The sequence below is a fragment of the Pedobacter nyackensis genome (assembly GCF_900176505.1).
Classification (GTDB): Bacteria; Bacteroidota; Bacteroidia; order Sphingobacteriales; family Sphingobacteriaceae; genus Pedobacter; species Pedobacter nyackensis.
On the sequence record NZ_FWYB01000004.1, the window covers coordinates 230685 to 288355 of the forward strand.

Annotated in this window: 36 protein-coding genes (2 of these 36 cut by a window edge); 32 read left to right on the top strand and 4 right to left on the bottom strand. The window is 38.8% G+C overall.

The features are described from left to right. The 3 genes from B9A18_RS10735 to B9A18_RS24975 form a co-directional block, all read right to left on the bottom strand. Positions 1-505, bottom strand: the 5' portion of a protein-coding gene (locus tag B9A18_RS10735) for a ThuA domain-containing protein (protein ID WP_084289288.1). The gene continues 239 nt to the left of window position 1, outside the view; the window shows 505 of its 744 coding nt (coding positions 1-505); it begins with the start codon at positions 503-505; its stop codon lies beyond the left edge, outside the window. A 7-nt stretch (positions 506-512) separates the two neighbouring features. Then, positions 513-911 carry a c-type cytochrome gene (locus B9A18_RS10740; RefSeq protein WP_084289289.1) on the bottom strand — a complete coding sequence of 133 codons (399 nt, stop codon included), beginning with the start codon at positions 909-911 and terminating at the stop codon, positions 513-515. Between the two features lie 104 nt (positions 912-1015). Continuing rightward, complete coding sequence (locus B9A18_RS24975) at positions 1016-1312, bottom strand: hypothetical protein (RefSeq protein ID WP_144009459.1); 297 nt, start codon at positions 1310-1312, stop codon at positions 1016-1018. A 91-nt stretch (positions 1313-1403) separates the two neighbouring features. Between B9A18_RS24975 and B9A18_RS10750 the strand changes: the two genes are divergently transcribed. The 12 genes from B9A18_RS10750 (at position 1404) to B9A18_RS10805 (ending at position 23609) form a co-directional block, all read left to right on the top strand. Beyond that, positions 1404-3233, top strand: coding sequence for a right-handed parallel beta-helix repeat-containing protein (locus tag B9A18_RS10750; RefSeq protein ID WP_084289291.1), 1830 nt, complete (start codon positions 1404-1406; stop codon positions 3231-3233). 16 nt (positions 3234-3249) lie between these two features. Further along, positions 3250-5475 (top strand): glycoside hydrolase family 95 protein, encoded by a 2226-nt coding sequence (locus B9A18_RS10755; protein WP_084289292.1) that lies wholly within the window; start codon positions 3250-3252, stop codon positions 5473-5475. Between the two features lie 69 nt (positions 5476-5544). Then, positions 5545-7719, top strand: coding sequence for an alpha-galactosidase (locus B9A18_RS10760; protein WP_084289293.1), 2175 nt, complete (start codon positions 5545-5547; stop codon positions 7717-7719). Positions 7720-7723: 4 nt separating this feature from the next. Further along, on the top strand, positions 7724-10264 hold the full coding sequence (locus tag B9A18_RS10765) for an alpha-amylase family protein (RefSeq protein WP_144009460.1): 2541 nt from the start codon (positions 7724-7726) through the stop codon (positions 10262-10264). Positions 10265-10314: 50 nt separating this feature from the next. After that, positions 10315-12666 (top strand): alpha-amylase family protein, encoded by a 2352-nt coding sequence (locus B9A18_RS10770; protein WP_084289295.1) that lies wholly within the window; start codon positions 10315-10317, stop codon positions 12664-12666. A gap of 19 nt (positions 12667-12685) precedes the next feature. Beyond that, the gene (locus B9A18_RS10775; RefSeq protein ID WP_084289296.1) at positions 12686-15046 is read left to right on the top strand and encodes a family 20 glycosylhydrolase; all 2361 of its coding nucleotides are present in this window, start codon (positions 12686-12688) and stop codon (positions 15044-15046) included. 136 nt (positions 15047-15182) lie between these two features. Next, positions 15183-17474 carry a hypothetical protein gene (locus B9A18_RS10780; protein ID WP_200816344.1) on the top strand — a complete coding sequence of 764 codons (2292 nt, stop codon included), beginning with the start codon at positions 15183-15185 and terminating at the stop codon, positions 17472-17474. 80 nt (positions 17475-17554) lie between these two features. Further along, complete coding sequence (locus B9A18_RS10785) at positions 17555-19408, top strand: glycoside hydrolase family 97 protein (protein ID WP_200816345.1); 1854 nt, start codon at positions 17555-17557, stop codon at positions 19406-19408. A 128-nt stretch (positions 19409-19536) separates the two neighbouring features. Continuing rightward, positions 19537-20448, top strand: a complete 912-nt coding sequence (locus B9A18_RS10790) for an aldo/keto reductase (protein ID WP_159452628.1) — start codon at positions 19537-19539, stop codon at positions 20446-20448. Further along, on the top strand, positions 20432-21604 hold the full coding sequence (locus tag B9A18_RS10795; protein ID WP_084289299.1) for a mandelate racemase/muconate lactonizing enzyme family protein: 1173 nt from the start codon (positions 20432-20434) through the stop codon (positions 21602-21604). Before B9A18_RS10790 ends, B9A18_RS10795 begins: the two co-directional genes overlap by 17 nt. Positions 21605-21616: 12 nt before the next feature. Beyond that, a complete protein-coding gene (locus B9A18_RS10800) occupies positions 21617-23176 on the top strand; it encodes a sodium:solute symporter family transporter (RefSeq protein ID WP_084289300.1) in 1560 nt (519 codons plus the stop codon). A 10-nt stretch (positions 23177-23186) separates the two neighbouring features. Then, the gene (locus B9A18_RS10805) at positions 23187-23609 is read left to right on the top strand and encodes an L-rhamnose mutarotase (RefSeq protein ID WP_084289301.1); all 423 of its coding nucleotides are present in this window, start codon (positions 23187-23189) and stop codon (positions 23607-23609) included. On the opposite strand, the gene B9A18_RS10810 is transcribed toward B9A18_RS10805, so the two are convergent. Then, entirely contained in the window at positions 23606-24478 is an 873-nt protein-coding gene (locus tag B9A18_RS10810) for an AraC family transcriptional regulator (protein WP_084289302.1), read from the bottom strand. The genes B9A18_RS10805 and B9A18_RS10810 overlap by 4 nt on opposite strands. A 163-nt stretch (positions 24479-24641) precedes the next feature. Between B9A18_RS10810 and B9A18_RS10815 the strand changes: the two genes are divergently transcribed. From B9A18_RS10815 to B9A18_RS10915, 20 genes are all read left to right on the top strand, one after another. After that, positions 24642-27302: a hypothetical protein gene (locus B9A18_RS10815; RefSeq protein ID WP_084289303.1), complete on the top strand. Its 2661-nt coding sequence runs from the start codon at positions 24642-24644 to the stop codon at positions 27300-27302. Positions 27303-27312: 10 nt separating this feature from the next. Then, complete coding sequence (locus tag B9A18_RS10820; RefSeq protein WP_084289304.1) at positions 27313-29640, top strand: YyaL domain-containing protein; 2328 nt, start codon at positions 27313-27315, stop codon at positions 29638-29640. Between the two features lie 79 nt (positions 29641-29719). Further along, positions 29720-30880, top strand: coding sequence for a glycoside hydrolase family protein (locus B9A18_RS10825; protein ID WP_084289305.1), 1161 nt, complete (start codon positions 29720-29722; stop codon positions 30878-30880). A 144-nt stretch (positions 30881-31024) separates the two neighbouring features. Beyond that, on the top strand, positions 31025-31609 hold the full coding sequence (locus tag B9A18_RS10830; protein ID WP_084289306.1) for an RNA polymerase sigma-70 factor: 585 nt from the start codon (positions 31025-31027) through the stop codon (positions 31607-31609). Positions 31610-32230: 621 nt separating this feature from the next. Continuing rightward, positions 32231-35518, top strand: coding sequence for a SusC/RagA family TonB-linked outer membrane protein (locus B9A18_RS10840; RefSeq protein WP_159452629.1), 3288 nt, complete (start codon positions 32231-32233; stop codon positions 35516-35518). An 11-nt stretch (positions 35519-35529) separates the two neighbouring features. Continuing rightward, positions 35530-36945: a RagB/SusD family nutrient uptake outer membrane protein gene (locus tag B9A18_RS10845; RefSeq protein ID WP_159452630.1), complete on the top strand. Its 1416-nt coding sequence runs from the start codon at positions 35530-35532 to the stop codon at positions 36943-36945. Positions 36946-36953: 8 nt separating this feature from the next. Beyond that, positions 36954-37739 (top strand): DUF4843 domain-containing protein, encoded by a 786-nt coding sequence (locus tag B9A18_RS10850; RefSeq protein WP_159452631.1) that lies wholly within the window; start codon positions 36954-36956, stop codon positions 37737-37739. A gap of 16 nt (positions 37740-37755) precedes the next feature. Continuing rightward, the gene (locus B9A18_RS10855) at positions 37756-39285 is read left to right on the top strand and encodes a PKD-like family lipoprotein (RefSeq protein ID WP_159452632.1); all 1530 of its coding nucleotides are present in this window, start codon (positions 37756-37758) and stop codon (positions 39283-39285) included. Between the two features lie 130 nt (positions 39286-39415). Continuing rightward, positions 39416-40588, top strand: coding sequence for a FecR family protein (locus B9A18_RS10860; protein WP_159452633.1), 1173 nt, complete (start codon positions 39416-39418; stop codon positions 40586-40588). 391 nt (positions 40589-40979) lie between these two features. Continuing rightward, positions 40980-44264, top strand: a complete 3285-nt coding sequence (locus B9A18_RS10865; protein ID WP_159452634.1) for a SusC/RagA family TonB-linked outer membrane protein — start codon at positions 40980-40982, stop codon at positions 44262-44264. 22 nt (positions 44265-44286) lie between these two features. Further along, positions 44287-45708 carry a RagB/SusD family nutrient uptake outer membrane protein gene (locus B9A18_RS10870; protein ID WP_235005295.1) on the top strand — a complete coding sequence of 474 codons (1422 nt, stop codon included), beginning with the start codon at positions 44287-44289 and terminating at the stop codon, positions 45706-45708. 10 nt (positions 45709-45718) lie between these two features. Continuing rightward, the gene (locus B9A18_RS10875; RefSeq protein WP_144009462.1) at positions 45719-46471 is read left to right on the top strand and encodes a DUF4843 domain-containing protein; all 753 of its coding nucleotides are present in this window, start codon (positions 45719-45721) and stop codon (positions 46469-46471) included. Between the two features lie 33 nt (positions 46472-46504). Continuing rightward, a complete protein-coding gene (locus B9A18_RS10880; protein WP_084289316.1) occupies positions 46505-48055 on the top strand; it encodes a PKD-like family lipoprotein in 1551 nt (516 codons plus the stop codon). 102 nt (positions 48056-48157) lie between these two features. Further along, a complete protein-coding gene (locus B9A18_RS10885; protein WP_084289317.1) occupies positions 48158-49510 on the top strand; it encodes a TlpA family protein disulfide reductase in 1353 nt (450 codons plus the stop codon). A gap of 12 nt (positions 49511-49522) precedes the next feature. Continuing rightward, positions 49523-50869 carry a TlpA family protein disulfide reductase gene (locus B9A18_RS10890; protein WP_084289318.1) on the top strand — a complete coding sequence of 449 codons (1347 nt, stop codon included), beginning with the start codon at positions 49523-49525 and terminating at the stop codon, positions 50867-50869. Between the two features lie 2 nt (positions 50870-50871). Continuing rightward, positions 50872-52212: a TlpA family protein disulfide reductase gene (locus B9A18_RS10895; RefSeq protein WP_084289319.1), complete on the top strand. Its 1341-nt coding sequence runs from the start codon at positions 50872-50874 to the stop codon at positions 52210-52212. A 2-nt stretch (positions 52213-52214) separates the two neighbouring features. After that, positions 52215-53585: a thioredoxin family protein gene (locus B9A18_RS10900; protein WP_144009463.1), complete on the top strand. Its 1371-nt coding sequence runs from the start codon at positions 52215-52217 to the stop codon at positions 53583-53585. A gap of 4 nt (positions 53586-53589) precedes the next feature. Beyond that, positions 53590-54852, top strand: a complete 1263-nt coding sequence (locus B9A18_RS10905; protein WP_084289320.1) for a TlpA family protein disulfide reductase — start codon at positions 53590-53592, stop codon at positions 54850-54852. A gap of 22 nt (positions 54853-54874) precedes the next feature. Beyond that, positions 54875-56569: a S1 family peptidase gene (locus tag B9A18_RS10910; RefSeq protein WP_084289321.1), complete on the top strand. Its 1695-nt coding sequence runs from the start codon at positions 54875-54877 to the stop codon at positions 56567-56569. A 170-nt stretch (positions 56570-56739) separates the two neighbouring features. Beyond that, positions 56740-57671 carry the start of a SusC/RagA family TonB-linked outer membrane protein gene (locus B9A18_RS10915; RefSeq protein ID WP_084289322.1) on the top strand. 2119 nt of this gene lie beyond the right edge of the window, so 932 of the gene's 3051 nt are visible here — the first part of the coding sequence; the start codon lies at positions 56740-56742; the stop codon falls past the right edge of the window.

Here is a 57671-nt window from a genome sequence, read left to right on the forward strand (position 1 = left end):
CATCTTTTCTTTTGTATTTTTCTGGAAGGTGTTTGGTTGAAATGTGCTTCCTGTCGATTACATCCAATACCGCTACCTGCTGGCTGGGGTGGCTGAGAAAATAGGCACCTACAAGATCACCATACCAGGGCCAGTCGTATTCGCAATCGGTTGCACTGTGAACTCCTACAAAGCCACCTCCGGTTCTGATATACTTTTCGAATGCATTTTGTTGGTCATTATTCAATACATCACCAGTGGTGTTTAAAAAGATTACTGCGTTATATTGTTTAAGATTTTCTTCAGTAAATTTTGCCGAATTTATAGTGCTGTCAACATCAAACTTATTTTCTTTGCCCAATTTCTGAATGGCAGCGATTCCCTGTTTGATAGAGTTGTGGTGAAAGCCTGCAGTTTTACAGAAAACCAGTACTTTTTTTTGCTTTGCATGTACCGTAAGGTTGATGGACACAAAGGCGACAATAATGAGCATGGTGAAGCTCATTTTTATATTCAATTTTTCCATAAAGATTTTAACGAATTGAAAGGATATACTTTGTCATTTTCCTTGCGTCGTTTAGAGATAAGGATGAATGTGGCGACATAGGTACCTGTCCCCATACCCCAGCACCACCTTTGATAATTTTGTTGGCTAATTGGTCATAATTCTCTGCAATAGCTGGATACTTTACTGCAACGTTCTTGTACGCAGGGCCTACTAGTTTGGTGTCTATTTTATGACAAGCCAAACAGTCGGATTTTGCGATCAATGCTTTTCCCTCAGCAATTTCTGCGGGAGTGGCAGTTGTTTTGGCTGATGAAGTGGAGATTTTTACTCCTGTACTTGTTTTCTTTTTAGTGGTTTGGCTAAAACCGAGATTAGGGGCTAAGGCAAAAAATGCAATAACTGGAATAATTAGAATTCGTTTCATTGTGTTTAATGTGTTTGTGTGTTGTTTGTTCTATCAAATAACACATTTTTTGCCCTAAAATACGAATGCTAATTTGACTAATATTGACGTTATTTTTGCTCTTTTTAGAAAGATTGAGCAAAAATAACATAGGTTTTGGTCAAAATAACATCTATAAAGACGCTGTCAATTGCGGTTATTTGAATATTGTCATTCAACACACACACAAATGATAAAGTATTTTTTTTTATGCCTTTTGCTACTTTCAATAGTGGCTCAGGGTAGACAGCTCCATCCAGACGACCGAGCCGCTGGCTCGCGTTTGGCAGGCATTTCCCATAGCCTGATCGCGTCAGGAATGATGGATAGTCTATGTCCATTGAAGGCCCTCTATATAAAAAAGAAAATAAAATATTTCCCATCAAACGGTAGTTTTGCTTTTGATGCGGAAATATTGTATAGTTTTAATAAATAGTGTCGATAGGTTTGAAGATAGCATATTAGGAAATAATTATGACGAACATACGATTTGATATATTCTTTTGGAGAGGCTTAGGTATTGTCCTTTTATTCCAGTTTGCAGCAGTTAAATATAGCTTGGCACAAGAGCGTATTCGCTTAACGGAATATGGTGTTCGTGCCAACAGTTACGAAAATGCAGCCCCTGGCATCAGAAAGGCGATTGAGGCTTGTAAGGCTAAACCAGGATCTACTTTATTGCTGCCTACTGGAAGAATTGATATCTGGCCAGAGTATAGTGCCAAAAAAGAATTGTATATTTCTAACTGTACAGAAAATGATACCCTTTCAAAAGTTAAAAATATCGCTTTTCTTTTAGAAAATGTGAACGATTTGGTTCTTGAGGGAAATAATACTTTGATCGTACTTCATGGTAAGATGGTTTCTTTTGCCATTCTAAATAGTAAAAATATAAAGGTTAAGAACATCAGCTTTGATTACGAAAGACCAACAATTTCAGAACTGATAGTAAAATCAGTAGCTCCGGATGCTGTGGAAACAATTATTCATCCGGACAGCAAATACTCCATTGATCATGGTCGTATCAGTTTATACGGAGAAGGTTGGAAAAGCAATTCCTATCATACGATTCTGTTTGATCCTTCAAATAGTGCGATGCGTTATAGTACTTTTACACCCTTTCTGGAAAGTAAGGCAATTGAAAAGAGTCCTTTTAATGTGAGGTTTGAAGGTAACTTTAGTAAAACATCTTTCAAGCCGGGCGATGTATTTACCATCAGAGACCCATATCGTGACAATTGTGGAGGATTTATTTCAAGGAGTAAAGATATAGTACTGGAAAACGTAAAAATGCATTTTATGCACGGATTGGGGGTTGTATCTCAATTTTCTGAAAATATCTCATTATTAAAAGTTAGTGTTGCACCAAGGGAGAACTCAGGACGTATCATTTCCTCGTTTGCAGATTGTTTTCACTTTTCCGGATGTAAAGGACTGGTTAAGGTGGATAGTTGTTTTACTTCTGGTTCTCATGACGACCCGGTGAATGTACATGGTACGCACTTGAAAATCACTTCCATAAAGGAGAATAAGATGATTGTACGTTTTATGCATCATCAAACTTATGGATTTGAAGCTTTTTTTGGAGGGGATAACATTGCATTTATCAATCCAAAAACCTTGATGGCTATGGGAAAAGCGAAATTAAAATCGGCAAAACTGATCAACAAACGTGAAATGGAAATAGAGGTGGAAGAAACGCTGCCACCATTTGTTTCTGACGGACTTTGTATCGAAAACGTAACCTGGACTCCAGAGGTAATCATCAGGAACAGTCGATTTGAACGAACAAATACACGAGGCTTGCTGATTACCACGGGACGTAAAGTACTGATTGAAAATAACGTTTTTTACCGTACAGGCATGTATCCTATTTTGATTGCTGATGATGCTTCCAGCTGGTTCGAATCTGGTGCTGTTAGTGATGTGCTGATCCGAAATAATACTTTTCAGGAGTGCGGACTTAACTCTGGTAGTGGTGCTATAAATATAGCTCCGGAAAATCATGAATTGGTGATAGGTAATATGGTACATCGTAATATCCGCATTGTAGATAATTCATTTATCTTGTATAGGGATGGACTGCTAAATGCCAGAAGTGTTGATCATTTAACTTTTAGTGGCAATAAAATTAGTTGGACAAATCTGCTGCAAAAGAAAAGTAATCTGAGTATTAATTTGACTGCCTGTAAAAATGTGGTCATCAGGAAGAATAGTTTTGAGGCTGGGGAACCTCCCGTGGTGAAGGCCAGCAAAATGACAAATAAAGATCTGAAAACTGATTTGAAGGTAGAAGTAAAATAGATTTAGCAACAAAACAATGAACAATTTTAAACACTTATTTATCTTTTTGTTATTGATTACCGTAGTTACCGTAAAAGGTAATCATATAGGTAATCCTGGAAATGGTGATAAATTATGGTATCTAAAGCCCGCTGATAAATGGGATGCTGAAGCCTTGCCTATCGGAAATGGACGCTTGGGAGCGATGTTGTTTGCTGGAATCAAAACAGAGCGTATTCAGTTTAATGAACAAAGCTTATGGTCGGGTGACAACAACTGGGATGGGGGGTATCAAACCGGCGATCATGGTTTTGGATCATACAGAAATTTTGGAGAGTTTGCCATTAATTTTGATCGGGCTGATGAAGCAAAGGGATACCGTAGGGAATTGAATATCCGCACTGGTGTTCATACTACTACTTTTGTAATAAATGGCATTACTTTTATCCGTGAAGCTTTTGCCAGTTATCCTGATCAGGTAATGGTTTTCAGATATACAGCAAGTAAAAAGGGAGCCTTTTCAGGCAAAGTTTCTATGAAGTCTGCACAAGGCTCTTTAAGCATCGCGAATGCAGAGGGATTAAGCTTCGATGCGGAGATGCCTAATCAATTGAAATATGCAGCAAAACTAAGATTGGTAAAAGAAGGGGGATCAACTTATGTGGAGGGGAATACGCTTGGATTTAAAAACTGTAATTCCATAACCTTTTATCTTGATGCACGAACCAATTATAAGCCTGATTATAAGTCGGGATGGAGGGGTGATGACCCTATGCCGCGGATAGATAAGGAGGTGGCTGCTGCTCAAAAGCTCAGCTATGCTAAACTAAAAAGCCGTCACATTCAGGACATCGCCAGGCTGACTACGGCTGCTACTATTGATGTAGGTAAAACGGCACAGGCGCAGCTTGACCTCCCAATAGATGTAAGGATTAAAAATTATGCTGGTGGTACTAAAGACCCGGATCTTGAAGAATTGCTTTTTCAATACGGTCGTTATTTGCTGGTAGGCTCATCAAGGCCAGGTGGATTGCCGGCTAATTTGCAAGGTTTATGGAACGATAGCAACACCCCAGCATGGGCAAGCGATTACCATAATAATATCAATATTCAAATGAATTACTGGGCTGCGGAATCGACTAACTTATCCGAATGTCATGAGCCGTTGATTGATTTTATTGTTGCTGCACAGGAGCCTTGCCGGATAGCTACACGTAAAGAATTTGGCCAAAGTACACGCGGCTGGACTGCAAGAACCAGTCAGAATATTTTTGGAGGAAATGGTTGGGAATGGAATATCCCTGCTAGTGCGTGGTACATGCAACATGTGTTTGAACATTGGGATTTTACGAGGGATAAGGTGTATTTAAAAAATACTGCCTATCCAATCTTAAAAGAAATTTGTCAGTTTTGGGAAGATCGTTTAAAGGTGTCGGAGGATGGAACGCTGATGGTTCCTAATGGTTGGTCGCCTGAACATGGTCCGAAGGAGGATGGCGTTATGCACGACCAGCAGCTGGTTTGGGATTTATTTCAAAATTACCTTTTGGCGGCAAAGGAACTGGGCGTTGATACAGAATATCAAGCCAAAATAGCTTCGATGCAGAAAAAGCTTGCACCAAATAAAATAGGTAAATGGGGACAGCTGCAGGAGTGGCAGACAGACCGTGATGATCCTGATGATCAACATCGCCATACCTCACATCTTTTTGCCGTTTATCCTGGACGTCAAATTAGCATGAAGAATACACCAGACTTGGCAAATGCAGCCATCATTTCTTTAAGAAGCAGAAGTGGTAACTATGGTAAAAACATCAATACGCCTTTCACAGTTGAATCTACTGTGGGAGACAGCCGACGTTCATGGACCTGGCCCTGGAGATGCGCGCTATGGGCAAGGTTTGGTGAAGGAGAAAAGGCTGGTATGATGATCAAAGGATTGCTTACCTATAATATTCTGCCTAATTTATTTACTACTCACCCGCCTTTTCAAATGGACGGGAATTTTGGTATGACTGGAGCTATGGCAGAAATGCTGTTGCAAAGCCATGCTGAAGAAATCCATTTATTGCCTGCAATTCCTGCTGAATGGGCTCAGGAAGGTTCATTTAATGGACTTAAAGCAAGGGGAGGATTTACTGTCAACTGTAAGTGGCAGAAAGGGAAAGTGACCAGCTATCAAATCTATTCTAAAAAAACTGAAAAAGTAAAACTCCATATTAATGGTCAGGTAAAAGAGGTTATTTCCACAGTTGTAAAATAATGCTCAAGAGCTACTGTAGGAATTCGGGAGTTTATAAAAAAAAAACACACCAAATAGAAAAATAAGGAAATGAGATTTAGAACTCAACGAACGTTATTAATTACTGCCCTGATAATAGCCGGGGCAAGTCAGACCTTTGCCCAGTCGACTTTAAAGGATTGGTTAGTCAACCCTGTTAAAGAGAAAGCACAGGTGATAAAGAGTGCTGATGGAAAGGATATCACCTTACAGAATGGATTGCTTAAAAGAGTATTTAGAATTTCACCAAATTTGGCCTGTGTTGATTATACCAACCTAAGTACGGGGCGACAGCTTTTGCGCTCAGTGAGGGAAGAAGCAAGGTTAGTTATTGATGGGAAAACCTATAATATTGGAGGACTTTATGGTCAGAAAGAGAAGGCTTATTTACAGCCCGAATGGCTGGATGGATTTACAGCTGGAGCCAATGACTTTAAGTATGTGTCCTATGATGTTAAACCCATTAAGCCTCATTTGAAATGGGACGGTAGTAGGTATTGGTCATTTCAATCTAAACCAGCTAGCGGCAAAACAGTTTCTTTTTTATATAGATCTGATTTGGCAGAGCTTTCGGGCCTTGAAGTACATGTAAACTACGAATTGTATGATGGCATGCCACTAATTGTGAAGTCTGTAGCCTTGACGAATGGTGGGAATAAAACCTTTAAAATTGATCAGGTAGTAAACGAGGTCTTGGGCCTGGTTGAAGAAGAGAGTTCAGTAGAGGGAAGCTTTGAAATCATGAGAAAACCTAGTGGAATATACTTTGAAACCAATTATGCATTCAATAACTCCATGAATTATGCGAATAGCGACCAGACTACACACTGGAAGGCGGATTCGACTTATACCTCGCAGGTGCATTACAGGCACCAAACTCCGGTACTGTTGGAAATTTATCCTAAAGATGCAAAAGGAATTGAATTGAGGGCAGGAGAAACATTGAATTCTGTACGGACCCATGAATTACTGATGAATAAAGATGATAGGGAAAGTCGTGGATTAGCCATTAGAAAGATGTACCGTACAGTAGCTCCATGGGTAACTGCCAATCCAATATTTATGCACCTGGTGGCCAGAAATCCTGAGCAGGTTCGAACGGCTATAGATCAATGTGCTGCTACAGGTTATGAAGCGCTGATCGTCAGTTTTGGGAGTAATTTGAATATGGAAGACACTTCGCCGGAGAACATTAGCAAATGGAAGCAGCTTGCTGATTATGCACATAGTAAAAATATCCTGATTGGTGGATACTCTTTATTTAGTTCGAGAAGTATAAGTCCAAAGGATGATGTGATTAGTGCTAAAACAGGTAAGCCCGGAGGAGCCTTTTTTGGCAATGCACCTTGTTTTGGTAGTGAATGGGGACTTCAGTACAGGGATAAAATCAAGAACTTTTATACAAGGACAGGTTTTGATATCTGGGAAAATGATGGCCCGTATCCTGGGGATGTTTGTGCGTCGACTACACATCCGGGGCATAAGGGATTAGAGGATTCGCAATGGAAACAAATGGAGATCCAGAAAGAATTGTATACCTGGCTGAATGAAAAGGGAGTTTATATCAATGCCCCGGATTGGTATTTCTTAGATGGTACCAATAAAATTGCTTTAGGCTACAGAGAAGTGAACTTCTCCTTGCCCCGTGCACAGCAAAAGATTTTAAACCGTCAGAATATTTACGATGCAACCTGGGAGAAGACGCCATCTATGGGATGGGGCTTTGTGCCATTAACTCAATACCAGGGTGGTGGTAGTGCGGCTACTTTAGAGCCTTTATCTGAACATTTAGACGATTATGAGCAGTTGATGATGCAGTATTATGGGGCTGGGGTACAGGCCTGTTATCGTGGACCAAGGTTGTACGATACAGACAAGACGAAGCAAACAGTTATAAATGTGATCAACTGGTACAAAAAGTACAGGAATATACTGAATTCTGACCTGATCCATTTGCGCAGGGCGGATGGTCGTGATTGGGATGGAATATTGCATGTTAACCCTGAGCTGAAAGAGAAAGGTTTGGTGATGTTGTACAATCCTACAAAAGAAAAAATGGTGAGAACGATCAAATTGCCTTTGTATTATACCGGATTGACAGATCTGGCAAGGATCAGTGAAAAAGGAGGAACTGTTAAAACCTATAAATTAAATCGCGATTATACCGTAGACCTCAGTTTTACACTTAATGCCGGAGGTTATACCTGGTTTTTGATAGGGGGTTAAGGAAATGATGAAATCGGGTTTGATTGGTTTGCCTCTGTTGTTGATCAACTTTATAGGACAGGCCCAGCAGATTACTTTAAAGAATGACTTAATACAACGGACATTCTCCTATACAGATAAAACATGGCGTACCACAGCGTTCTCAGATATGAATGGAGACCGCACTTTGAAGGTGATCAGCGAAGAGTTTAATATTTTACCGATAGGCAGAAATCAGACGCTTTCAGTGGCAGATTTTACTTCGACGGTAAAGCCAAAGTTTTATAAAAAGGGAGATACCTCATTTTTAGAAATAAGCTATAAGCCAAAGCCAGTTGCATTGACAAATCCTGCTTGTCCTGACGAGTTGATTGCCTGTCATTTTGTGGTAAAGGGGCAACGATTTATCCGTAAAAAAATCAAGTTGTTATTTAACAAGGAAGCTACTGTTGATCGACTTGAAGTAGAGCGATTTATATCTAAAGGAGATCAGAGTGGTGGAGGCAGGGGCGAACCGGTATTTGTTAACAATACCTGGTTTTTTGGACTTGAATATCCTGCAGGTTATTCCAGATGTATGGATGGAAATTTTCCTGCCTCATTTGGACGTTATTATGATAAAGTTGGAAATTATAGTTTTATTGATCTTGAAGGAAGAGACATTGCACCTGGTTGTGCGCAAGGAACAATCAGGTTGATGCATTTTCCAGGATATTCCATTCCTAAGCAGAAACAATTTGAGATTTTAAGTAAAACCAGCGTAGCAGGTTTTACTTCCAAGAATGGTCAGGCAAAAAATGCGTTTATGCAATACCTTGCTACACTTTGGAAATCCCCACGCTCTTTTTTAAACTACAACAATTGGTTTGATAAAAGTGCAAAGAATCTGAAAGGAGAGGCCTTTGTGAACGTGTACAAAAAGTATAAGAAAATTGTTGAACCTTACGGGGTTAAAATTGATGCCATGGTACCTGATGATGGCTGGCAGAATAGAAATGGTATATGGGAACCTTTGCCTGATTTTTTTCCAAATGGTGATGCTGACCTGGCCTTGTTAGGTAAAAGGTTAAAAGAAGAGGGTACTGGTTTGGGGCTCTGGTTATCGGTAAATGGTTATAACAACAATATAAATTGGGGTTTAAAAAATGGCTACCGGGAAGCGAAACGAAATTCTTATTTCAAGCAGTACAACAGGTATTATAGCCTATCTGCTACAAAATATAAGGAGGCCATATTAAAAAGAGTTCCTGAATTAGCTAAAAAAGCTAATTTGGTTTATTTTAAGCATGATTTTAATGAGTTGTGTGATCTTGACTCAGGCAACAATCACCCAGCTACAGATCGGCACGGGCATGAGGCAAATCTTGATGTTGCATTAGAGGTATTAACAGCGACAAGAAAAGTAAAGCCAGAGATTTTTCAGAATCTTACGAATTGGATCTGGTTTTCGCCATGGTGGCTTCAATACGCGGATTATCTATGGATGTTAGCCGGTGATGATGGAGTGAATGGTAATACCCCTGAAATTTCAACTAAGGCGATGTTTACTACAGATCGGGACACTTACCTCTGGCGATTATATGGCAATGAACAAGACAGACCCCTGGTGCCTATTTCGCGTTTAATGACGCATGGGATTCTTCAAACTTCAGTAAAGGATAAGGATATTCCATTACAGGACTGGATGGATTATGTGCTGATGCACTATGGCAGGGGTACCCTGCTTAAAGAATGGTATGTGTCAATAGACGCCATGACGACTGACCAATGGAAAACATTATGTGCTGTACATAATTGGGCAAAGAAGCATGAAAGGGAATTGAACAATGCCCAATTTGTTGGAGGAAGGCCAGATGAAGGAAACGTGTATGGCTATATTGGATGGGAAAAGGATAAAGCGGTATTAGTTGCCCGTAATGCTGGAGTTCATACTCAAAAATTAATTATTCCTTTTAATGCTGGAACAGGGTTCTATGGTGTTGAAGGTCATGATTTTAAATTAAACGTGGTTTATCCATACCGTGATAGTTATCCTGCTTCTTTTGTGTCAGGGAAACCAATGGAAGTTGAAATTCCCGGATACTCAACAATGGCATTTGAAATTGAAAGGGGAAAACCTGGAGTTTCCAACGTGCAGAACCAGCCGATTTTAAATGAGAAAACAATAAGAGAATCTGACGGCACGCTGAAAACGGTACTAACGGTGCCGGTAAATGTTAAAGGACGCTGTGATTTGCTTTTAATCGGTTATCCTGATGTGCCGGAGTTGTTTATTAATGGTGCTGAAGTTAAGGCTAGTCGTAGTAACAAGGCTTTATTGAATAATTTTGCTGGTTATGCCAGATCAGGTATGCCTAGTACTAAGGCGGTAGACTGGAAGATGGGTGCAATAGATTTATTGCCCTATGCCGGTAAGGAGTTGTTTATCACTTATGGCAAAGCAGACAAATTTGAGAGCCATATTTTGTACGAAGAGATTGTAGAAAAGAAAAATAAGGCTGTGGGGAAAAATGAATTACTGCCTGTTACCAATGATACCAGAAGGTATGTATTTAAATTACATTAATAATCAATGATTTACTTCAATTATAATAGGTCGATTAACCAATAACTTTTATGATGATAAAAAAAATACAATTCCTGCTTTTGATTGCCTTACTGTGCTCAGTAAGGGTATTGGCCGGACATGAAACGAAAAGTGATAATCCCGTTATTACTAATCAGTTTCTAACGGCAACATATAGCGTTAAGTCCAGAAACCTGGAGGTCATCTTTAAGTCGGGCAATAAAACGTTCCTGAAAAATGTGATTCCAAATGGTATCAATGGAACGGTAATTAAGACAAATATGTCTAGTCCTGCCTTCGGTAAGGGGGATGCCTTGATTTTTACAACCGCTGATGGAGGCTCGATATCATTTACCTTGTATGCGTCACAACCTTTTCTGTTTGTAAAACAAACTGTAAAAAATGCTGGAAATGGTACAGTTGATATTCAGAAGCTTAATCCGGTTTCTTTTTCAATTGACCTTAACAAAGAGGCCTCAAAATTAAAGACCTTAGGAACGGGTGGCTTACTTGATGTGGATAAAAATCCTGGTAGTTATGTGTTTTTGACTACTGTAGATCCGGCTACGCGCAATGGAGTTGTAGCAGGTTGGTTGACTAATGAAAAGGGTAGTGGTGTATTGTTTTCTGGTATTCATAATAACCAGGTTGAAATAAAAGCACAAATTGATTACGGACGTCTTCGTTTGGCTGCCGGAGCTACTGAAGCCACTGAAACCTTGCTTATCGGGTATTTTGATGATGCTCGTTTGGGTGAAGAGAAATTTGCTGATGCGATTGCTAAGCAACAACATATCAAATTAAAGCCCCGCGCTGCTGTTTATTGCACCTGGTATTCCGAAAAAAATGGGGGTGCGGGCACAGAGTCTGAAACCATTAAATTAGCCGGTTTTATTAAAGATCAATTGAAACCTTTTGGACTTGGTGTGTTACAAATTGATGATGAATGGCAAGCAGGAGGCAAATATAATGGCCCTCGTAGGGGCTTTGATCGGGTGAATCCAAAGGGTGGTTATCCTGCAGGAATGACAAAGACTGCTGAGGCTATAAAGGATGCTGGTTTGACTGCCGGAATATGGTGGATGCCTTTTAGCCGTAACCATCAGGATCCGGAATATAAAGATCGTCAGCACTGGTTTGCGCAGCGATTAAATGGGAAGCCTTATGAAACTACATGGGGCGGAACTTCTTTGGATCTTACTAATCCTGAAGTGCAGGATCATATCACTTATGTCGCAAAGAAAATGCAGAGCTGGGGCTATAATTATTTCAAGATGGATGGGCTTTGGACAGGAACGGTTACTGAGCAGGTTTACATTAACGATGGTTATAAAAATGATAGTATTGGAAACAATAAACCCTTATATGATCCTTTTAAAACTCAAATTGAGGCTTTTAGGGAGGGGCTGAAGCTTATTCGTAAGGCTACAGGTGAAGATATGTTTCTTTCAGGATGTTGCGTGAGCCAGAACATGAGGTCATTTGGTGCTTCAATGGGCTTAGTGAACTCGATGCGTATTGGTCCCGATTTTAATCATGACGGACAAAGTATCCGTACCGGTGTAATACGCGCATCAAGGTTATACTTTTTAAATGGAAAGGTTTGGTGGAATGATCCTGATCCTTCGATGATCCGAGAAGCGGGTAAATCAACTGCTGATGGTGCGGCAGGCGGAATTGGGAATTTAACAAGGGCGCGTTTGCTGCCTTCATTTGTTGCTGTTTCGGCGCAATTTTTTCTAAGTAGTGATTGGCTTCCGGATTTGCCGGTAGACAGGCTGGAAATTATGAAGCGTTGTATGGCTTCGCATACCGGAACTGCACGCCCGGTTGACGCCTTTGATAAATCACTTCCTTCTGTTTGGTTGGCCACAGACAAAAAGTCTGGCACTGATCGTAATGTATTGGGCTTGTTTAATTGGGACACCAGCGTGCAAAAGATTCGCACTTCATTGAACTATGCAGGATTAAATGATAAAATGCATTATTATGCCTTTGATTTCTGGGCAAACAAACCACTTCAGGATATTTATAGTTCGATTGAAGAGGAACTTCCTTCAGAGTCATGTAAGATAATAGCCCTACGTGCCAAATCAAATCATCCTGTTGTAGTTTCTACCTCTCAGCATGTAACTCAGGGTATGATTGATCTCCAAAAAGAAGAATGGAAAGGTGAAACACTTTCTGGAACAAGTAGTCTCATTGCTGGTGATCCTTATGAAATGCGTATTGCAGGAATGAATGATGGCGGAAACTGGAAGTTAAACAAAGCTGCAATCGTTGGAAATAGTGAAGGAATAAGCATTGAAGTGTTACCCCAATCAGAAAAAGGATGGGTGAGGGTAGTCATTAAAAGCAACGAGAGCAGGAAAATAAAGTGGAATTTGAAATTCACGAAATAGAAATTATCTAAGTATAAATATGATGTCTTTTGTTTTTTTTAAAAAAGTAAGTACAACTATTGTCGGTATATTATTCATTGCGACAGGAGTTTTTGCACAGGAAGAGAAGCTAAATAATGCTGATTCAGTAGCTTTTAAAGCGATCATTTCTGGCTTAACATTTCCTGATAAAATAGGTCAGGGTACAAAGCGATTAAACCTCCCCAAGGTTGGTTCTGGCTATGAGCTTTCGCTTTATGGTTCAAGTAAAAAGCCAGTTATTGATGTGGATGGAAAGGTGTATCAGCCCTTAACCGACTGCGAAGTTCAATTGGTATTCAAGTTAAAAAACAAAACGAATAGCCGTGCTTATGAATTTCCTCATGCGATTAAAGTAACGGGGCAGTTTCGTCCGCAGTCGGGCGTAAATAAGCAGCCTTTTGTAATTCCTTCCTTGCAGGAATGGAATGGCGGAAATGGTAGTTTTAAATTATCAGCTAACAGCAGAATCATTGTGAGTCCTGAAGCCAAAAAGCTTTTAGCTCCTGCAGCTGACATCTTTTTGAATGAGCTTAAGGAATTAACAGGTCATTCGGCTCTGACTATTGCCACGGGTAAAGCAAAGCCAGGGGACATTGTACTGAGTATTGATCCTACGCTGAAAAACTTCGGAGAGGAAGGCTATGTGATGAATATAGATCAGACGGTAAACATTAGTGCAGCTTATTATAAAGGTGCTTTTTGGGGCACAAGGACTGTTTTGCAGCTATTGGAACAAGATCCGGCACATAGTCGTATTGTTAAAGGCAAGACTCACGATTATCCGAAATTTGAAGTAAGAGGCCTGGTACTGGATGTTGCACGTAAGTTCTTTACGCTTGATTTCCTAAAGCATTATGTGAAAATGATGGCCTACTATAAAATGGGCGACTTTCACATTCACTTGAACGACAATGGTTTTAAGCAGTTTTTTGGAAATGATTGGAATAAAACTTACTCCGCATTCAGATTGGAAAGCAGTACTTATCCGGAGTTGACAGCTAAAGATGGACATTATACTAAAGCTGAATTTAAAGAATTACAGAAAACAGCTCAATTGTATGGTATGCGTGTTATTCCAGAGATTGATGTGCCTGCCCATTCGCTTGCCTTTACCAAGGTGTTTCCTGAGATCGGAAGTAAGGCTTATGGAATGGATCACCTGGATATCAATAACCCTAAAACTTATGAGGTTATAGATAATGTTTTTAAAGAGTATATAGCAGGAAAGGATCCTGTTTTTGTTGATCCTGAGGTGCATATTGGAACTGATGAGTATGCAAAAAAGGAGGCAGAAGGTTTTAGGAAATTTACCGACCATTATATTCGCTTTGTACAGGGATTTGGTAAGAAAGTACGCTTATGGGGTGCATTAACACATGCACAGGGCAATACGCCGGTAACCTCTTCAGGGGTGACCATGAATGCCTGGTACAACGGTTATGCGGATCCGAAAGAAATGGTACGTTTAGGATACGATCAGATCAGTACACCAGACGGATTGTTGTATATTGTTCCGGCTGCGGGCTATTATTATGACTTTTTAAATGTTAAGCGCTTATACGAAAGCTGGGAGCCTAACCAGATCGGTAAAGAAGTATTTCTGATGGGGCATCCTAAAATAAGAGGAGGAATGTTTGCGGTATGGAATGACCATGTGGGAAATGGAATCACGATGAAAGATGTGCATCAGAGGGTTTTTCCGGCAATGCAGGTACTTGCGGAAAAGATGTGGACCGGAAAAACTGATCAGTCTAATTGGGATGCTTTCGCTAAAAATAAAGTGAATATAGGCGAAGGACCGGGACTTAATATGCGTGGTACTGTTGACTCGCCTACTGCAGATGGCCTGGTTTTAAAGGATGATCTGACTGCTAAGGGAGGTAACCTAAACGGAAATAAATCCATTGAATTGCCACTTAAAGAAATCGGCTATCCATATTCTGTTTCGTTTACTTTGAAGCCTGCACAAGGAAATAAAGGGGATGCAATTCTTTTTAAATCGGAAAATGCAAAGGTATTTATGCAACAAAACGATGGATTGAGAATGGGCTTTAGTCGTGAGAATTATACTGATCTTTTTGAATTTGTATTTGCCGCAGATAAGAGCTATAAGATTATGCTCACAGGAAATGAAAAAGGTACATGGTTATACGTTGATGGAGCACTGGTTCAGAGAATGGAGGGCAAAAAGTTAAGCTTTGAAACTACAGATGGTAAAATTAGTCGAATGCAAACCCTGGTGTTCCCTTTACACCATATAGGAGATACAAAAAATGGCTTTTTCGGCATGATTTCGGATCTTAAGGTTTATAACAAGCGTTTGAATGAATCAGATATTGCTGATTTAAATAAAATTTAGAATGTATGGTGGTTGAGTTATTCAGAGCAATAAAATGTCGATAACGGTCAAATTAGCATCAATTTGGGGAGTAGAAAACCAATAGATTTGAATTTGTTAACCACAAGAAACCAAAACCACAAGAAACCAAAACCAGATGAATTTAATCGATGTAAGAAAACGCATGAATGTTAAAATAATGCTACTGATGTTATTCGTAGCATTTAATTTCTCTGCCAAAGCGCAATGGAATTTTAGTACGGATTACTTTAAAATCCATATTAACAATAAAGGATTTATTACCAGTATGAAAAATATCACGGTTGCCCCCAATCGGGAATTTAGCCCTGCTGATAAACCTTCTCCGTTAATGAGTGTTTATGATAGCAAGAAAAATGTTTATTATAAACCAATCAAGGCGATCTATAACAAGAGTAACCAATCTATCACACTAAACTATCCAAACGGTTCTCGTGCTAAAATCTTGCTTTTGGCTAAAGAAAAATATTTTAAATTAACCTTGCAATCGCTTAGCCCACGCAATGGAGTTGATGGTGTTCAATGGGGTACACTCCATACGAATATTACCAATTTGTTCGGTGAAATTATTGGTGTGGCACGTGACACGAGCGAAGTTCATAACTACGCCATTGGCATGCTTGCCCTTGACGACAATACACTTGGTGGAACATCTGAGACCGTAGCTGATGCAGCTCCTTTTCAATATGTTATCCATACGCCGGATGCAGCGCGTTTTCCTTTACCCAATAACTTGCATGAAGGACAGGTTTTTTCACTTGGTGGTGATGGAATTAGTGATGTAGCTTTTTACGCGCATAAAGAACCTTATTACAGAATATTATACGGGAATACCGCTATGGTTGATAATAAAGGAAGAATCTCCATCAACTATCATTCAAGAGACAGGACATTTAAAAGAGAAGTCTATTATTCGTTAATACCGCATATGTCTGCAAATACGCCAAACCACATTGAGGTCCAGCCATTGCCAGGTGTAGATTATATAGGATCGTCGGTTGCCTTATGGGGAAGCCCGGACAGCACAGCATTGATGGATGTCATTCAGACTGTTGTGTTGAAAGAAGGATTGCCATATCCTACAATTAATGGTAAATGGGTGAAAGATCCAGCCGCCTATGTGCCGGATGCGCTTACTGCAGGAGGATTGTACGATAATGTGATCTCCTATGCTTCCAGAATGGGTTTTAAGGCAATAAGTTTATATGATCAGGGATTTTTAAAGGCTAATCGCGGCAATAATGGTTATTTAGATGGACCGAATTTTGAGAAAAAACCCTTGAAGTTAACATCCGGAAATAAATCGCATAAGGAGTTTTCAGAAATGGCTGCAAAGTATGGAATCACAATTGGAAGGACGCCAATTACCAATGCTTTGGCTCCTGGAACCAAAGATGCAAGTCCAATTCCAAGCGACAGTCTTTGTTACCAGCAAAAACGGGTATTGATGAATAACCTCAGTTCAACCGATACCATTATTATCGTAGACGATCCTAAGCATCTTGAGGAAATTGGAAGCTGGCAAGGGCATGTTAAAAGCCTGAATATGGTTAAAATAGGAAAAGAACTGATTCATTACATGGGCATTTCTGATACAAAACCCTACAGACTTTTAAAAGTAAAGCGTGGATATTGGAATACTACACCATCAAGCCATAAAGCTAAGGATGATGTTTTGAAGCTTCAGGTAACTATAAATTACGGATATGATGGGGTAATTCCAAATATGGAATTGCAGGATAAAATTGCTGAACACTATGCCGATGTTTGTTCCATCAATGGATTGGGATATTACGATTTTGATGGGCAAGAATTTTTGTTTAACAATGGACATGGCTATTACTCAACAAAGCGGTTTTTCCGTAAAATGTTCGAAAGGGCAGCAAAGAATGGTATTCCTCATATTCGTTTTACGGGTGCTACTTTATCCGAAGGCTCATGGCATTATCAAAGTATCTGGAATGTTGGTGGAGGGAAAAACCTATACGATGCAGACACCAGAGAGTGGGGCAGCAGTACGAGTCAGGGTAAAGACCTTAAAGATGTAACTTATTCTAATTATTTTCCAGTGGGTATGGGTGGAAACTTTCCGATCAAAGCCAATTCAACAGTTGAACAATATGAGCATATTCAGGCTATTTCTGTTGGGGTGGGATCAACATACAGTATGACTTTAAATCAGAAGGATGTTGAAAGTTGTCCTCAAAAGGATGCAATTTTTGATGTCATCAGGACCTGGGAAGATGCCAGGGCAGCGAATGCATTTCCACGTTTACTTAAGAAGCAATTGGAAGATCCTAAGAAAGACTGGACTTTACAAAAAATAGATAACAATAGCTGGACTTTATACCAGAAAATTAATGGTGCAAAAACCAACCCTGTAGTTTTAAAAAGGGCTAAAGGGTATTAATCTCTTTGCTATCTCTTTAAGAGAGAAGTTTCAATTGTAGCTCATGGAATAGATAGTTTTAATCGCCAATAAATAATATAATGAAGACTTTTAAAGTAATTGGGAAACCTTTCTTTTTTTTAATGATGTTTACGCTGATTGCTAACATTTCCTTTTCCAAAGTCCCGGGGAAATTGGCTGAGCTCAAATCGCCTGATGGTAAGTTACAAGTTGTGTTTACTTCTGGTTCCGATGGGAGTATGTGTTATTCCTTAATAGCAGATGGTAAACTTTTGTTGAAACCTTCACGTATTGGATTAAATGTTCCAAAAGCTCCGGTATTTGAATTCAAACAGCCGAAGTCGGTTAAAAAAGTTTGGCGACCAGTTTGGGGTAAAAGAAGTTTGGTTAACGATACTTACAGAGAAATAGCGATTGTATCGGATATTTATACCATAAAAGTCAGGGCTTATAATGATGGAATTGCTTTTAGATATGAAGACGGACACTCTCCATCTGAATTGACGGAATTTAATTTTGCCGGAAATTATACCGCTTGGTATTATAATGGAGAAAACCACAATATCGGTCCCGAAAAATTGCAGGATGCCAAAGGTCTACGGAGGCCTGTTGTAACCATTAAAGCTGCTGAAAATCAATTTATGGCTATTCATGAGGCTAATTTGGAAAGTGGGGAGCAGTTGTTGTTGCAGCCGGTAGCTGGAAGTGCTTCGTTTCAGGTTCCTTCCAAAAGAGCAAAAGCCTGGCGGGTAATTATGTATGGTAGAACACCTGGACAACTGGTTGATTCTCATTTGCTGGAATTGTTAAACCCTGAACCGGAGTCAGGATATGATTTTTCCTGGGTTAAACCCGGGGTGGCACTTTGGGATTGGAGAATTAATGGGGCAGAAGTTAATGGATTTAAGTATCAGATGTCGCTCCCATCATGGAAAAGAATGATAGATTTTGCTGGTGCCAACAAAATTCCTTCATTGGTATTAGATGCCAACTGGTATGGTGCGGAATTTAATAAAGATTCAGATCCTTTAAAGGGAGGGAAAGCAGCTGATGTAAAGGAACTGATCAAATATGGTAAAGAAAGGGGAGTAGGGGTCTGGTTATACCTTAATGATGTAGGAGGAAAAGCATTTCCGATCGAAGCGATTATAAAACAGTATGGCGACTGGGGAGCGGTAGGTATTAAATACGGATTTATGAGCGGTAGTTTCGAGGAAAAGAACATAAGAACCAGGCTGATCACGAAATTATGCGCCCAAAACCATTTAATGGTAGACTATCATGATGATCCGGTTCATCCTTACGGACAAATGCGTACATGGCCCAATGCGGTCACCCGTGAATTTTGTTTCGCTCAGTTAGACGGCCATCATGTATTTGATCCAAAAACATTTGTGACAACGGTGTTTGTGAATATGCTTGCCGGGCCATTAGATATGAATAATGGGGTGTTTGATATGGAACAAAAAGGCCGGGTGGATTATGGTCATCCGGTTCCTTCTACCATTGTTGCTGAAGCAGCACGAACGTTGATTACCTTTTCGGGTGCTACTATTATACCTGACATTCCCGAATATTATAACAAACATCCTGAACTATTCAAGTTCATTACGGCTGAAAAAATGCCATGGAAGGAAAGTAAAACATTGAGTGGTGAAATTGGGGAATACATTGTAATGGCTCGTAAGGCATCGACAGGAAAATGGCTAATTGGTGCAGCAACGAATGAAAGCGCTAGAGTGTTGCGGATTCCTTTGAGCTTTTTGGAGCCAGGAATGTATAAGGCATTGATCATAAAGGATGGGAAAAATGCTAGCTATTTGTCAAATAAAGAAGAATATGTAACTGTAAACACGAACCTTACACATAAGCAGTTTATTGATGTTGAACTGGCACCTGGGGGTGGGGCTTGTGTTTTATTAGAAGCAAAATAACATTTATAATAGTCAATTTAACGGTTGTAATTTTCCATTTAAATATTGAAACTTGATGGTCCGAGGAAATAAGAAAAATGATAATAACCGTTAATAGTGCCATGACCAATAAGTTAAATGATAATTTAATGAAAACGGATTTCTTGGATAGAATGGTATTGGGAACCGCTGGGTTGGGTGGTGTTTGGGGTAAGGTTGACCAGCAGGAGTCGATTAAGACGATTATTGATGCAATGGAGTGTGGGGTAAACCATATCGATACAGCTCCAGCTTATGGAAATGCAGAAGAACTGTTAGGTCTTGCCCTTAAGCAATGGTCTGGCAGAAAACCATTCTTAAGTACTAAGGTAGGGCGACTTAAGTCTTTCGGGGTTGAAGGTCAACATTATGATTTTTCGGCAAAGGGAATGAAGCGTAGTATTGAATCAAGCCTTAAGATACTCGGAAGAACGGAGGTTGATTTACTATTGCTACACGATCCTTTGCATGTGCCCGAAGCGGAATTCGAGTCTGTAGTGAATAATTTGATTGAGTTGAAGCGAAATGGGTATTCGAGATATATTGGCCTGGGTGGTAATGCGCCGGAGGGGTTTCTGCCTTATTTGCAAGCAGGTGTTTTTGATGTTGTAATGGAGTTTAACAAGTTGAATGCCAGTAATACTGAAAGTTTAGACACCATGCTGCCATTTTGTAACCAAAGCAAAACTACCTACTACGCAGCGAGTCCACTGAATATGGGATTATTAGGTGTCAGTTATTCCGCTTTTACTAATACTCCCCCCGAATGGTTAGCCAAAGAACAGGTTAACAGTGCGATTCGAATTCATGCTGTTGCACTAAAATATGGCATTCCACTCAGCGAGCTTTCCTACAGGTTTCTGCTGAACATTCCTTATGATTTTAAAATCGTTACCGGACCCAGCAATAGAACTGAATTTCGTGACCTCTTCAATTCTTTAAATCTGGGGCCTCTGCCCAAAGCCATATATAATGAGATTGTTCAAATTAACAAAAATGTATTAGATGAATCAGATAGATAATGAAATTTTCAATATCAAAAGGATCAAAATCCGCATTCTTGAGCAGGTAGCAGCGGTTATACCTTTTCAGGATGCAACAATGGGCCCCTTCCCACATTTTGGTATCTCTATTATTACCCTTGAAGATAATGATGGAAATATCGGGGAATCACCTGTTTATAATAGCTATCTGAATATTCTGGAAACCTGTTTGTTTCCAATACTTTTTCATAGTCAAAATGTCCCTTATCGGGAATTCTTTCCATTGCTATACTGGTCTATCAGGAACGAAGGCTTTAAAGGTGCCGCTTCAGCCCTTTTGGGACAGCTGGATATGGCTTTATATGATCTTGCTGCGAGAAGGAAGGGGATTCCTTTGCATCAATATATGGGCGCAGTTGAAAACGAGGTAAAGATGTACGGAAGTGGGGGGGGGACGAATTATTCCTTTGCTCAATTGGAACAGGAAGTGAATTTTTTTCTTGAAGCAGGAGTGGACTGTTACAAAATGAAAATAGGGAAGGATTTTGGGAAAAATATGAAAGAGGATATCACAAGAGTGAAATTTGTGAAAAATCTCCTTGGTAATGGGGTTAGACTGGCCGTGGATGCTAATCAGGTTTGGAACTGTACGGATGTATTCAATTTTATAGATGCCGTTGGGGAGGACAATTTATCTTGGATTGAGGAGCCTATACATTCGGCAGCTTATGATCTGATTGAAACCCTATGTAAGGCGACAAAGGTGACTGTTGCATATGGGGAGTCTGAACGGACATCAAAGATTTTTCCCACACTGGTGAACTGCGGCGTTAGACATCTGCAACCTGTTCCTACGCAAATCGGGGGGATAAAAGAATGGCTGGAAGTCAGAGATCTTTCTATAAATAAGAAATTAGATTTTTCTTCTGGTGGATATTCTCTATATTCAGCGTTCCTAATGGCAGCATCCAATGGGGTTGGGATGATAGAATACCTATATTCCATCATGTACGGACTGGAGAAATATTTTCTCGTATATCCATCTTGGCGGAATGGAAAGTTTATATTTCCAGATATTGCAGGCATACCAGTTCGAATTGATTGGGATAACTGCTATCGGGAGAATAGGATAATCAGGGAATTCAAATGGGAACAAGCGGATGTGCCTAGATACAAGCCTATTGTATCTATGTAAAATGAAAATAATTTGGATATATCTTTTGACTACTTCGATTATATAGTACTGGGAACATACATCCTGGTGTTGCTCATTATCGGTTTTTTTATGAATAAAAAAGGACCAGCCGGAGAAGATATATTTCTCGGTGGAAGAAGTCTGAAGTGGTGGCAAATCGGATTCTCGATGTTTAGTGCCAACGCCGGACCAATGATGCTCATAGGCTTTGCAGGTATAGGCTTTAGCCATGGGATGGTTGGAGCGAACTTTGAATGGTTGGCCTGGATATTCCTTTTAATGCTTTCGGTAATTTTTCTCCCCTATTATCTTAAATCTGGAATTAGTACGATCCCGCAATTTTTGCTAATCCGTTTCGGCAAAAGATCATATACCTTCCTTATTGCCTACAGCCTGGTTTCAGTGTTAGTGGTTTGGCTTGGAAGTGCACTTTATGCAGGAGGATTGCTGATTTCTTCAATTTTCGGCGTCTCAATTTATCTGCCGATAATTATTATTGCAGCAATTGCCACAAGTTTTACAGCTACGGGTGGTTTAAAAGCTGTCGTTCGAACGAGTATATTTCAGTCCCTTATTATTATCGTTTCGTCAGTTTTTCTGGTATTTCTTGGATTAAAAGAAATCGGTGGCTTGGATGCATTTATTGCGAAGACACCTAAAAATTATTGGAAGCTTTTTCTGCCTTCAGACAATGTTGAATATAGTTGGATAGCCATTGTGCTTGGCTATCCTGTAGCGGCTATATACTACTGGTGTGCAGATCAAACCATTGTTCAAAAGGTGCTGGCAGCTCAGGATCTTAAACAAGGGCAATATGGAACGGTGTTTATCGCTGTACTCAAGATCATTATGCCTGTTATTTTCATTATTCCTGGAATTATGTGTTATGTACTGTTTCGGGAAAGTGCACGTGCCGACAATGCCTATATCGTTATGGTCACTAAACTTATGCCCCACGGGCTTCTTGGTCTTGCCGTTGCGGCATTAATTGCTGCACTAATTGATACGGTTTCTTCGAGCCTTAATTCTTTTTGCACTGTTTTTACTTTGGATCTGGTTCCTTTATTCAAGGAACAGGATAAAGCGCAACAGATTCGTATGGGGAAATGGATTACCGTAGGAGCTGCAGTATTTGGTGTGCTTGTTGCGATTGGTTTTGCGAATTCAGGCAAGAATTTCTTTGAACTTACACAAGGCTTGGTTTCGATTTTTGCCCCCCCGCTGTCGGTAGTCTTTTTGGCCGGTATTAGTTGGAAAAGAATAAATGCAATATCAGTGGAGAGTGTACTGTATGGTGGAGGAACGCTTTGTACAATAATTGGGGCATGCAATGTTTTCAATTATCCATATGAAGGTTTTTGGCCTCATTTTCTAATGCTTTCATTTTATCTTTTTCTTTTTTTGGGGATTGTAATCGTTTTAATCACTTTGTTTTCTGCTAAGAAAGAAGATAAGCTTACTGATAGGACAATGATTCTTAGTGAACTGAGACTTCATAAAAATAAGAATTTGCGGGTAGTCTGGGGATTGCTTGCTGTAATTATGGTGCTTTTATATGTGTTTTTTAATTAAAAAATAAAATATGATCAAGATTTTAAAATTGTTTTTATTGTGTGTTTGTTTTGCTTCATGCGGGACATCTGAGCAACCCTTAGTTGTAAATAAATATAACGAGCATGTTTTTGTGGTCAATATTGCTCCTGGCGAACAGAAATTACAGGAGTATCTCAACTACCATAAAAAGGTATGGCCTGAGGTTGAAGCAGGGTTTAAAAAGGCTGGTTATAAACAGATTTCTCTTTATCGTTTTGATCATCTTGTGGTGATGCGAATTTTGGTAGACAAAGGTGCTGATCTTGATCAATTGGGCAAATTGTCAGAGTCTTACAGCCCAAAATGTAAGGAATGGAACAAGTTAATGGGAGCGTATCAAGTAGGTGTTAATGGTACAGCCCCCGATCAAAAATGGGTCGAAACTGAGTTGTTTTACGAATATTTGAACTAGTCCTGAAAGACGCTCCTATATTGTTTGGTGAAATCGCGAGGTGAAAGTCCTTTAACTTCTTTAAAATGTTTATTAAAATTTGAGATGTTATTATAACCGCTCATATAACAGGTTTCCGTTACATTGTGTTTGCCTTCCATCAGTAGTTTTGCAGCATGTCCTATTCTGATCTCTTTAATAAAATCTACAAGCGTCCGATTGGTTTTTAATTTGAAAAATCTGCAGAAGGCGGCTGTAGACATCGGTATAATTTCGGCCACATCATTCAGAGAAATGTCTTCCCTGAAATTCTTGAAGATATAGTCAAATACCCGGTTGATTTTTTTAGCCTCAGTTGAGCTCTCAAAAACGTTGTAGGATAAGGAGGAAAGCTTCCTGGATGACACGGAATGCGCAAGTAAATCCAGCAACTGAAGCATGAGTGAGGCACGATAAAGGCCTGTCTTATGAAGCATTTCCTTTAGGATTTCTCTTGCCTGTATTACAGTGTCGCCGGTGAATAAAATGCCCATGGAGGCATCAGTAAAGAGTTGTTTTAAGGCAAGGGTTTCAGGTTTCTCTAATAATTCTTTGCCAAGGAAATCAGGAAAGAAATGGACAACAATTGCCTCTGGATCAAGATCGTTTTGTACCGTGCCGTAATACTGCCAGCAATGTGGAAGATAGCTTCCTAAAAGAACCAGTTCAGTCCCCTCGAAGTCTTCAATGTGATCACCCACAAAACGTTTTCCCTTGCAGTTTTCCAACAATGCAATCTCAAAATTGAAATGAGATTTCAATGATGTATATTTCTTAATTTCAAGAATTTCAGATCTTACAGTGAAGGATTCTTCAGGGGGGAAAGTAAAGTTCTCGTATATGAATTGCATTCTATTTGGTCGTTTGTGTGTGGTGTTTTGCTGGTTAAGCTTTACTAAAGTTAAAAAAAAAAATCAAAGCTTGTAGCTTACGTGTTTTTTCACAACAAAAAATGTACAGTAAAAAGTCAAAAAAATACCGGTTATGGAGCTTAAATAAAGATTGCTGTGAATTTTGGGCAAAAAAAGCATCGATATTGAGCAATTTAAAGGAGGTAAAGTACCTCAGGATTCAGTTAATTTGAAATACATTTCAAATTCGCACACACACCACAATATGAACCACTGTTCTAACCAGTTAATCAGGATCACTAAGATCCTGATTATATTATTTAGCTCCCTGGTTACTGCTAAGGCACAAACCATCCAGCTTAAAACACGATATTCCACAATTAGCATTGATGGAAAAGGTTTTATTCAGTCGATTAAGGATCTTAAAACCAATAAGGAATATCATCCCAAAGGTTATTCTTCTCCGCTGATGAGTCTTTCAAATGATAAAACTGTGATTTATCCGGTAAAAGCCGTTTATGACCAGAAACAGAAGCTGATCGTGCTGAATTATACAAATGGTTCGATTGCGAAAGTAAAGGTTGAGCAGAAAAAGGAGTATTTCAGGTTTCAGTTGTTGTCGCTCTCAAAGGAGAAAGCTATTGACAACATCATCTGGGGGCCGTATAAAACAAATATCTCGAAGACTATTGGAGATGTCCTTGGAGTGGTTAGAGATGACGATTTTGCCATAGGCATGCTGGGCTTAAATGATAACACTACAGGGGGACCTCCTACGGGTGGAGATATGTCTTTCATGTATTATTTCATTCATTCACCTGATCCTGTAAAATATCCGCTCCCTCCACACCTTAAAGAAGGACAAACCTTTACCATTGGTGGTGATGGCATAAATGATGTCGCATTTTATTCACGGCCTGAGGAGTATTTTAGAATGAACTATGGGAATGGGGCAACGCTCGAACCTGCATTTGGTTCAGTTATCTGTATGCATTCCAGGGACAGAAGAAAAGAGCAAATGATACGTTTTCCTGTACTTCCGGATAATTTGGATGGAAAAGCGAACTCCGCGCGCTATCAGTTAGTGCTTCCAACAGATGCGGGATTCATAGGCTCAGCAATGGCGTTATATGCCTGTCCGGATTCACTAGGTTTGAAAACGATAGAGGAAATAGTCCTAAAGGAAGGCTTACCACATCCGGAAATAGATGGCAAATGGATCAAGGATCCAAAGAGTTATCGCCCAGATATAGCCTGGAGAGGTGTTCACGATAGTCTGATTACTTATGCGCATCGCCTGGGCCTGAAATCGATTCAGGACGAAGGTTGGGGCGAATATTATCCAAACCGTGCAAACAGATGGAATGGTAAGAAGATAAATTTCAAGTCAGCATCAGAAATGACCATTCCTGAATATGGTGCTTTGATGGAGAAGAACAACCTGCGGTGGGGGTTGCATACACTTTGTGAGTTTCTACAACCAGGTAATAATAGTGATGTTTCACCGGTACCTAACGACAGTTTGGCTATTATGCAGCGCACGGTCATAACTAAGGACCTTTCTGCAGTTGATACCGTCATTACGGTTGAGGACAGCGCTTATTTTAACGAATTTGGAGGTTGGGAAGGAAACCACACCAATGTGCTTAAAATTGGAAAGGAACTTATTGAGTATAATGGCATTACAGCAACCAAACCTTATACCTTTTTGAATGTTAAGCGCGGGTTTCATGGTACCACCCGGGGATCTTTTAAAGCAGGGACGACTATAGTTAAGCTTCAGCCCAACTGTTATCGCGGGTTTGCACCGGACATGAATCTTCAGGAGGTATACGGTGATTACTATGGAAAGTGGCTGACTGATGGTGGAATGGATTATATTGATTTTGATGGTTTGGAAAGTTGTATTTATCAGGGACATGGACAGTATTCATTCAAGCGGTTTTTTGGAAAACTTTTTGAGAGCTACAAGAAAAATGGCGGAAAGTACCTTCGGGTAATGGGTAGTGCAATAGGCGAAGGGAGTTGGCATTATATGAGTGTTTGCAATGTAGGCGGAGGAGACCATATGTTTAGTCCGGTATCCAACAAATGGGGGATTGAAGGAAAGGATATGCGTTATGTCTTTCAGAGCAGTTATCTTCCGGCTACTTTTGGAATTATCGATCTTGGTAGCGATTGGACCATGTATGATGCAGAAAATCTTCAAGCCAAATCCATTGGATGGGATGCAACTTACATGCTTGGCTTAAGTGAACGGGCTGTAGAAAATTGCAGCGAAAAGGATGCTATATTTAAAGCTTATCGTACCTGGGAAAATCTGAGAGAGGAAATGGATTTTTCCAAAATACTTAAAGAAAAACTAAAAGATCTGAATTATAAGTTCCATTTAGAGCAAACGGGCAAGAAGTCATTTGTCCTGTATCCTGTGCGTGAAAACCGTTTCAGAAATCAGGAGTTTACAACTAATGGTACATCATATGAATTGAAAAATGAATTTGACAACCAGCCACTTGAATTTGCAGTGAGAGTATATGCAGAAAAGGGTGAACAGGCAAATGGAATCAAAATTACCCTTCAAAATGGGAAGCAGTTATTGATTGACCGGAAGTTGTCTGACAGGGAGTTTATTATATGTAAAGGAAATTCGCTTTATATTGCAGATAAGTTCAGAAAAAAGCAGGAAGAGCTATTTGCTAATGTTAACCTGATATTGCCAAATGGCCAGTCACAGTTTACCGTGGCTGCACTAAATGAGAGCAATAAAAAGATAAAACTTGAGCTGGTAGTGAATACGATCGGAAAAGGTGAGGAAATTAAATAAATTTTTATCAATGAATTACTTAAAAACCGGATTGGTCTGGTTAATTATATTAACTGGTTTTCATTTAAATGCGCAAACAAGGGCTTTAGGTTTCGCTGAGGCGCTTGTTGGTCAGCTTAAGGGGCATGTTCGAGTTAGTATGACCCGATTTAATGGAACGACGCCGATTAAAACGAATAACTTTACTAGCGGTTCGTTGAAAACCGATGAGGGACTATGGCAATTGAATGTTAGCCAAAAGCCAGTTTTAACCGGCTCGGAGGAAGTAGATATACAAGCCGCCTTCGAACTGAAGCAAGGTATAGCGACGGCGACCGCTGTTGCTGTTTCATTCGATTTTGCAGGCTGGAAGCGGGAGAATTATGTGCTGGTGCCTGCTATAGTTTATAACGGCAACAGGTATAGGTCGATAGGCAATGGGTATAATCCTGATTACCCCATTGATATGTATTATAATCCAAAGGTGCCACTTACCATTTCTAATGAACCAAGACTTTCCATTGAAAAAGGGCAGTCATCAGTACTGGAGCTTCAAACGACAAATACGGCAACACCATCCATGTGTTTTTTCTCACCCGGAGAAAAAAAAGGTTTTATTGTATTGACTGAACAACAGACAGAAGTTGGGAACACAGGGCTTACCATAGCAGAAAATAAAGCTCAGGATAGTTGTAGTTTTACACTGAACGTTCCTGCAATGAGAAAATTGGCAGCGGGATTCGGTGATTTTCATAAAAGTGGTGATCTTGCTCCAAATTGGAAAGCCGGGGATAAAGTAGTCTTGAAGATGCGGGTGCTTGTTTTTGATGCTAAAAATATACCTGATCTGCTGTCTAAGTTCTTTAAAGTTCGTAAGTCATTGACAGGTGAAAATCAGCCACGAAATCAATTGCCTATGAGCCATTATTTAAACCTTGCCACTACAATCTGTAGCAATAATTTTATTACTGTTTCTACGGGGAGTTATTACAAGCCAGAAAACAACAGGGATTTTCAGTTGGGTTGGGTAAGCGGAATGATGAACACTTATCCAATGCTGGCTTTAAATGATGCTAAAGAGCGTACAAGGGTTGCCCAGGAGCTTGACTTTGTAGTTGATAAACTTCAGGGTAAAAGCGGTTATTTTTATGGAGGCATAAAGGAAACCGGCGAAATAATGACGGAAAAGGCTAATCCTCAATTTCCCGCAGTTCAGGCAATGGTCCGCAAAAATAGTGATGTCCTATTGTGGTTGATCAAACACCTGATGCTATTTAAGGCTCAGGGGCATGGCGGAGAAATAAATCGGGAATGGGAAACGGCAGCCAGAAAACTTGCCGCTGCATTTACCACAACCTGGAAAAAGCATGGGGAATTCGGCCAATATATTGTCCCTGAAACGGGAGAGATTGCTGTTTTCAATTCTACTGCCGGGGCGATAGCACCTGGAGGTTTGGCTCTGGCAGCCGATTATTTTAAAAATCCGGAGTGGTTAAAGGTTGCGGAAGCTGCAGCTGATTATTATTATAAGCGAGATGTGTTTGCACAGGGCCTAACAGGTGGCGACTGTGGAGATATTTCTCAGGATGCCAATTCAGAATCGGCTTTCGGTTTTTTAGAATCGTTGATGGCCTTATATCATTATACACAGGATAGGAAATGGCTCGAAAAAGCAGAGGTTCAGGCTGCACTATGTGCTACCTGGACAATTTCTTATGACCCTATTTTTCCTCAGAATAGCCAGATTGCAAAGCTTGGAGGGAAGATGGCTGGAGCGGTATGGGCTAGCATTCAGAATAAACATGCAGCTCCAGGTGCCTGTACATCGTCGGCGGATTATCTTTTCAAACTTTACAGGGCTACCGGGAATAAGTTATACGCAGATTTGATTCGTGATATCCAACACGCCCATGCCGAGGCAGTGAATGTTCCACCTTATCACCTGACCACCAATAATCTGCCAGGATCAAGTATGGAAAGAATTCAGCCTAGTGACGCCGAAGGCAGAGCGAGTACAGGTAATTTTATCAATACCAGAAACTCATGGACAGAAACAAATGGTATGTTGATGGCACTTGAACTTCCTGGTATTTATCTGCAAACAGATCGAAATAAGCTTGTTGTTTTTGACCATGTGGAGGCAACAATATTGAAGTCAGATGAAAAGGGTACTGTGGTTAGGATTAAAAATAGTACCCGGTTTGATGCAGATGTTGCTGTCTTCGCCGAAACCTTCGCAAAATCAAAAAATCCCCTTTCATATACAGCTTTTGTGAAATGGCCAAAAGTAAATGTCAAGGCAGGGGAGGAGATCAGTATGCATATTTCGGAGCTTGGTAAGTTGAGCAGGATTTATTAATACCTTTGAGGGTACCTCGCCCAAGTGATCCGAAACTGAAAGTGCTGATCAATGAATGGTTGAGTAAATAAACGTAGCGATGAAACCTAAACTACCTTTTCTTTTTTTTCTTGTTGTTTTAATGTTGACAGCTCTTTCAACAAAAACTAATGCACAGGACAACCTAAATTTTGAACCCTTATTAGGCAAAGTTGATTCTTCAGGTATTTTTTATTCGAATGATCACTATACCTGGTGCAGTAGTGTAGTCAAAGGTGAGGATGGTAAGTATCATATGTTTTATTCTCGATGGGCGCATGGAAAAAGACCACTTGACGATGATCCAATGAATTATATTTTCAATGGCTTTCGGGGCTGGTGCAAGTATTCTGAAATTGCACATGCGGTTTCCGATAATCTAAATGGTCCTTTTCATTACACTTCCACGGTCTTGAAAGGGGATGGAAAGGCTTCAAACTGGGATCGTTTCACAATGCATAATCCGCTGATTAGGAAGTTTGGTAAGTATTATTATCTGTATTATATCAGTAATTCCTTTGATCCTGCCTTTAGTGTGGATAAAAAAGTAAGTAAGGATTGGGCCCATTGGCTAAAGTACAATTGCACCCAGGCCATAGGAGTAATTAAAGCGAAAAGTATCAAGGATCTGCTGAGTGGTAACTATGAAAAACCGGCTGCACCTTTAATGAAGCCAGATCATATTAACACTTTTGAAGTAACCACCAATCCGACAGTTACGCAAGGGCCCGATGGACGTTATTATATGATGTATAAATCGAGGAAGCCAAATGTTGGAAATATGACTTTCTACATGGCTGTTAGCCATAAACCCGATGGCCCTTATAAAATGTTAGGGGAGGTTTTTACTTCTGCTGAGATGGCTTGTGAAGACCCTTGTATGTGGTTTGATAAAAAGAGGAAAAGGTTTTATGCTGCAGTTAAGTACTATTCGCATAGTAAAAAACTGGTGCCACAATTTGGGGCACTTGCTTTAATTACTTCAACGGATGGGCTGGATTGGAAAGCGGCAGCTCATCCATTGATCTCTTTACGTGAGTTGACGATGAAAGATGGGAAGAAGGTACCATTACAGCATTTGGAGCGACCTTTTGTTGTCACTGATAAAGATGGTCAACCTATAGCATTATTTGCTGCAGCTTCCATTAAGGAACCTTCAGAAGGCACGGACAATCCTCCTTTTGAAAATAATTCTTTTAATGTTAGTTTTCCATTAAAGTAAGGCCAGATTAAAATCAGAGAATAAGTCATCAATTTCGTTAGATTATCTATTTTAAATGAGACTTCAGTAAGCTATTTTTACAAGAAGTTTTTTAGAGTGTCATTTTTTTTCCATAACCTTATATCGTCTTACGAAATCGATGATATGTTTACTCAAGCAATATTAATGGATGAAGCCTTACTTTCTTTATTGGAATCGGATGATGAGAGCGGTCTTAAACTCATCTATGATCAATATTGGGAACAACTTTATCTGGCGGCATTTAGTATCTTAAGAGATGCTGATCCCTGTAAAGATATTGTGCAGGATGTGCTGTTACAATTGTGGGTTCGAAGGGCTGAAGTGAAAATCGATTCGTTAAAATCATATTTGTTTACAGCTGTTCGTTATAAAGTCCTCACTTACATTAAATCGGCAAATAATCGAAAGGTATTTATTGAGGATGGTGAATTGGAAAGATTGGCAGGTTTTGATTTAATGAAGGACCGGTTGAACGAGCAGGATGTTGAAAAGTTGCTTGAACAGGGGGTTGCCTTACTTCCTAAACGTTGTCAGGAGGTCTTTTTGCTAAGCAGAATGGAGTTCCTCAGTAACAAGGAGATTGCAAGCAGAATGGGAATCAGTGTAAAAACTGTGGAAGCTCAAATGTCTATTGCTTTAAAGCAATTAAGGATAGTAATGGGTGAAGTTCTTTTTTTAGCCTGCGTATCTTCACTCTTTTTAAACTAATTTTTTTAAAATTCTTTTAGGGGTTAGGTGGTTTTAATTAGACTTACCTATATGAACCTCACAATGATACTTTGGGATATGGTCGGGAAGTCGATTTAAACGAGGTAAAAGATGGAGTAAAGGTCAGAAACGTTGAACTGAGCGGGGAGGCCTATTTTGAAGTAGTAAAGAACGAATTACATCCCAGTGGGCGGACTTTATGTTCGACAACTGATGAGCTGAAATTTGAAATAAAGGAATTAACAATAAATTGACGAATAACGAATAAACAAAAAACCAACCTAACTAACCGAATCTTTAACCCTAAACCAAATTTAACTGCGAAATTGTTTTTGCGGGCCAACCTGTTGGTGCAAAGAACATGCGTATGAAAGAAAATACCTAAACGGAAGCGCTTAAATTAAGCCAAGAGTGGTGGAACACTCCTGGCTTATGGTTTAATGCTATCATCATGCCCGAATATGATCGGGAATTGCGTAAACAATTATTAATGAAAACCGCGGAATGCCAAACTATTGCTCAGACAATGGCATTCACGTCTTAAACTAATTTAAATGTATGAATTTTTACTTTAATAGCTTATGCAGGCCCCCGGCAGGCGTAGCTAAAATTTTGCTGGTAATGAAATTGATTATTATACTATTAACAGCTGGGATTTTGCAAGTTAGCGCAAATACCTACGGTCAGAGCGTGACATTGAGGACGAAGAATGCGACATTGGTGAGCATATTTAAAGAAATCCGGAAACAAACAGGCTATGATTTTATTTATAGCGATCGAATGCTGGAAAATGCCGGACCGGTTGATTTAGATATTCATAATGTTCCGGTAGAAGAAGCATTGAAAAGGGCATTTATTAACCAGCCTTTTATATACGAGATTGAAAAGAAAATAATCATAGTGAAGTCGAGGCCGGTAAGTAACCAACAACAGCGTGTGGTTACGGGTAAAGTAACTGACGATAAGGGGGAGACTTTAATTGGGGTAACGGTAAAGAGCCAGAAAACCAATACAGTGGCAAGTACTGATAAGAATGGAAGGTATTCCATTAAAGTGGGTGACAATGCTGATGTGCTGATTTTTTCTTATCTGGGATATGAAACCAGTAAGATACCGGTTTCGAATAAGGAGGTCATAAATGTTCAACTTAAAAGCAGTGTTAGTGAGCTTAATAATGTAGTGATATCAACCGGTATTTTTAAAAAGGTTGATAAAAGTTTTACAGGGGCCTCCACAACTGTTTCTGCTAAAGAACTGGAGCAGTTTGGTAATCGCAATCTGATTACATCGCTTCGCAACGTAGATCCTTCATTCAACATCATTGAGAGTAATTCATTTGGTTCTGATCCCAACCGCATACCTGAAATTCAAATCAGGGGAAATTCAAGTTTGCCCAATGTGGATGATTTACAAAATGAGAGTCGTGTTGCTTTAAACACCCCATTAATCATTCTTGATGGATTTCAATCCTCTCTGCAAAAATTGTTGGACATGAATGCGAATGAGGTGGAATCACTTACCATTCTGAAAGATGCTTCTGCTACAGCTATTTATGGTTCCAGAGGCGCAAATGGCGTAGTTGTGATCACTACTAAAGTACCTAAGGAAGGAAAACTTCGTATTACTTATCGTGGTGATTTAAACATCGAAGCACCTGATTTAAGCGCTTATAATCTTTTACATGCAAGAGAGAAGCTGGAATTGGAAAAAACCATAGGACTATATAATGGTGAAAGACCGAATTTTGATATACCACTTAAGCGTTATTATAGCTTTCTTTTAACTGATGTTAACAGTGGTGTTGATACTTATTGGCTATCAAAGCCACTCAATACAGGCGTGGGCCAGCGCCATAACCTACGTTTAGAAGGAGGTGATCAAGCTTTTCGATATTCTGCATCCATGCAATTAAATGATATTAAGGGCGTAATGAAAGGATCAGAGCGGAAAACCTATAACGGGACCATTAATCTGGCTTATACTTACAATAAAATAAAGTTTAGTAACAGCTTAATGATATCGGAGGGGAGTTCAGCAAATTCGCCTTATGGAAACTTTAATGATTACGTTAAATTGAATCCTTATTGGAAGGCCTACGATGAGAACGGACAGGTAATTAAAATTTTAGGCGATCCCGGAAATACGGATTACGTAGGTCGTTGGGCTACACTGCCAACCAATCCGCTTTATAATGCTACTTTGAATACTTTTGATAAGTCCAGTACTTCTGAGATCACCAACAATACCTCGGTTGAATGGCAAATTAACCAGGATTTAACGATGAGGGGGCGATTTGGAATTACGAAATCTGAGGTTAAAAACGACAAATTCAGACCAGCGGAACATACAGCTTTCGCTGATTATGGTGAAGCAGATATTTTCAGAAAAGGAGATTATAACTACGGGGTGGGAAGTAAATTGGCTTATGACGGGTCAGTCAACCTAAGCTATTCTAAAACAATTCGCGAAAAACATACTGTTTTTGGTGGGGTGGATTATAACATGCGCCAAAACAGATTTTCGGATTATGGTTTTCTTGCAGAAGGATTTACCAATTCAAATTTTGATTTTATCTCCATGGCACAACAGTATGCAAAGGATGGCCGACCTACAGGATCGGAAGGTTTGACAAGAGCTATTGGGGTTACGGGTAATGCAAATTATATTTATGATAACCGGTACTTCGTTGATGGATCTTTCCGTATAGATGGTTCTTCACAATTTGGTAATAATAAACGTTTTGCACCATTTTGGTCTGTGGGAGCAGGTTGGAACATTCATAATGAGGAATTCTTTAAAGATTTTAATGTGATTAATCGTCTAAAACTCCGTGGATCCTTAGGTCCTACAGGTTCGCAGAACTTTAGTCCTTATCAGGCACTTTCTTCTTACCGCTACTATACGGATGATCGTTACATCAACTCGAACGGTGCTTATTTAATGGGGTTGGGTAACCAGGACTTGAAGTGGCAGCAAACCATGAAATATGATGTGGGTGTTGATGCTGAATTTCTCGATAGACGCCTGAAATTAACCGCAGATTATTATATCCAGAAAACGAATGGTCTGGTTTCTTCTGTAAACCTGCCCGCTTCTAATGGATTCACCAGCTATGTTGAAAATATTGGCAAGCTAAACAACCGGGGATTTGAATTGAAAACTACGGCTTTCTTAGTGCGCAATTCGGCAGTTACCTGGAGTGTTACCATGGCTATGATGCACAATAAAAACAAGATTGTTCAAATTTCACAAGCATTAAAAGATGCTCAAATAGCCATTGAGAACTCTACAGGCGCTACTCCGAGTACATTGTTTAAGGAAGGATACTCATCCAATACGATATGGGTTGTTCCATCTTTGGGTATTGATCCAAGCACAGGTAAAGAACTTTATCTGGCCAAAGACGGACAACAAACCTACACCTGGAATCCGGCTGACCTTAGGGCCGCAGGATCAAATGATCCGAAAATCCAGGGTAATTTAAGTTCGATGGTTCGTTATAGAGATTTGTCGTTAAATGTAGCTTTCGGATATCGTTCAGGTGGACAACTTTACAACCAGACACTGATTAATAAAGTAGAGAATGCGGACTATGATTGGAATGTGGACGCCCGCGTTTATAACGACCGATGGAGAAGCCCTGGCGACATGGTTGAGTTCAAAAGCCTGATGGTTACAAGGGCTACGAACAAGACGTCGAGGTTTGTTAAGAATGAAAATACAATTAACTGTCAGAATATCAATTTGCAGTACAATAATGGCTATTTAAGTAAAAAATTAGGTGTTGAGGCGCTGTCAATTTCATTAAGTATTGCTGATGCCTTCTATTTCTCAACAGTAAAACAAGAGCGCGGAACACAATACCCATTCTCTAGACAATTTTCATTAAGCATTAATACCACATTTTAATAATTATGGATATGAAGACTTTAAAATATATTATTGTTGTGCTGTTGTTGCCGGCATTAACGAATACATCTTGTAAGGATTATTTGAACGTGAAGCCTAAAACTGAAATGACCCAGGAGGAACTTTTTTCCACAGAGGGAGGTTTTAAGGATGCGTTGAACGGGGTGTATATCCAAATGAAAGGAACTAATGTGTACGGTAGAGATATGACTATGACTACTATTGAACATCTAATTTCCAGCTGGGATGGGGATGCCATCATTAGTACGAAGGTTCCATATAAATTAGCTCATTTTAATTATACTGATGTAGATGCTGAAAGGTCGTTATCTGCTATATATGGTGCAGAATATAAGATCATTGCAAGCATCAATGCGATTCTTGATCATATTGATGAAAATAGGTTCGTTTTTAGGAGCCCTGGGGTATACGAGACTGTTAAAGCCGAATGTCTGGCTATGCGAGCGTATTGCCATCTCGATATCCTGCGCTTGTTTGGTCCTATTCCAACTGATGTCAATACCGGCAATAAACTGGCTTATGTAATTCATTTGTCTAAAACGCCGAATCCACTGTTGTCATTTGCCGCTTTTCAAGAGGCCTTATTAAAAGATCTGGACGAGGCAGAAAGATTAGTGAAAGATATTGACCCGATTGTTAAAAATATAGCCCCTACAGACGCCTATTTTGCCAACCGTAATTTGAAAATGAATTACTATGCGGTAAAAGCATTGCAGGCACGTGCTTATTTGTGGTTCAATAATAAAGGAAAGGCCTATGAGTGCGCCAAAATGGTTATTGATGCTAAGGACAGTAATGGTAATCCTATGTTCCGTTTAGGAAAGCTGGCTGACATGAGCGCTAAGGATTATGTGTTGACTTGCGAACATATTTTTGGCCTGCATGACTTTGCTTTATATACTAAGTACAGTTCTCTATACGCTAATGGCTCCCTGAGAAAGGGCAGCGACAATTCGATTATTAATTCACAGCTTTATGGTAATACCGGCACCGATATTCGTGAGGCTAATCTTTGGGAATTAATTACTTTGCCCCAAAGTGTACTACAGGGTTATGTTTTAAAGAAATATAAAGTTGATGAATCTGGGACAAATTTTAAGCAAATTCCTTTATTGCGTATTAGTGAAATGTATATGATCGCTATCGAAACGGGACAAGCTGCTGATGCCCAGTTGTTATGGACGACCTTTCGTTCTGCACGCGGTTTGCAACAAAATACTTTGCCAGCGGATCCTGTCCTGATTCAAAATGAATTGCTTAAGGAATATCGTAAAGAGTTTTATGCAGAAGGGCAGGCATTTTTTGCTTATAAACGGTTGAATGCAGCACAGGCAAATGTACTATTCGTTCCGGGGGAAGCAACACTTAATTATTTAATTCCAATGCCTAAAACGGAAGCAAATTAATGTTTGATATGATGAAGAAACTAAAATATTTTTTAGTAGCTATGGTTCTGATGGCCCTGGCTTCTTGTAAAGAGGATCCTTTCTTATTTAGTGAGATGGCAACCTTGCAGTTCGGACCTCCGGCATCGGCTATTTATGATCCAGGCGCTAATGATGCTGGTGCCCTTAGAACTTATACTTTTTTTTACAAAAATGCGGATACCCGCATGGATACGCTATTTTTTGATATTTATGCCATTGGTGGGGTATCTTCAAAAGATCGTAGTTTTAAACTGGAACAAATACAGGTTGAAGGTGTAAACAACGCGGTTGCGGGAACTCATTACATTTCATTAGATGATCCGGCTGTCAGTAAAAATTTTGTCATTAAAGCTGGCCAGATTCATAGTTTGGTTCCAGTGATTTTGTTACGGGATGTCTCTTTAAAAACGTCTGATGCGGTACTTAGGTTTAATATTGTTGAAAACGAAAACTTTAAGAAGGGGGAGGCCAAGTACTTGTGGCGACAGGTAGATTTTACCGATCGAATCAATAAACCAGCGGCCTGGTCTGGGTTTTTTCAAAACACATATTATGGCAAGTATAGCGCGGTAAAACATAAATTTATGATGGATCATACCGGAGAGCTTTGGGATCAATCTTTTATGAGTGAACTTCAAAATGGAGCTGCTCCTGATCTAAGCCGAATTGTCTATTATATGTCAGTTATTAAGCAGGCTTTGATTGATTACAATAAAGCCCATCCAGGCAATGCACTTAAAGACGAGATTGGTGATTTGGTTGCATTTCCATAATTCTAAAGATTATATCATGAAATATATATATACAATATTAAGCCTGACAATAGCACTTTTTATTTTCGGCTGTTCAAAGGATAAAGGTAATTATGACTATGTCTCCAAAGAAGTTATTACCATTAACGGCATAGAAAGTGCCTATACGAAAATTGCTGCGGTGGATAGAATTACTGTGGATCCGGAGGTCTCTTCTACGGAGAAAGATGCTGATTTTGAGTGTTTTTGGGGCGTTTATGACAGCCGTGTTTTGGGTGTGCTTGTAATTGATACAATTGCTAAAACCAAAGCCATTGATTATCAGATTTCCCAAAGTCCTAAAGACTGGACATTGGTTTTTGGTGCAAAAAACAAAAAAACAGGTGTTTCTAAATACGTTATCTCCGTTTTAAAAGTTGGCACCCAATTCTCTCGCGGGTGGTATGTTTTAAAAGACGACGGGGGTCAAACAGATCTCGATTTGTTCAAGTCCTCAGTTGGTATTGTTCCTGAAGATAAAGTTGAAAATGTTTATAGTGTAATAAATGGTAAAAAACTGAATGGTAAAGCATCACTTCTTAATTTTCAATTTAACTATAGGACAAACCCTACCGGAGCATATACTACTTTTCGCTCTTTATATTTAATGAGTGATAAGGATGTCAGCGTAGTGGATATTAGTTCTCTTAAGGAATTAAACGATTTTAACCACCTTTTTTACGAAGTACCTGCAACTAAAGCACCAGGTATTATAACCTGGGGAGCTCTTGGAGGTAATTATATTGTTAATGATGGGCAGCTTCACTCCCTTAATGCTAATTTAACAAGCAACACAGGGCATTTTGGAGCGAGAAGGGTAAAGGATGGTGTGAACACTCCATATAAGTTGTCTAAATATTTCATGATGGGGAATGGGCAAAATCCAATTTTCTTTGATGAAATGAGCAGTTCTTTTGTTTCTTGCGCAGCTAGTCCTACTGTGCTAAACCTGCTTACAGACGGCACCAACACTATGATTAGTGTAAACAATAGCAATAAGAACTTATTGTTTATGGGGACAAAAACAGCTTCTCCTTATACCGGATATGCTATTTTACAAGATAAAACCAATCCGGCTATAAAGTTACTGTCGTCTCTTACACCTGCATTTCCTAAGCTTACTATAGGTAGCGAGACCATAAAAGTTACTGACAAGCTTTATAATGCCACTAATTATACTTTGATACTTGATGATGAGAACTTGCTTTATTTTACATTAGGTAATCAGGTTTGGTCTAGAAACTTATCAAATCAAAATGAACAGTTGCAATTTACCGCACCAGCTGGTGAAGAAATCACCTTTATTCGTCATAGAAAATATGCTTCAACAGTGCAAACAGAGGCTCCTTTCAGATACAATTATGTAATGATAGGTACTAAAATCGGAGCTAATTACAAGGTACGTATGTTCACAAAAACATCGGGTAACCTTTCTCCTGCTCCGGAATTTACGCTTGAAGGAAAGGGTTCTGTAGGAGATGTGATGTATATATCACCTTCAAATTCTGTTTACCTTAATAATTTTTAAAACAACGAAAGCTCTTTAAATCATAGATTTAAGGAGCTTTTTGGAAATGGATTTGAGTAGAAATAAATAATGGAAAGATTTTTTTTTAAATTCTTTTAGGGGTTAGGCCTTTTTAATTAGACATATGTATATGAACCCCTTAATGACAGATATTGAATTCAGAGAACTGGCAACAAAATGTCAGGAAGGAATTGCTACTGAGGAAGAGCAAGCAGCTTTTGATGAAGCTTATCAGTTACTTCTTAATAGGCACCCTTCATGGGATACTGAGCGTATGGGTGAGAAAAATGCTTTGCGCGAAGAAATATACGAGGGGCTTGTTTCTCGTGTGAATAAGCATAAGGCAAATCATAAGGTATATTCGATAGCCCGATATATGTCGGCTGCAGCAGTTCTTATCATAGTCGGGGTCGCTGCTTACCTTTTTCTGAATAAATCAGACAGGAAGGAGCAGTCCCTTGCGGCCAAAATTGTTCCGGGAACAAATACTGCAACATTGACTTTGGGAGATGGCCGTAAGATCAATTTAAGTGATGCTGAAAATGGAGCTTTAGTTGAGCAAACTGGGATTCAAATTACCAAATCAGCTGATGGCCAATTATTATATAAAGTAGAAGGTACAGAGGAGGGAGTCGATCAGTCAAAAATCTCCTATAATACGGTGGAAACACCAAAAGGTGGACAGTATCAGATTATTTTGCCTGATGGGACTAAAGTATGGCTTAATGCGGCTTCTTCTTTGAAGTTTCCTTTATCTTTTGCGTCCTCGGTAGATCGTAAAGTTGAGTTGAATGGGGAGGCTTACTTTGAGGTGAGAAAAGATAAATCTCATCCATTTAAGGTAATCAATGAGGGCCAGGAAGTTGAAGTCCTAGGTACTCATTTTAATATCAATGGTTATAAAGATGAAGGCGCTATCAAAACCACCTTATTAGAAGGAAGCGTGAAAGTGAGCTCTACTTATGGAGTGAATTCTGAGGAGGTAATTATCAGATCCGGAGAGCAAGCCGTATTGACTAAACGTGGTATCGAGGTTGTTAAAAAGGATATTGAGCAGGTAGTCGACTGGAAGAATGGTGACTTTATATTCCAACAAGAGAGCCTGAAAGATGTGATGAGTAAAATCGGTAGATGGTACAATGTGAAAGTTGTTTACGATCAGGATGTAAATCAGAAATTGACTTTTAGCGGACAGATGTCGAGATCAAACAGCATTTTTGAAATCTTAAAAAGTCTGGAATCGACCGATGAGATAAAATTTGAAATAAAAGAATCAACAATAAAAGTGACAAATAAGGATTAAAGAGTAAAGAACAAAGAATCAACAAAAAAACTATATAACCTAACTAACCGAATTTTTAACCCTAACCAAGTTTAACTGCGAAAATGTTTTTGCTGGCAGCCTGTTGGTATAATAAAACATGCGTATGAGAAAAATTACTTAACCTTTATATGAAAGCATAACATAAATAAGCCAGGAGTGGTGGAACACTCCCGGCTAGCCATTTAATGTTATTTCATCATGCCCGAATGTAATCGGGAATTGCGTAAACAATTATTTAATGAAAACCGTGGGATGCCAAACTACTTCTCAGACAATTGGCATTCACGTCTTAAACTAAACCAAATGTATGAATTTTTACTTTAATAGCCTATGCAGGCCACGGGTCGGCGTAGCTAAAATTTTGCTGGTAATGAAATTGATTATTATACTATTAACAGCTGGGGTTTTGCAGGTTAGCGCCACTACCTATGGTCAGAGTGTTACATTGAAGACTAAGAAAGCCACCTTGGTAAGCATATTTAAAGAAATCCGAAAGCAAACCGGTTACGACTTTATTTATAGTGATCGAATGATGGAAAAAGCCGGACTTGTTGATTTAGATTTCAATAATGTCTCGGTAGAGGAAGCGTTGAAAAGGGCGTTTATGAATCAACCTTTTATATACGAAATGGAAAAGAAAATCATTGTCGTGAAGGCCATGCACACCGCTAACCAACAACAGCGTATCATTACAGGTAAAGTAACTGATGATAATGATGACGTTTTAGTTGGTGTATCAATAAAGAGCCAGAAAACGAATACGGTAACAAAAACTGATAAAAACGGGAAATACGCCATTAAAGTAGGTGACAATACCGATGTACTTACTTTTTCTTACATAGGATATGAACCAAGGACAATGAAAGTTTCAGATAAGGAAATTATAAACGTTCAGCTTAGATCAAGTGTGGGTAAACTAAATGACGTCGTGATTACAGGTACAGGTATTGATCGGAAAAAGGACAGTTTTACCGGGGCTTCAGCTACATTTTCAGGTGCAGAACTTAAACAAGTGGGTAATAATAATATAATCGCGAGTTTAAAAGCATTAGATCCTGCTTTTATTCAAATTGATAATGATCGAATGGGATCTAATCCTAATGCGTTACCTGTTATTGAACTTCGGGGTAAAACAACTGTTGAAGCTCTTTCTGTAAAAGACCAGTTTGGAACAGACCCTAACCAGCCTTTGTTCGTTTTGGATGGCTTTGAAACCACTTTGCAAACTATTATTGATTTGGATATGAATCGTGTTGCATCTGTAATTATCCTTAAGGATGCAGCCTCTACAGCATTATATGGCTCAAAAGCGGCAAACGGTGTTGTTGTAATTGAAACCATTAAGCCAAAGCCAGGCAAAGTGACCTTTTCTTACACTAATGATTTAAGAATCGAGGGACCGGATTTGTCGGTTTATAACATGATGAATGCTGCAGAAAAGCTTGAGTTTGAAAGACTTTCAGGAAGATATAAAATAGACGACGTCTTGGCGCAGATCGTGTTGGATTCGACCTATTACTCACATTTGGGGTATGTTGCCCGAGGAATAGACTCTTATTGGTTAGCTGAACCTGTTAGAAATATAATATCCCAGAATAATTCCATTATGGCAAGTGGCGGTGATGAGTCTTTGCGTTATGGTGTAGGGTTCAATTACAAATCTAATCCTGGTGTAATGAAGGGTTCTGGTCGTAATTCTTGGGGGACTAACGTAAACCTTCATTATAGAAAATCGAAAGTTAATATTACCAACTCACTGTCAATAGGTGGTGATTATAACACTGAATCACCTTATGGCAGTTACATTTCTTTCGTGAATACCAATCCTTATTACGAAAAGGATCCTACCAGATCCTTTTTAGATAAGCCAAAGGGGCACCAAACTTCTATCACTTTAACCGAAAGAACAGTTTCAAATCCACTATATAATGCCTCATTACCTTTTAAAAGCGAAGGACAAGCAATGACGCTTACGAACAATTTATCTGTTCAATATGATTTCCTTCCTAAATTTAGACTGAATGGAGGTTTTTCTGTATCAAAGGGAGCTTCGGAGTATGATGCCTTTACATCGCCTGATCATACAAGCTTTGCCAGTACAGAACCTATCCTGCGAGGTAAGTATACAAATTCTAAAACTAACAATTTTTCATATAGTGCAAATGCCCTTTTGTCATATGGTAATGTAATTGGGAAGCATTCAGTTACTATCAATCTTAGAGGCCAGCTAAGCAATAACCACTCCAATTCGGCAACTTTTATAGCACAGGGCTTTCCTGCAGAAATTAATCCTATTTTAAAATTTGCCTACGGTTATGAAAATTTTGGTGTGCCCAACAGTAGAAATTCCATTTTTCGAAGTCTAAACGGTACAGCATCAACTAACTACTCCTATGCTTCGCGTTATTTGTTCGACGCCTCTTACCGTGTAGATGGATCAAGCTCCTTTGGTAAAAATAATCCCTGGTCTCCATATTGGTCTACCGGTATAGGCTGGAACCTGCATAACGAAAGTTTTTTGAAAAATGTTGAAAGTATTAGCCAGCTTAAGTTTTTTAGTAATATTGGGGTAACCGGTAATCAATCCATGGGTGCCCCGCCTTCAAATACTGTTTATCAATATTTGAGGCGCTACAACCAGGCTGGACTGGGTATAAATGTTCTTCAATTGGGTAACCCTGACCTGTTGCCTCAAAAAACGACTCAAATAAGTAGCGGACTGGATCTTGGACTTTTTAACAATCGTTTGACAGTTAACGTAAATGTATATAGTAAGGTTACAAAAAATCAGCATGTTCCTATTGATTTACCAACCTCTACAGGTGTTTCAAGTTTTCAGTACACTGTGGGTACTTTAACTACAAAGGGTGCTGAATTTAGACTGAATTATGCAATAATTAGAAACACAGCAAAACGTATTGTTTGGAGAGTAAATGTGACGGGGTCTCGAAATGATGCCAGGTACGGAGGGTTTGGAGATGCATTAAAACAGCTGAATGCAAAGGAGATAAAAAATAAGACTTTAAATCGTTACGAAGATGGAGCTAGTCCTAATGATTTGTTTACCGTTATATCTTTGGGCATTGATCCGGCTACCGGTCGTGAAATGTTTTTAAGGGAAAATGGCGATCATACACTAGAGTATGATCAAGCACATCAACCTAAAGTTGGTAGCAATAGACCGTTTTTAGAAGGTGTTTTTTCAAATCAATTTAACTATAAAAATCTTTCGCTCTCATTAATGATGCGTTATAGGATCAAAGCTATGGTATACAATTCTGCTTTGTTACAAAAAGTCGAAAACATTGAATACAGTGATATTATCAACAATCAGGATAGACGTGCATTATATGATCGTTGGAAAAAACCTGGTGATGTTTCTCAATTCAAAAATATCTTTTTAGGTGATGGAACTGTAGTGACAACTCAATTGTCATCTCGCTTTCTTCAGGTCGAAAACAGCCTTTCATTTGAGTCAATCAATGTGAATTATACATTCGCAAATGCTAAATGGTTGAAGAGTTTCGGTGTTACAAATTTAAATCTTTCAGCTTATGCTAATGATATCTACCGCTTTTCAACTGTTAAACGTGAGCGTGGAACGGAGTATCCATACGCACGCTCAATATCATTCAGTTTAAGGGCTTCATTCTAAAATTAAAACGAATATGAAAAAAATGTATAGATATTTAATTGCTGCTATTGGCATTATAACTTCTCTTTCTGCTTGTTCGAAATTTTTGGACATACAGCCGGAAGATCAGCTTCTTGAAGACCAGGTTTTTACCTCAGCGAAAAATATTAAATTTTATTTAAATGGCATATATGTAGGCCTGGGTGGTAAAGAGTTATACGGTGAAAACTTAACCTTAACTGTTCCGGATGTACTTGCCCACCGTTATAATGTTTCTGTCGCTGACCACGCCTATATAAGGTATCATAGCCATACCTATACGGATGGAAATGTAGCCAACAAAATGGCCGAAATTTGGAAAGGTGCTTACCAATCCATTTTTAATGCTAATAGGTTGATGGATAATCTGGAGAAATCGCCAGGTATCATAGACGTCAAAACCGATTCTACCTACCGGGGCGAAGCATTAGCTATACGGGCTATGGTGCATTTTGATATATTGCGCTTATTCGGCCCTATGTATAATTCAGCTGATTCTACTTTGGAAAGTGTTCCTTATTGTACCCAGGGTTTTATTACGATCAATCCTTTTTTGCCTGCTAATGAAGTGATGAGCCATATTATGGCTGATTTAAGTAAGGCAGAAAGTTTGCTTTTTAAGGATCGGTCATTTAGTCAGGAGAAAAGATATAAATTCAATTACTATTCAGTAAAAGCCCTGCAAGCCCGGGTAAATCTATACAGGGGTAATAAGGCTGAAGCTTTAGCATGCGCAAAGGTGCTTATAGACAATGGGGCTAAATTTCCTTGGGTAAACCGTGATAATATTCTTTCGGATAAAGTAAATCCCGACAAAATTTTCTCAACAGAAGTGATTTTAGGTGTGAATAACGCTGACCTGGCCAAACGACAACAGGAAATTTTTGGTGCTCAAGTGCCTGATAAAAATATTTTGGCTCCACTTGATATTTATTTAACCAATCTGTATGCTCTAGATGATTTTAGATTTGGAAATGATCAGCTTTGGGGAAAATCAGCTACTAAAGCTTACAAAACGTTTTTAAAGTATACTGATGTTGATGACAAAACCAAGCCCTTCAGAAATACAGTTCCTTTGTTGAAACTTAGTGAAATGTATTATATAGCAGCCGAATGTGAGCCAGACCCAAATACCGCAGTGGGTTATTTAAATTTGGTTCGATATAATAGAAATTTAGCAGCTCCGGTTGCTGCTTCGCAGTTGACTGCTGAGCTACAGAAAGAGTACATAAGAGAGTTCTTTGGGGAAGGACAGTTGTGGTATTTTTATAAGCGGAAAAACGCAATTACGATTCCAAGAGGGACGGCTAATGCGACATCTATACCACCCACAACAGGTAATGAAACCTATAGTATGGGGACGGCGGCCACCATAAGGATTAAATATGTAGTTCCAATCCCAGACGTTGAAAAAAATAATCGTTAGTCAAGAAATCATGAATAAACTTATATATAAAATCGCAGTATTATTAATCTCAGTTTCATTGGTGTCATGTGAAAAGGGCTTGATGACATTTGATAATAAAAACGCTGATGTGTATTTCTCAGATGCCGGTAGGAATATTCCAGCGCTAGCATTCGACTCTACATACGTCTCGTTTTCTTATGCTCCTAAGACAATGGACTCTATAAAAAACATTGTTGTGGCTGTAACAGGGGGACTTGTGGATCATGATAGAGAATATCTATTGGAAGTAAGTCCCTTGTCCACTGCTATTTCTGGAATTCATTATGAGGCTCTGCCAGGTAAATTTGTAATCAAAAAGAACAAACTTTTGGATACGATCAAATTAAAAATAAAAAAAACTCCAGACATGAAAACCGAAAGTTTTATCATTCAGTTTAATTTGCTGACTAATGAAAACTTTGGCAATGTGTTTAAAACCAGAAAAATAACAGGTAAAACCATAAGTACCATTTCTACCAAGGTTAAGTTTGATGATATTATTAAAAAACCTGCATTATGGAATGATGCTTACTGGGGCACTTTTTCTCGTACAAAATTGTTTTTCATGTGTGAATTCCTGGAAATAGACCCTAAGTATTTGGATACAGGTAGTTCCATTGCATTAGCAGAGTTTAGCGTGTTTGGAAAAATAGTAAAACGTCGATTGGACGAGCTCAAAGCAGCCGGAACCCCGGTTTTAGAGGATAATGGTTCTGAAATGAAAATGGGGGCTAGTTCATAAAAAATATTTGCTTAATAATAAATTAGGAATGTTATGCTAAAAAAATATATATATATCTGCTTACTGGCAGCTGTTGCTTTATTTAACTATTCATGTAGTAAAAAAGATTTAGGCAACTATGAATACCACGATATTAATGAGGTTAAATTCCCTTCCGAATTAAATGGGAAGATAATTGTTCAAAATCTTACGCAGTTAACCATTAGTCCTAAAGTTTTATATACGCTGGATCCTGTTGCAGATTCAAGCCGTTATAAGTATGAATGGCAAATTGTGAATGGTAGTTTAATTACAATAGGCAAAACGAAAGACCTGGATTTGTTTGTGTCTATGCCTGCGAATACTTACCAATGCTACTATAGAATTACAGATAATGTTACGGGAATAAAATTCACCAAGAATTTTATCGTGGAAGTGAGAAACGAATTTAACGAGGGTTGGCTGTTAATGTGTGATGTAAATGGTAAAGCACGAGTTGATATGATTTCCAAAAATGCTACTAATCAATTTCTCGTGGTAAAGGATTTGTTGACAAAAACGAATTCCGGCCTTAAATTAACCGGAAAACCTAAATTGGTTTATGGCCTTACTGTTGGTAAGCTAAGTGGTTATGGTATTAATTCAGGAACTTACGCAATTTACATTGGAACCGATCAATATACGGATAGAGTAGATCAGGATATTTTTAAATGGGATCCTAAATTCAATGTAACAAAAGAAATTGTTGACCCTTCTTTAACTCCTGAAGATTTTGTAGTGGAGGCTATTCAACAGTTTCGCGTAACGCCCGAGGCCTACATGATAACTTCAAAGGGTAATGTTTATTATACTTGTCCTCCAACTGGGATAAAGTACAGTTTACCGCTTAATTACGATAATGCAAAATATTATAAAGTAGCGCCATTTATTGCAGCCTCAGAACAAACTCCAGTTAATACTACGTCCGCATTTTTTTATGATGTGGTCAACAGGCGTTTTTTACAGCATGGTAAAAATCTGTTTGCTCCGGCCTTAGAAGTTGTAGTAGATCCTAGCAATACACCTTCTAATCCTTTAAAGTTTTCTTATGAACATACTGGTAAAGATTTAGTATACATGGCTTATTCGGCAAAAGGAAATGAAGTGTATGCTGTGTTCAAGGATCTTGAAGGGTCTAAGCGTTATCTTGCTCGTTTTAATGCACAAAGTCAGGTACAAACAGATTTTAAAGAAATTTTAGCTGAAAATATTGATAAAGCAGAAAGTTTCGCAATGAGTCCTCTTTTTGGATATATTTATTACAATGTGGGTGGCAAACTGTATAAATATGATTACAATGTTATATCGCCAACACAAGCCTGGACCGTGGTAAAGGATTATGGCACTTCGAAAATTACTGCATTGAAATTCCAATATTATCAAAAAGCTAGTAAATATCCTTTTGCAGACAGACTGATGGTATGTAGTTATGACCCCGCACTTCCTGAAGGCGAAAATGGAAAAATTGAGCAGTTTAACCTGCTAAATGGTGGGGGATTAGGTTCGGCAGAATATACCTATTCAGGTTGCGGTAAAGTGAAAAGCTTACATTATAGAGAAAGATAGCATAAAATGGAAAAGCGGGAAGCAATTACTTCTGGCTTTTCTTCATTCGCATTTTAATCATGTCGGCTCCATCTGACAATTGAAAAACAAAAAAATAAATAGATGAACAAAATATTCGCAATTGCAGCCGTATTATGTGGTCTGGCAATATCTCCACCGACTTTTGCCGAAGATGGCGCTAAAACCGTTATCAAAGGACAGATGTCTTCACAGCAAGGAGGAGCTTCCCTTTTTATTGAAGGTTTTGGTTTGACTCAAAAGGGAAGAACCAATTATACAAATGGAAGTTTCATTATGGAAACGACCTTTAATGAACCCACATTTTGTATTTTGACTACAACTGATCCGATTGTAAAGGGATTTAATGTATACCTGAAACCGGGCGATGATATATTAATAACAGTAAAAGGCAATCAGGTTGTATTAAGTGGGAAGGGAAGTAAACTGAATCAGTTTCTCTTCGATATTATTAATAAATATAATTACAAGGATAAGCAGTATACCGCTAAAGAAGTATATACCAACCGTGTAAATGCGATCAACGCCTCTGCCGATGCGGAGGTAAAACTGAACAAAGCGGCTTTATTGGGGCATGCTCAGGGAGAATATCTCGACAAAGTATTTGGCCCTTACATGGAGTCAAAGGTTGCAGGCGAAGTTGATGAAATTAACAAAGCTAAGTTTGATGATTTTAACCTCAATTTAGTGCCGGAAATTGTAAGCTATTACAACTGGTTTAAAACGATTAACGAGATCATGTATGCTAAAATGGAGGCCGGTAAGCTTACAGTACGCAATTCAAACACATGGATTGCCGATTTTGCCAAAACCATAGGAAACCAGGAATTAAGGGAAGCTTATGTTGTTAAGCTCGTTGACTTTGCTTTAATGGAAGAAGATGTTTTTAAAGTAAAGAATTATGCTAAAGAAGCGATGCCATTATTGAAGGACCCGTCAAATATTTCAAAAATAAATGCGATTACCGGCAGAGTTGATAAACTGACTCGTTATAACAATGCTGTTCCGGGGACTGATTTTAGTCAGGCCACTTTCCTAAAACCAGATGGTACCAAGGCGAAAATCAGTGATTATAAAGGAAGGTATATTTTAATTGATATCTGGAGCACCTGGTGTCATCCATGCGTTGCTGAAATGCCTTTTCTTAAAAAATTAGAACATGAAATGGAGGGGAAGGATGTTGTCTTCTTATCACTTAATGGAGATGTTAAAGAAGAATATTGGCAAAACTTTATGAAAAAAAGAAACCTGACTGGGAATCAGATAAAAATGGAAAAAGGGCTTAAGGATGATCCGTTTTTTTATCAAATAGGTGTAACGGGAATTCCTCGCTTTGCAATCATAGATAAAGAAGGGAAAATGGTGAATGCGAAATGTTGCCAGCGTCCATCTAACCCTGTTTTGAAAGTTTACCTGAACGAATTACTAAGCAAATAATTTAAAAGAAATATGAAGAAAATATTAATGCTCGCGGCCTTGCTGTTGACAAAAGCTTCTTTTGCCCAGATGAGCGAAATCCGTGGGGTAATGAAAAATGGTACGCAAAAGGATATTTCGCTTTTTAGCGTTGTGGATGGAAAACCGGAATTAATGGCCAACACTCAATTGGGTGAAGATGGTTCATTCGGGTTTTTATTTACACCTGCAAATGAGGGATTTTATGCTGTGGGGTACGCAAGGATGGAAAAAGGATCCTTATTTCCATTGTACATGAAAAAAGGTGACAAGTCTGAAATTGCTATTGATAAAAGAAGAATGCAGTTTGTTGGAAAGCAGACTCCCGAAAACACGGTACTTTCTTCATGGACTAATCTGACTCAGGAATTAAAAGTTAAATCGATATATTTTATGGAGTCTCCATTAAGTACGTATCATGATTTCTTCCCTGAATTGACTAAAGTTGCTGCACAAACTGACGCGTTTAGGAAGACCATCAAAACGAAGAATGAAAATTTCAACCGTTTGATGACTTCAGTAACTTATTTCGATATGGATTATTATGCCATGCATTTCGTTCGTACTCCACGTAAGGAGCATCCTAAGAAAGAAGATTACCCGTCTTATTACAAGACCATTATTGCTGAAAATAAGTTCAAAAATGATGATGTATTGTCGACTTTGTTTGGTGAGTTTTTAATGAATGACTATGCAGATTATGCGGTAAAAGGAAATATTCAGGATCGATTGAAATTGTTTTCTACTGACAGACAAAAAGGAGTATACACCTTATTTAAGATGATACCTCATACACAGAACTACCCTCAGTATGAAGGATTGGTTAAAAATTTTGGCCAATACTTTGCCTCGCCAAGTTTGAAGAAAAGGGTAGAAGAACTAGGTGCTAAATTATATATCACTACAGCTGGCGGTAATGCTGTTGATTTCACTTTCCCTGACCAGAATGGTAAAATGGTTTCATTAAGTGATTTTAAAGGTAAAGTAGTAGTGATGGATATTTGGGCAACCTGGTGCAATCCATGCACAAAGGAGATTCCTTATCTAAAAAAGTTAGAGGAAGAATTTCATGGTAAGGATGTGGTCTTCATCAGCCTCGGAGTAGATGAGTTAAAAGATAAGGACAAATGGTCGAAGTATGTAGAAAATCAAAAGCTGACAGGTGTACAGTTATATGCCGGCGGATTTGTAAATAAAGTAACCGATTTCTATAAAATTGAAACCATTCCTCGTTTTATTGTAATTGATAAAAATGGAAAACTATTAAATCCTAACTCACCTCGTCCGTCTGACCCAAAATTAAAAGCATTGCTTGAAGGAGAATTAGCTAAAGCTAAATAATCATGAAAAAGATAATATTTGTTTTAACTGGTTTACTGTTTAGTCTTTGCGCTTCGGCGCAAATGACTCAAATTTGGGGAACAGTAAAATCTGAAGGCTTTAATGATAAGGATATTACCCTTTATGAAATCAAGGATGGGGAAACCAAAGAAATTACAAAGACCAATTTGGCTGAGGATGGTTCTTTTGGTTTCATGTTTAATCCTGCTCAGGAAGGATTCTATGCTATTGGTTGGAGTGAATTTGTAAGAGGAAAATTTCCGGTCTATCTAAAAAAGGGTGATAAGGCAGAGGTTGCGATCAACAACAGAATAATCGATTTTATTGGTAAGCAATCTCCAGAGAATGCCGTTTTATACAAATGGGCTAAGATGACGGAATCCATTAGGTATAATTCCTTCCACTCCATGCAACAGCATACTGAATTCTTTCCTGCGTTAGCTGAATTAGCCACAAAAGCGGGAATATTCAAAAAAACTATCCAAACTAAAAATGCCGTATTCAATGAATCAATGAGACAAATTGTTGGATATGATTTGGACTTATATGCATTGAACTTTCTTGCACTTCCCAGAGGAGTATTCTTGAAAAAAGAAGATTTATCACCTTTTTACAAAACCATTGTTGATCCAAAAAAATTCAATACAGATGGTGTATTGGGAATGCTCAATGGAAAACGCTTTTTAGATTTGTATGGAAATTTTGCGATGCCAGGTCGCGTGCCAATTAATCAAAAAATAACGGTATTCAATAACGATGCCATAAAAGGTGCCTGTATTTTAGGCGATTCTCAAAGCATAAGGGGGCTTAATAATTATGCAGCATATCAGAACTTTATGGATAAATACAGTAAGTATTTCCAAAGCCCTTATCAGAAATCAACTGTAGAAGACTTAGGTCTCAAACTATATAACAAGGAAACCGGGCCAAAACCAGCACTCAATTTTACCTATCCTGATCAAAACGGTAAAATGGTATCGTTGACTGATTTTAAAGGTAAAGTAGTAGTGGTAGATGTATGGGCAACATGGTGTGCGCCTTGTAAACAACAAATTCCTTACCTGAAAAAAATGGAAGAGGCTTTTAAAGGTAAAGATGTAGTCTTTATGTCTGTATCGGTGGACTACGAAAAGGATAAGAAAGCATGGCTTCAGATGCTAAAGGAATTGGATTTGCATGGTGTACAATTATTTGCCAGCGGTTGGAGTAAAATTGCTAAGGACTATGCCATCTCTTCGATCCCCAGGTTTATGGTGTTCGACAAAAATGGTAACGTAGTATCTGTTGACGCCCCGCGTCCTTCGGATCCTAAATTAACGGAAATGGTTAATAAAGAACTTTAAAGATGAAAAAGAATTTAATAGGCATTTTTCTATTATTCAGTACCCTGAGCGTATTTGCTCAGGGAATTGAATTTGAACATAGCTCCTGGAGCGAGGCGGTAAAAAAAGCGAAGGCACAAAATAAACTCATTTTTGTGGATGTTTATACAAGTTGGTGCGGCCCTTGTAAAGTAATGTCAACACAGGTATTTACCAGACCTGAAATTGGCGCCACCTATAATCAAGGCTTTGTGAATGTAAAGATTGACGCAGAAAAGGGAGAGGGTATTGCACTTGCAAAAAAATACGAGGTGAAATCTTATCCAACTTATTTGTTCATCAACCCGGCTGATGAGTCTTTGTTCGATAGATCTAAAAGTTCTATAGCAGCCGCAGATTTTAATGATCTGGGGGACAGAGTTATTACTAAGTTTTCGGGCAAGAAAGAAATCAGTTTGGCTGAGCTGGATGCCAAATATAAGTCTGCCGATTATGATGAAGCTTTTTCCAGAGCTTATATAAAGCGTCTGAAAGCTGAGGGAAAGTCAACTAACCCCGTACTTGAAGCATATATCACTAAGTTTATAACGAATACGGCAACTTCAGATCAGCTTTATTTTATTGGTTTAAATTTCACAAAAGGGGCGGGATCAAAACTTTATGATTACATGATTAAGAATTATAAAGAGATTGATGCAGTGCTATGCAAAAATGATGGTGTTTCTGCTGCCAATTTATATAGCAAGATACGTGATGAAGCCAAAAGTAAGATAGATGAAGTTTTTAAATCTAATGGAGTCATTTCTGTAGGTGAGACAGAATTGAATACCCTTTTTGCTAACCTCAATGCTGTTGAAATATCAGAAAGAAAGGATAAAAAGGTTCTTGAATACAAAATAAGGTTGTATAGTTCGAATAATGATACCGTTAAGCTTATAGAGGCTTACAGGGCCTACATCAGTCGATTTCTGTTGCCAGCTGATAAAACCGCTACAATAGGAAAAGAGGGGATTATAATAGACAAAAATGCGCCTTTACCTGTCTTAGGTATTGACTCTGCCGGCGCCTCTGGTTGGTGTTCGAATTATGCATTAAGACTTTCTAAACTTTCTAAGCAAAGTCAGGATAAAAAATTGGCAATAAGTTTATGTAAAAAGGCTATAACGCTGAATAAATCCTCCGTAGTTAAAAATAGTATGAATGTAACAATTTATAATTTTGGTGATAAAGCGGGTGCGATTAAACAACAATCTGATTTGATAGCTGAAATGAAGGTTAGCAATGATGAATACCTGACTAATGCAGAAACAACGCTTCAGAAAATGAAGGATAACGAGTCTGATATTCCGGTTTTCTCTTATAAGCGTAAGTTACAAAAGAAACTTCAACACTAATTAAATGAATAAGCTATTTACGATTGCAGCATTGGTGTTACTGAACATCAGTGCTTTTGCTCAAATGACTGAAATTAGGGGGAAAGTCCCCAATCCTACAATAAATAGGGTGGTATATTTATTTCAGATAGAAGATGGAGAAACTAAACTCATTAAATCTGGTACTTCTGCAAGTGATGGCTCTTTTGTGCTTACTTTCGATCCTGCTTATGAAGGTTTCTATATGCTCGGTGGCTTTACTGCTCAGGCTGGACAATTTCCTTTATACCTGAAAAAGGGGGATAAGGCAGAGGTAACAATTGATAGAAGCAAAATGGAATTTATTGGTAAACAAACGGATGAAAACGAAATTTTGTCCACATGGAGTAAATTAACCGTTAAAGATAGAACTGCGGCTTTTCAAAAAAGTGTCCATACCAAAAATGAGAAGTTTAACATATTGATGAAACAGTTTGTTCAATTTGAACTGGATTTTTATGCGCTTAACACGGCCAGACAAAATGCAGCATCAAAAGAAAACTTGCCTGAGTATGGTAAAATACTCCTTGTAAAGGATAAATTTAAAAATGATGATGTGTTTGCTTATCCCAAAGGTAAGGCATTGATATGCATGTATGCTGATTTTGCCGCAAATCTAAATAAAGCGGCTGATGGGCTTAGTTATCTTTCAACAGATCGACAAAAAGGAATCTATATATTCGATCGCCTTAAACCTAATCTAAAATCTTATGCCCAGTTTGAGGATATGACCAATAAATATGGGAGATATCTTACACACCCGATTTTGAAAGCTAAAGTTGATGCCTTAGGTGCAAAGCTGTATAATTCTACACCTGGTCGTAAAGGAGCTAATTTTAGTTTCCCTGATCAGGATGGAAAGATGGTTTCTTTGAGCGATTTTAAAGGTAAAGTGGTTTTGGTAGATGTATGGGCTACTTATTGTGGACCTTGTAAAGCGCTTATTCCAGCATTAAATCAATTAGAAGCAGAATTGCATGATCGTAAAGATCTTGTTTTTATTGGCGTTGCTCAGGATGGGCCCAGAGCCAAGGATACCTGGTTGAAAATAATTAAAGAGCTACAAATGGGCGGAATTCAACTTTTCGCAGGAGGAGGTAAAAATGTACTGGCAAACGATTATAAAATTAAAGTAATGCCTCGCTACCTGATTTTTGATCGCCTGGGTAATGTAGTCACCGCAGAAGCTCCGCTTCCGAGTAGTCCGGAACTTAAAAAAATGTTGCTTGAAGCACTGAATAAATCATAAAACAAATAGATAAGAAAATTCTGTGAAATTAAACCGAATTAAACACTTAATTGCGCTTTTAATCGGGTTGCAATTCATCAATCCAGCTTTTGCCCAAACCGGTGATTTTGATCCTGCGAAATTAGAAAGTGAGCTGAAGTTAAATAGCCAAAAGGCCTATGCCGCATGTGTACGGATTGTTAATCTTGATGTTAATCAGCAGGCTGTAGGCGGATACTTTAGTGGGGTAGTGGTAGATGCAAAGGGACACATTCTTACAGCCGCCCATGCGATAAATCCGAATCAGGCTTATCTGGTTAGTTTCCCTGATGGACGTGAGTTTAAAGCGAAAGGATTGGGGGTTATTCATTCCATAGATGGTGCCATGATTGTGATCACTGAAAAAGGGAAATGGCCAATTGCCGAGATGGGTTACTCATTAACTTTAGAAACCAATGCCCCTTGTATGAGTATTTCTTATCCGGGAAGTTTTGCTGCTAAGAAGCCAACGATAAGATTCGGGTATATTGGCGAACCAAAGCATAAAACCAGCTTTATGCGTAGTACTTGTTTAATGGAGCCAGGAGATTCTGGAGGAGCATTGTTTGATCTTAAAGGAAGAGTAATTGGTATCCATAGTCGTGTAAGTTTTAATTTAGATGAGAACCTGGAGGCACCGATTGATAATTTTAGAAAATACTGGGAGGCATTAAAAGAACCTGCTGTGCATAATGCTTTTATCAAAGAAGAGCAGTTCAAGATGAACAAAAAGTTCAAACAACAGTTGCCGGTTCCGCAAATGACCGAACTCATCGCAAGTTACAAGGAGCAAGATGCTATTTATAAAAATAACGTTTTTACTGTGAAAGACTCGCTTAACGGCAGTGTTTTAAGTACACTAGTGAATCTGAACGGACTGCTGCTCGAATCGGGGCTGAAAGGGAAAAGTTTTTTCATCAGTAAAAGCTCAATGGTAGGAGCAAAGCCTAAAATAGAATTGAAAGATGGTAGTATGGCTGATGCAAAAGTAATTGCCCGGGATGAGGCGAACGACCTGGTACTCCTTCAAATTAATCAGGAAGTAGCGGGCGGTGTTAACTTGAATACTGCGGCAGTTAATTTTGGCTTTGAGCAATTAGGTACGTTCCTGATATCCCCTAAACCGAAAGCTGAGGCTGATATGAGCGTATTAGGAAATTTCCACGTCAGTATCCCGAAATCGCCTGAAAGGTATTTAGGAATCGGAGTGAGTTTTAACAATACTGACAATAAGATGCTGACTACAGGGGTGTTTCCCTTGGCATCTGAAAAGCAGGAAGCAAAACCTGATGATATTGCGGTATATGATGGACTAAAAAAAATCAATGATCGTATGATTTTAACGACAGACGATTTGCCGGAAGAATTGTCGAAATTTGAAACAAACCAATCCATAAAACTGGAATACACTAAGAATGGTGGGGCAACGCACACTAAAACAATTACATTAAAACCCCGCTATGTTAAATCTAATCCGCAAAAAGACTTGTTTGTGGAAGGAAAAAGTCTGCGACGTGATAATTTTAAAGAGGTGTTTGTTCATGATGCCAGATTAGCGCCATCAGAATGTGGAGGACCTGTATTTGATGCAAAGGGTAATTTTTATGGAATTAACATCGCCCGGTTAAGTCGCACGAGCAGTTTAGCTATCCCTGCACCCTTGATTGTGCAATTTGTAAAAGGAATAACAGTGCTTTAATTCCTGTCTTTTGATGATACCTTATTAAGGAGGAGCTGGATTATATCAAAGTATAATCCAGTAATTCCATTTAATCCTCCATTTTATTTTTGGAGTCGTTGGTCTATTTTTGGTATTCGGATAGTTTTTATAAAACTATGCAAACTAACCCTTTACCAATAAACTAATCAATGAATCTAAAAGTGTTTGGCTTGTTCACTTTGGTAAGTATTTACCTTAGTCATCAGACAGGTTTTGCTCAAGAGCAAAATAAGAAAAGTACAAAAAAAGTTGTTGACGTCACTCATCAGGATAGAGAGATAATTGTTAGTGTTAAAGACAGAGACAATTTTAATCTATTAGACAGTGTTAGGGTGGTGATTGGTATACAGTCAAAGCACACCCTTAATGGTGTTGTAGTTTTTGAGAATATAGGAAAGGATTCTGTAGTACTGATCAACAAACCGGGATATTATGGTTTAGTGAAAAAACTATCTGCAGGAACTATGCAGATTTTTCTGCAAAAAAGTAATGAAGCTGCCGACGGATCAATTGTCAATACAGGATTGTATAGCAGACCTAATTCCATATTTTCCGGAGCAGCAGTAACAGTTAGTGGTACCGATTTGCGTAAAGTTAACAGTAGCAGCTTCATTAATGCACTGAAATATTTTGTACCTGCTCTTTCTGCTTCAAGAAGTAACCTTGTTGGTGGGGACCCGAATGCAATCTCGGATATCAGGTTAAGAGGCGCTAATAATTTCGCCTTTGGTGCTATTGTCGCCAATAGTAAAACAGGACAAAAAGGAGTTCAGCTTGCGCCATCATCGGCTGATTATATTGCTTCCAATATATTTTCATCTGGTAGTCCTGTAATCATTATGGATGGGGTACAGGTAAGTTTGCAGACTGCAACCGATTTCGATATCAACAGTATTCATAGCATTACCGTTTTAAAAGATGCTGCAGCCACAGCTGTTTATGGTTTGCGCGGTGCAAATGGTGTTATTGTCATTAAAACCATAAAGCCTCAAAGAGGACTGTTAAATGTTGGGATTATATCTGAACTGCAAATTGCTGCTGCGGATTTATCTTCTTTTAATGTATTAAATGCAAAAGAAAA

What these genes read in the sequence shown, in the direction of transcription:
- B9A18_RS10740 (WP_084289289.1), bottom strand. Translation starts at nt 911, where the DNA reads ATGAAACGAATTCTAATTATTCCAGTTATTGCATTTTTTGCCTTAGCC.
- B9A18_RS24975 (WP_144009459.1), bottom strand. Translation starts at nt 1,312, where the DNA reads ATGGGAAATATTTTATTTTCTTTTTTATATAGAGGGCCTTCAATGGAC.
- B9A18_RS10750 (WP_084289291.1), top strand. Translation starts at nt 1,404, where the DNA reads ATGACGAACATACGATTTGATATATTCTTTTGGAGAGGCTTAGGTATT.
- B9A18_RS10755 (WP_084289292.1), top strand. Translation starts at nt 3,250, where the DNA reads ATGAACAATTTTAAACACTTATTTATCTTTTTGTTATTGATTACCGTA.
- B9A18_RS10760 (WP_084289293.1), top strand. Translation starts at nt 5,545, where the DNA reads ATGAGATTTAGAACTCAACGAACGTTATTAATTACTGCCCTGATAATA.
- B9A18_RS10765 (WP_144009460.1), top strand. Translation starts at nt 7,724, where the DNA reads ATGATGAAATCGGGTTTGATTGGTTTGCCTCTGTTGTTGATCAACTTT.
- B9A18_RS10770 (WP_084289295.1), top strand. Translation starts at nt 10,315, where the DNA reads ATGATGATAAAAAAAATACAATTCCTGCTTTTGATTGCCTTACTGTGC.
- B9A18_RS10775 (WP_084289296.1), top strand. Translation starts at nt 12,686, where the DNA reads ATGATGTCTTTTGTTTTTTTTAAAAAAGTAAGTACAACTATTGTCGGT.
- B9A18_RS10780 (WP_200816344.1), top strand. Translation starts at nt 15,183, where the DNA reads ATGAATTTAATCGATGTAAGAAAACGCATGAATGTTAAAATAATGCTA.
- B9A18_RS10785 (WP_200816345.1), top strand. Translation starts at nt 17,555, where the DNA reads ATGAAGACTTTTAAAGTAATTGGGAAACCTTTCTTTTTTTTAATGATG.
- B9A18_RS10790 (WP_159452628.1), top strand. Translation starts at nt 19,537, where the DNA reads ATGAAAACGGATTTCTTGGATAGAATGGTATTGGGAACCGCTGGGTTG.
- B9A18_RS10795 (WP_084289299.1), top strand. Translation starts at nt 20,432, where the DNA reads ATGAATCAGATAGATAATGAAATTTTCAATATCAAAAGGATCAAAATC.
- B9A18_RS10805 (WP_084289301.1), top strand. Translation starts at nt 23,187, where the DNA reads ATGATCAAGATTTTAAAATTGTTTTTATTGTGTGTTTGTTTTGCTTCA.
- B9A18_RS10810 (WP_084289302.1), bottom strand. Translation starts at nt 24,478, where the DNA reads ATGCAATTCATATACGAGAACTTTACTTTCCCCCCTGAAGAATCCTTC.
- B9A18_RS10820 (WP_084289304.1), top strand. Translation starts at nt 27,313, where the DNA reads ATGAATTACTTAAAAACCGGATTGGTCTGGTTAATTATATTAACTGGT.
- B9A18_RS10825 (WP_084289305.1), top strand. Translation starts at nt 29,720, where the DNA reads ATGAAACCTAAACTACCTTTTCTTTTTTTTCTTGTTGTTTTAATGTTG.
- B9A18_RS10830 (WP_084289306.1), top strand. Translation starts at nt 31,025, where the DNA reads ATGTTTACTCAAGCAATATTAATGGATGAAGCCTTACTTTCTTTATTG.
- B9A18_RS10840 (WP_159452629.1), top strand. Translation starts at nt 32,231, where the DNA reads ATGAAATTGATTATTATACTATTAACAGCTGGGATTTTGCAAGTTAGC.
- B9A18_RS10845 (WP_159452630.1), top strand. Translation starts at nt 35,530, where the DNA reads ATGAAGACTTTAAAATATATTATTGTTGTGCTGTTGTTGCCGGCATTA.
- B9A18_RS10850 (WP_159452631.1), top strand. Translation starts at nt 36,954, where the DNA reads ATGATGAAGAAACTAAAATATTTTTTAGTAGCTATGGTTCTGATGGCC.
- B9A18_RS10855 (WP_159452632.1), top strand. Translation starts at nt 37,756, where the DNA reads ATGAAATATATATATACAATATTAAGCCTGACAATAGCACTTTTTATT.
- B9A18_RS10860 (WP_159452633.1), top strand. Translation starts at nt 39,416, where the DNA reads ATGAACCCCTTAATGACAGATATTGAATTCAGAGAACTGGCAACAAAA.
- B9A18_RS10865 (WP_159452634.1), top strand. Translation starts at nt 40,980, where the DNA reads ATGAAATTGATTATTATACTATTAACAGCTGGGGTTTTGCAGGTTAGC.
- B9A18_RS10870 (WP_235005295.1), top strand. Translation starts at nt 44,287, where the DNA reads ATGTATAGATATTTAATTGCTGCTATTGGCATTATAACTTCTCTTTCT.
- B9A18_RS10875 (WP_144009462.1), top strand. Translation starts at nt 45,719, where the DNA reads ATGAATAAACTTATATATAAAATCGCAGTATTATTAATCTCAGTTTCA.
- B9A18_RS10880 (WP_084289316.1), top strand. Translation starts at nt 46,505, where the DNA reads ATGCTAAAAAAATATATATATATCTGCTTACTGGCAGCTGTTGCTTTA.
- B9A18_RS10885 (WP_084289317.1), top strand. Translation starts at nt 48,158, where the DNA reads ATGAACAAAATATTCGCAATTGCAGCCGTATTATGTGGTCTGGCAATA.
- B9A18_RS10890 (WP_084289318.1), top strand. Translation starts at nt 49,523, where the DNA reads ATGAAGAAAATATTAATGCTCGCGGCCTTGCTGTTGACAAAAGCTTCT.
- B9A18_RS10895 (WP_084289319.1), top strand. Translation starts at nt 50,872, where the DNA reads ATGAAAAAGATAATATTTGTTTTAACTGGTTTACTGTTTAGTCTTTGC.
- B9A18_RS10900 (WP_144009463.1), top strand. Translation starts at nt 52,215, where the DNA reads ATGAAAAAGAATTTAATAGGCATTTTTCTATTATTCAGTACCCTGAGC.
- B9A18_RS10905 (WP_084289320.1), top strand. Translation starts at nt 53,590, where the DNA reads ATGAATAAGCTATTTACGATTGCAGCATTGGTGTTACTGAACATCAGT.